The organism is Streptomyces sp. MH60, assembly GCF_002939385.1.
GTDB lineage: Bacteria > Actinomycetota > Actinomycetes > Streptomycetales > Streptomycetaceae > Streptomyces.
Window position 1 is genome coordinate 114447 of sequence record NZ_MULI01000001.1, and the last position, 54859, is coordinate 169305.

A 54859-nucleotide genomic window follows, 5' to 3' on the forward strand; every position below is an offset into this window, starting at 1 on the left:
TCTGCGCGCTGGCCGGCACCTGGGTCGTGCTCAGGGGGATGGCCTTCCTCGGTGACGCCATGTCCCACGGGCTGTTGCCCGGGGTCGCGCTGGCGGCGCTGTCCGGCGGCAACCTGCTGCTGGGAGCGGTGGCGAGCGCGGCCGTCATGGCGGCCGGTGTCACCGTGCTCGGCCGCACGCCGCGGCTCTCCCAGGACACCGGCATAGGGCTGCTCTTCGTCGGCATGCTCTCGCTCGGCGTGATCATCGTGTCGCGGTCGCAGTCCTTCGCGGTGGACCTGACCGGCTTCCTCTTCGGTGACGTCCTCGCCGTCCGCGAACAGGACCTGCTGCTGCTGGGCGCCGCACTGCTGGTGGCCCTGCTCGTCGCCGTGCTCGGTCACCGGGCCTTCCTCGTCCTCGCGTTCGACCCGCGCAAGGCCCACACCCTGGGCCTGCGTCCCCGGCTCGCCCACGCGGTGCTGCTGGTCCTGCTGGGCCTCGCGATCGTGGCCTCGTTCCACATCGTCGGCACCCTGCTCGTCCTCGGCCTGCTCATCGCACCGCCGGCCGCGGCCCTGCCCTGGGCGCGCGGCGTGCGCGGCGTCATGGTCCTCGCGGCACTCCTGGGCGTCACCGCCACGTTCGCCGGGCTGCTCCTGTCCTGGCATCTGAGCACCGCCGCCGGTGCGACCGTCTCGGCCGTGGCGGTGGCCCTGTTCTTCCTCTCCCACGCGGCGTCCGGCCTGCGGCACCTGCGTGCCCGCCCCGCCGCCCCCGTCCCGACAGTCGACTGAAGGAAATCCGAGGCGATGGACCCCACCATCCGCACAAACACCACGCGTCGGCTCCCGACCGCGCTCGTCCTCACCGCCGCGCTGCTCGCCACGGGCTGTTCGGGGCGGGCGGACGACGGACCGGAGCCGGCGGCGACCGAGTCGTCCGCCACCCCGCACGGCTACGTCGAAGGAGCGCGGGAAGCGGCCGAGGAACAGTCCCGGCTGCTCCTCGGCGACCCCGGCACCGGCGCGAGCCGAGTGCTCGACCTCGTCACCGGCAAGGTGCACGAGACCGCGCCGGTGACCGGTGCCGCCGGGTTGAGCACCGACGGCCGCTTCGGCTTCTTCCACACCGACCACGGTGTGCACGTCGTCGACGGCGGTGCCTGGATGGTGGACCACGGCGACCACGCGCACTACTACCGGGCGGCGATACGCGACGTCGGCGGCCTCCCGGCCGGCCGCGACGCCGAGATCCGCAGCGACGCCACGGTGACCGCGGCGACCGACCGGGACGGCCGGACGACGCTGTACGACCGGACGGCCCTGGAGGAGGGCGAGGCCGGGCCCGCCCGGACGCTCGCCGGGGTGCACGCCGGCGCCGTCGTCCCGTACGCTGAACACCTGGTCGCGCTCACCGGCGACGACGACTCCGCCGAGGTCACGGTGTACGACCGCGAGGGCAGCCCCGTCGCCTCGCCGGACGCGACGTGCGAGCGGCCCCGGGGCGACGCCGTCACCCGCCGCGGCGTCGTCCTGGGGTGCGCCGACGGGGCCCTGCTCGTGAGCGCCGAGGACGGGGCGTTCACGGCCGAGCGGATCCCGTACGGACAGGACGTGCCCGAGAAGGAACGGGCGACGGCCTTCCGCCACCGGGCCGGCAGCGACACCCTGACGGCGCCCGCCGGCGAGCGGGCCGTGTGGGTGCTGGACGTGACCGACCGCGCCTGGACCCGGGTGAGGACCGGGCCGGTCCTGGCGGCCAACACCGCCGGGGAGGGCTCTCCGCTCCTCGTCCTGGAGACCGACGGCGCCCTGCACGGCTACGACATCGCCACCGGCAGGCACACGGCCCGCACCGAGCCCCTCCTGACCGGAGCCGGGAAGGCGGCCACCGGCGCGGGCGCACCCGTCGTCGAGGTCGACCGCAGTCGCGCCTACGTCAACGACCGCACCGGCAGACGCGTGTACGAGATCGACTACAACGACGACCTGCGCGTCGCGCGCTCCTTCGGCCTCGACATCGCACCCGGCCTGATGGCGGAGACCGGCCGATGAGGGCGACGACGCGCGCACGGATCCGGGTCGCACGGCTGCGCCGCCTCCTGATGGGCCTGCTCGCCCTCGTCGCGGCCGCCACCGCCACGGCCTGCACCGGCACGGAGGAACAGCCCCGCGTCGTCGTGACCACCAACATCCTGGGCGACATCACCCGCCAGGTCGTCGGCGACCAGGCCGAGGTCACGGTCCTCATGAAGCCCGACGCGGACCCGCACTCCTTCGGGCTGTCGGCCGTGCAGGCCGCCCAGTTGGAGCGCGCGGACCTCGTGGTCTTCAACGGTCTCGGCCTGGAGGAGAACGTCCTGCGGCACGTGGCCGCCGCCCGCGAGGCGGGAGTGGCGACCTTCGAGGCCGGCAGGGCCGTCGACCCCCTCACCTTCCGCACCGGGGCAGACGGCGGACCCGAGGGGGAGTCGGGGCAGCCCGACCCGCACTTCTGGACCGACCCCGACCGCGTGCGCACGGCCGCCCGCCTCATCGCCGACCGCGTGAGCGAGCACGTGAAGGGCGTGGACGACGCGGCGGTCCGGGCCAACGCCGCCCGCTACGACGAGCAACTGGAGGACCTCACCGCCTTCATGGAGCAGTCCTTCGACCGGGTGCCCGAGGACCGGCGCAGCCTGGTGACCAACCACCACGTCTTCGGCTACCTCGCCGACCGCTTCGGCTTCCGCGTCATCGGCGCCGTGATCCCCAGCGGCACGACGCTGGCCTCCCCCAGCTCCTCCGACCTGCGCTCGCTGACCCGGGCCATGGAGAAGGCCGGGGTCCGGACGGTGTTCGCCGACTCCTCGCAGCCCAAGCGGCTCGCCGAGGTCCTGCGCACCGAACTCGGCGGCGGGGTGCGGGTCGTGGAGCTGTACTCCGAGTCCCTGACCGCCGAGAACGAGGGCGCCGCCACCTATCTGCGGATGATGCGCGCCAACACCACCGCCATGACCGACGGACTGGCCGTCGGCAGCCCGAAAGGAACGCACAGTTGAACACGTCCATACGCACCAGGGCCCTCACCGGGACGGCACTCGCCCTCGCGGTGTCCACGGTCCTGACCGCGTGCGGAGGAGACGACACCTCCTCGTCCGACGCCACGTCCCAGGACGCCGGGGGCGCCACGCCCACGGCCTCGGTGCGGGACCCGCTGGTCGCCACCTTCGACGGCGGCCTGTACGTCCTCGACGGCAAGACCCTCGAACTCACCAGCACCATCGACCTGCCCGGCTTCAACCGCGTCAACCCCGCGGGGGACGACGACCACGTGGTCGTCTCCACCGACAGCGGCTTCCGCCTCCTGAACGCCACCGGACAGACCCTCACGGGCGTCGAGTACAAGGGCGCGAAGCCCGGCCATGTCGTCCGCCATGCCGGGAAGACGGTGCTCTTCACCGACGGCACCGGCGAGGTCAACGTCTTCGAACCGGGCGACCTGGGCGCCGGCGGGAAGCCGGACGGACGCACCTACACGTCCGCGCGGGCCCACCACGGCGTCGCCGTCGAACTGAGCGACGGGCGACTCCTCACCACTCTCGGGGACGAGGAGAAGCGGACCGGTGCCCTGGTCCTGGACCAGGACAACAAGGAGATCGCCCGCGACGAGAACTGCCCGGGCGTGCACGGGGAGGCAGCCGCCCGGGGCGAGGCGGTCGCCCTGGGCTGCGAGGACGGCGTCCTGATCTACCAGGACGGCCGGTTCACCAAGGTCGACGCCCCCGACGACTACGGCCGGATCGGCAACCAGGCGGGCAGCGACGCGTCCCCCGTACTCCTCGGTGACTACAAGACCGACCCGGACGCCGAGCTGGAGCGGCCCACCCGCGTGTCCCTGATCGACACCGAGACGGCGAAGCTCCGCCTGGTGGAGCTGGGCACCAGCTACTCGTTCCGCTCCCTCGCCCGTGGACCGCACGGCGAGGCACTGGTCCTCGGGACCGACGGCGCCCTCCACGTCATCGACCCGGACAAGGGCACGGTGCGGAAGAGGATTCCGGCCGTGGGGGAGTGGCAGGAGCCCCTGGACTGGCAGCAGGCGCGGCCCACCCTGTTCGTCCGCGACCACACCGCGTACGTGTCCGAACCGGGGAAGAGGGCCGTGCACGCCATCGATCTCGACACCGGCGAGAAGCGCACCTCGGTCACCCTGCCGAAGGGGACCAACGAGCTGTCGGGAACGGTCGCGGGCCACTGACGGCCACGTCCCCCCGGCCCGCGGGCCGGGGGGACGTACCGGACGGGTGCCCTAGGACTGGGGCCGCCGTCCGTGGTTGGCGGGGTGGTTGCGGCGTGCCTTCTTCTTCCGGCGTCGTTTCGAGGACATGTGTGCCTCCTTCGGAAGACGTCTGCTCCGTGCGCGTCCGGGTCAGCGGGCATCCGTGAATGCCGTCCGTCCACGATTCCACGCCCGGCCCGGAGGTGCCATTCGACGCGGTGCGGCCCCCGCGGACCCCGTGGAGCCCATCGGTCGCGCCGGTGACGAGCCCGGCCACGCGACCTCGTCGATCGCGAGCCACGGTGCGCCGGCCACGGCCGTGGGGGTCAGCCCGGTGAACGCCCTGACCTCCCGGTGCAGGTGGGACTGGTCGACGTAGCCGCTCTCGAAGGCGACGGAGGCCGGGGCCAGTCCGCCCGCGAGCAGATGGGCGGCATGGTCGAACCGGACCAGCCGGGCCGCCCGCTTGGGTGTGATGCCGAGCTGGGCGTGGAACCGGGCCGACAGCCGCTTGCGGCTCCAGCCGACCTGCTCGGCCAGAGCGTCGACCCGTACGCGCCCGCGGCCCGCGAGCGTCGTCCGCCAGGTGTGGGCGACCTCAGGATCGACCGGCGCCCGGTCCGCCATGCGTCGGCGGAGGAGGTCCGCCGCGAGCGCGAACCGCTCGTCCCACGATCCGGCGGCACGCAACGCGTCCTTGACCCGCTCCGTCTCGCGGCCCCAGACGTCCTCGAACGACTCCACCCTCCCGCCGAGCGCCGCCGACGGGCCGAGCACCGCGGCCGCCACCGCAGGTTCCAGCCGGATCTGCAGGCACGCGCCCACCCGGCCCGCCACCCTGAGGTCGCCGGGCGCGAGCCCGACGACGAAGCTGCCGTGCCCGTGCCGGCCCCGGGCGCCGTACACGATGCCGTCCCCGTCGCTCAGGTCGATGAGCAGGGTGACGGACGGATGCGCGACCATGGCCATGTCCACGAAGGCGGACACGTGCTGACTGAACCCGGCCATGCCGACTCCCGCGAGCCGGGCCGGGGGACGCGGGACCGCGACGTCCACGATCGACCAGTCGGGCGGCGCCCCGGTCGATGTCTCGGTGGACAACACGCGACCAGTCTAGGTCTCGGGGCCGAGGGCCGGGAGGTCCGCGTCCCGGGCGGTGAAACCGAGCAGCAACTCGCCGGTCGGCCCGGGTGCTTCCAGGGGCGGCAGGTGTCCGACGCCCGGCAGCAGTTCGAGCCGCGCGTTCGGCACGGCTTCGTAGCGGTGCGCCGACGACGGATCCCAGCGCGGGTCGGCGGCACCGAAGAGCACCAGCACCGGGACGGTGAGGGCGGCGAGGCGCTCGGGCACGCCGCGCTCGGCGAGATAGGCGGTGTTCCCGCGCGCCACCGTTCTGAAGGAGCGGTACGAGATGTCCCGCACGTCGTCGATCATCGCCTGCGGGACGTCCACGGGACCGGCGGCCGTCGCGGCGATCGCCTTGTGGAGCATCGCGTCCGTGCGCCGCGGCCACAGCAGCGGGCCGAAGGGCGGGGCCAGCAGCAGTCGGAGGATCACCGGCTGAGGGAGGAGCGCGTCCAGACCCGGGCCCGTACTGACCAGGGCGATCGCCCCGACCAGGTCGGGGCGCCGCTCGGCCAGCGCCGTGGCGACGTAGCCGCCGCTGGAGTGGCCGGCCACCGTCACGGCCCCGAGGCCCAGGTCGTCCAGGAGCGCCGCCACCCGGCCCGCCTGCCGCGGCACGTCGTAGGCGGGGACGGGCGGGGACTTGCCGCAGCCCGGGAGGTCGACGCGCAGGACGTGACGGTGCTCGGCGAGCGCCGGGACCACCGGGTCCCATGAGGCGCCCGAGGCACCGGAACCGTGGATGAGCAGGACGGGCGGCGCCTGCGGCGGGCCGTCGTGCACCACGTGCATGCCGTGCGAGAGATCGGCGTCGTACTGACTCATGCCGCAAGGGTGCGCCCGGTGCCGGTCACGGGTCTTGTACGAATGTCGCCGGACCCGTCGCACGGGGCGCAGGCACCGGCGGTCGGGCGCACCGAGGGTCAGGCGCGTGCGGCGCCGCGCACCGGGTGCTTGCTCAGGACGGAGAGCCGGTTGAAGGCGTTGATGCTGATCGCCACCCAGATCACGGCGGAGATCTGGTCGTCCGACAGGACGCCCCGCGCCTGCGCGTACGCGGCGCTCTGCGCGCCCGCGTCGGCGGGGTGCGTGGTGGCCTCGGCGAGGGCGAGCGCGGCGCGTTCCGCGGGCGAGAACAGCTCGGTGTCGCGCCAGGCCGGCAGCACCCCGAGCCGCTGGGTCGTCTCGCCGCCCCGCAACGCGGCCCTGGTGTGCGCGTTGAGGCAGTAGGCGCAGGCGTTGAGCTGCGAGACGCGGATGTTGACCAGTTCCACGAGGGTCCGGTCCAGCCCGGCCGCGTCGGCGACCCCCCGGACCGCCTCCGCCGTGGCGCGCAGTGCGGTGTAGGCCTCGGGGCTCTGCTTGTCGATGAACACGCGCCGCTCGTCAGCGCCTTTGGGGATGTCTGCCTCGGTGCGTACAGGCGTCTGCGTCATGTCGGGGTGCCTCCGTTGCGCGCCGGCGTTTGTCACGTCCTATCATCGAACCATAGAAGTTGAAAGTGAAACTTTCAGGGCCGAGTGGGAGGATGAAGCGGTGAGCAACACGGAAGCGCATCCCGCCGAAGTCAGGTGCGGGGCGCCGGAGGACGGAGCGCCCGCCGCCGGCGTGGAGATCCTGACCGCGCGGGAGGTCCCGCTCGGCGGTCCGCGCGCCATGAAGGTGCGCCGCACCCTGCCCCAACGGGCCCGGACGCTGATCGGCGCCTGGTGCTTCGCCGACCACTACGGCCCCGACGCGGTCCCGGAGTCGGGCGGCATGAACGTCGCGCCCCACCCGCACATCGGCCTGCAGACGGTCAGCTGGCTGTTCGGCGGGGTGATCGAGCACCGGGACAGCCTGGGCAGCCACGCGTTCGTCAGGCCCGGTGAGGTGAACCTCATGACGGGCGGCCACGGCATCAGCCACTCCGAGGTGTCCACGCCGGACACCACGGTCCTGCACGGCGTCCAGCTCTGGGTGGCGCTGCCCTCGGAGCACCGCGACACCGCCCCGGACTTCCAGCACCACGTGCCCGCCCCGGTCGCCCTGGACGGCGGCGAGGCGCGCGTCTTCCTCGGCTCGCTCGCCGGGGACACCTCGCCGGTGGACACCTTCACGCCCCTGCTCGGTGCCGAGGTGACCCTGGACCCGGGCGCCACCGTGGTTCTCGACGTCGACCCCGGCTTCGAGCACGGCGTCCTCGTCGACAGCGGCGACGTACGCCTCGACGGAACGGTCGTGGGCCCCGCCGAACTGGCGTACGCCGCACCGGGACGACGGGCCCTCACCCTGACGAACGAGGCGCCCGCGGCCGCCCGGCTGCTGGTGCTGGGCGGTCCTCCCTTCCCCGAGGAGATCGTCATGTGGTGGAACTTCGTCGGACGGTCGCACGACGAGATCGTGCGGGCCCGCGCGGACTGGGAGAACGACTCCGGACGCTTCGGCCGGGTCGACGGCTACCCCGGTGACCGCCTTCCGGCGCCCGTGCTCCCCAACGCCACCCTCTCCCCGCGCAGGAACCCCCGGCCCTAGGAGCCCCGGGGAAGGGTCACTCCGGCCAGGCGGAGTTCTCGATCACCTCGACGAAGTCCGTGCGCCGGAAGCCCGGCACGAAGTGCTCCAGGACGTCCGCGTTCACCGTGCCGAAGGTGCTGTCCGGGCGGTGCCGGAACCCGTCCGTGAACGCCTGGAGGATCTGCTTCTTGAAGTCCGGGCGGGGGTGGGCGGCGGTGACCGCGTCGATCTCCGCCCGGGTGAGGCGGGCCAGGTTCAGACCGAGCACGTCGGTCTCGACCCCCGCGGTGGTCGCCGCGATCTCCGGCGCCAGCTTGTAGGGGACCTCCGGCGTGGTGTGCAGTGCGACGGCCGTCCACACGGTGCCCGCGTCGGCCTCCGCGACGCCGTGGGCAAGCAGGAACGCCCGCGCCTGGTCCGCGCCGTCCATCTCGAAGCGCTGGTCCTCGCCGCGGTAGGGCGGCACCAGACCGGTGTCGTGGAAGAGCGCGGCGACGTACAGCAGTTCCGGGTCCGGGCGCAGGCCGAGGGCGGCGGCCTGGAGACTGCCGAACAGGTAGACGCGGCGCGAGTGGTGGAAGAGCAGCGACGGTGTGGTGTCGCGGACGAGTTCGGTCGCCTCCCGCGCCAGCGAGCTGTCGGGGATGTCGATTCCGGCGATGGTCTCGGCCATGGTGGTCCTCCCGGGACGGTGCCTGTCGTGTCGGTCCCACCCTGCGCCGGACGGCCGGGCCGCGTCCGCTGCCCGATGGCCATGAACCCCTCGGAACCGGTCATGACTCCCGCGCGGTGGTGGCGAAACGCTGCTGGTAGCGGATGGGGGACAGCCCGAGGTGCCGGGAGAAGGCCCGGCGCAGACTCTCGTAGCTCGGAAAGCCCGATCGGGTGGCGGCCTCCGTGGCGTTGAGCCCGGCGTCGAGCAGGGCCTTGGCCATGTCGAAGCGGATCAGCTCCACGTACTTCATCGGCGTCGTGTCCAGCTCGGCCCGGAACATGCGCGTCAGATGCCGCGGACTGACCCGCACACGGGCGGCGAGCGCCTCCAGGCCGTGGTCCGCCGCAGGGTCGCCCTGCACCGCCTCCTGGACCAGCCGCAGCACCGGCGTGCGGGGAGCCGGGCCCTGGAGCGAGGCGGAGAACTGCGACTGGCCGCCGGCCCGCTGCATGTACACCACCAGCGAGCGGGCGACCTCACGGGCCAGGGCGGGACCGTGGTCGTCCTCCACCAGGGCGAGGGCGAGGTCGATGCCCGCGGTCACACCGGCGGACGTGTAGGTGCTGCCGTCCCGCACGAAGAGCGCGTCGGCCTCGACCCGCGTCGCCGGACAGCGGCGGGCCAGCGTCGAAGTGTGCTGCCAGTGCGTCGTCGCGCGTCTGCCCTCCAGCAGCCCGGCCGCGCCCAGGACGAAGGCGCCGGTGCACACCGAGGCGACGCGCCCCGCCCGGCCCGCCAGTGCCTTCGCGGCCGCGCGGAGAGCGGGGTCCACGGGGGCGTCGGGCAACGCGTCGCCGCCGACCACGACCAGCGTGTCGTAGGCGGCGGCCCGCGCGTCCGTGTCCGCCGTGACGCGCATGCCGATGGACGAGGACACCGGCGACCCGTCCGCGGAGACGATGCCCAGCCGGTAGTCGGCGCCGAACCGGTTGGCCTCGCCGAAGACCTCCGCCGGTCCCGACAGGTCGAGCAGCTTCATGCCGTCGAACACCAGGAAGCCCACCCCGTGCCGCCCCGCTGCCATGGCTTCCTCCGTCATCCGGTCCCTCGCGATCTGGTCAGTATGAGTGAAAAATGAGGTATGCCGGTTATCGGCGTAACGTGGCTGGCGGGGATCAGTCGTACACGTCGTACACGCGGAAGGATCAGCCATGGGCACGGTCACCACCACCGACGGCACGAACATCTTCTACAAGGACTGGGGCCCGCGCGACGGCCTGCCGGTCGTCTTCCACCACGGCTGGCCACTCAGTGCCGACGACTGGGACAACCAGATGCTGTTCTTCCTCTCCCACGGCTGTCGCGTGATCGCCCACGACCGCCGTGGCCACGGACGCTCGGACCAGCCGTCCACCGGCCACGACATGGACACCTACGCCGCGGACGTCGCGGCGCTGACCGAGGCCCTGGACCTGCGGGACGCCGTGCACATCGGGCACTCCACCGGCGGCGGCGAGGTCGCGCGCTACGTGGCGCGCGCCGAGCCGGGCCGGGTGGCCAAGGCCGTGCTCGTCAGCGCCGTCCCCCCGGTGATGGTGAAGTCCGAGGCCAACCCCGAGGGCCTGCCGATCGAGGTCTTCGACGAGTTCCGCGCGGCCCTCGCCGCCAATCGCGCGCAGTTCTACATCGACGTGGCGTCCGGTCCCTTCTACGGCTTCAACCGGGAGGGCGCGACGGTCTCCCAGGGACTGATCTATCACTGGTGGCTGCAGGGGATGATGGGCGCGGCCAACGCCCACTACGAGTGCATCGCGGCGTTCTCGGAGACCGACTTCACCGAGGACCTCAAGCGGATCGACGTCCCGGTCCTCGTCGCGCACGGAACGGACGACCAGGTGGTGCCCTACGCGGACGCGGCACCGAAGTCGGTCGAACTCCTGGCGAACGGCACCCTGAAGTCGTACGAAGGGCTTCCGCACGGCATGCTCTCGACCCATCCCGAGGTCCTCAACCCCGACCTCCTGGCCTTCGTGAAGTCGTAGCCCCGGTGCGGCGGCGCGGCGCCCTCAGGGCGCCGATGCCCGCCGGCGGTGGCCGGCCGCCTTGGCCTGGTTGCCGCAGCGGCGCATGGAGCACCACTTCCGGGGCCGTCCGGCACCGGAGTCGAGGCAGAGCATCCGGCACGCCTCGGAGGCGCAGGCGGTCAGCCGGGACCGGCGTGCGCCGTCGGTCATGAGGTCGATCAGGTCCCGCGCGACCAGCGACAGCAGGGCCTCTTTGGTCAGCGTCCGGCTTCCCTTCGGGGCCCACGCGCCGTCGGCCGTCAACTCCAGACGGGGTGCCGGGGGTTCGGTCCTGGCCAGAAGGTTGACCAGGTCGACCGACTGCTGCCGCGGCCGGTGCGCGTCGACGGCGCCGGAGGCGATGTCGTGGGCGGCCGCCCGCAGCGCGTGGAGCGAGCGCAGGACGTCCTCGGGGTCGTACCCGTCCTCCAGCGTCACCCCGACGCCCCGGCACCAGGCTTGGAGGCGTGAGGCGTCGCCCATCCGCTCGACGGGGGCCTCGGGCCTGCGGCCCACGGTGGCCACCAGGTCCAGGCACAGGGTTCCGGCGTCGAAGCGAAGTTCCCGCGCCTGCGCGGTGACTCTTCTGCGGGGCTCGTGCCGCACGGCATCCATGGTTTGATGGTAACCGTTCTAACGGTTACCAAGAGGGGGCGGAGCCATGCGTATCGCGGTGATCGGGGCGGGCGGCGTCGGAGGCTATTTCGGGGCCCGGCTGGCCGCCGCGGGGAACGAGGTCACCTTCGTGGCCCGCGGTGCGCACCTGGAGGCCGTGCGCCGGACCGGCCTGGTCGTCCACAGCCCCCTGGGCGAGTTGCGCACCTCGCCCGACTCCGTGGTGGGGAGCATCTCGGAGCTGGGCCCCACCGATCTGGTCCTCGTCGCCGTCAAACTGTGGGACACCGAGGCCGTGGCCGACCAGCTGCGGTCCTCGGCGGCGCACGGGGCTCCGGTGCTGTCACTGCAGAACGGGGTGCACAAGGACGCCGTCCTGCGCGGTCGGCTGACGGACGAGCAGGTCCTGGGCGGGGTCTGCTTCATCTCCGCCTTCATCGAGGAACCCGGGGTGGTCAGGCACAACAGCACCTTGCAGAAGGTCGTCCTCGGCCCCTACCGGTCCGGCCGGTCGGCGACCAGTCGGAGCGTGCTCGCCGCGTTCCGGGACGCCGGGATCGATGTCGAGGAGAGCGACGACATCGAGAGGGTGATCTGGGAGAAGTTCGTGTTCCTCGTGGGTCTGTCGGCGACCACGACGGCCGTCCGCCGGCCGATCGGCGTCGTCCGTGCCAACGAGCGGAGCCGACGGCTCCTGTACGACGTCATGGCCGAGACGGTGGCCGTGGCGCGGGCGTCGGGGGTGCGGTTGGACAGCGGCTTCGCCGAGGACCGGCTCGACTTCTGCGACACGCTCCCCGCGGACATGACCTCCTCCATGCACAACGACCTGGAGAAGGGCAACCGCCTCGAACTGCCCTGGCTCAGCGGGGGAGTCGTGGACCTCGCCGACCGGCTGGGCGTCCCCGTCCCGCGCAACCGGACGGTGGCCGACATCCTCGCGCCGTACGTCCCGGGCCGGCCGGCCGGATCCTGACCGCCGGGGCGCCCTACTTCCCGGCCCGGGCGAGGAAGTCCCGCAGGTGCCCGGCGATCTCCTCCAGGTGGGTCTCCAGGGCGAAGTGACCGGTGTCCAGGAGGTGGATCTCGGCGTCCGGCAGGTCGCGCCGGAACGCGTGGGCGCCCTCGGGGCCGAAGATCTCGTCGTTCGCGCCCCACACGGCCAGCAGCGGCACCCGGGTGTCGCGGAAGTACTGCTGGAGCCGGGGGTAGAGGGCGACGTTGGACGGGTAGTCGCGGAACAGCGCGAGCTGGACGGCGTCGTTGCCGGGCCGGTCGAGCAGGGCCTGGTCGAGGGTCCAGGCGTCGGGGCTGACGAGGCTCTGGTCGGGGACCCCGTTCAGGTACTGCCAGCGGATCGCCTCGGGGGACAGCGCGGCCCGGGCGGGACCCTCCATCTCGGGGGTCGGGTCGTCGGTGTAGGCGAACAGTCCGTCCCAGAACTCCTTGACGAGGCCGTCGGTGTAACCGTTGCCGTTCTGCGTGACGATCGCGGTGATGCGGTGCGGGGTCCGGAGGGCGATGCGCCATGCCACCGGTGCCCCGTAGTCCTGCACGTACACCGCGAAGCGCTCCACACCGAGCCGGTCCAGGAGGCGGACGGTCACGTCCGTGAGGGAGTCGAAGCCGTAGTCGAACGCGTCTGCCGCGGGCATGGACGAGTATCCGAAGCCGATCATGTCGGGTGCGATCACGTGGTAGGAGTCGGCGAGCTTCGGGATCAGGTCGCGGAACATGTGGCTGCTCGTCGGGAAGCCGTGCAGCAGCACGACGGTGGGCGCCTGCGGGTCACCGGCCTCCCGGTAGAAGACGTCCAGGCCGTCGACGGCAGTGGTCCTGTGGTGCACGACGACACTCATTGAAACCCCTTAAGTTGCCTTTGGTGGTTAGGTAGAGTCCAGCACTCCTGGGATAACCTGTCAAGCGGACTTAAGGGGTTAGATAAGAGTGTTGTAACCTGCCAATGTCGACGAAACGGTTAGGGGTGAAGGCGGTGGCCGACACGGCCGCGGAGGACGTCCTCCTGGAACTGCTCAACACGACCCCCGTCGTGCGGGGCGCGGTGAGTGACGCCCTGGGCACGCCCGCGGAGGGTCGCGCGTGGGCGCGCGGCCACGGCGGGAGCGGGTCGGACGAGGAGGTCGCCTTCCTGGTCGCCGCGCGGGACGTCCTCCAGGACGTCGTCCGGGGGCGGCGGGACCCCGAGTGCCTGAGCGAGTTCCTCGACGGTGTCAGCAGGGTGCCGGCCTTCGAGGGCGGCAGCCTGGAATGGACCCTCCGGGTCCCCGACGCCCACCGGCTGACCGTGGAACTGCTGCTGACCTGGGCGCACGTCGAGGCGACCCGGCCGGGACGGCTCAAGCCGTGCGGCAACCCGGACTGCCGGCGCTTCCTGCTCGACCGGAGCAAGCCCAACAGCGCCCGCTGGTGCTCCATGGCCGAGTGCGGGAACCGGATGAAGGCCCGACGGCACTACCAGCGCGTCAAGGGCGCCCAGGCGTAGCGAGTACGGCCGGGGTCAGGCCGCCGCCATCGCCTCGTGCTTCCAGAACCCCGAGAAGGTGATGCGCTCCTTCGGCAGTCCCAGGCGGTGCAGGTGCCTGCGGCCCTCGGTGGCCAGGGTCGACTCGCCGACGACGAAGGCGTATCCCGCCGCGTCGGCGCGGGTCAGCCGGTGCAGCTCGCGCAGCGCGGCGGCGCCGGGAACCGAGGTGCTGTCCCGCCGTACGACCCAGGAGACGGTCACACCGGCCGGGGCGTTCAGCTCGCGGCGGTCGGCGTCGGTGGGGATCTCCTGGATGAGGCGTCCCACGGTGCCCTGGGGGAGCGAGCGCATGATGCTCGCCGTGGCGGGCAGTCCGGTCTCGTCGGCCACCACGGTGACCTCGGAGGCGTCCCGCGGGCAGTCGAACAGGATGCCCTGGTCGAGCAGGGCGAGCGCGTCCCCGGGCCGGGCACCGCAGGCCCAGAGCGCGGCCCTGCCCTCGACCTCGCCGGTGGGGCCCCGGTGCACGACGAAGTCGATGTCCAGTTCGGCCGTCGTCCGGCGGTAGTCGGCCACGGAGTAGTTGGCGCAGTGCGGCCGCTCGTCCTCCGCGATGGCGAGGTAGGGCTGCCACCACTGCGAGCCGGTGAACTCCGGCAGGCGCAGGCCCCGTTGGTGGGGGAGCGGGAGGAACAGGCGGAACCAGTGGTCGTATTCCAACCACGGAAAGCCGCCGAGCCCCGGTCCGGTGACCGTGACGCGCTGCATGGACGGGGAGACCCGCTCGGTCCGCACCACGCGGGCGCGGAACATCTCCGGGTGCTGGGGGGTGAGCCGCCGAACCTTCGCCATGAAGGTAAGGCTATCCTAAGTTGCGTTCGATTCCGAGCCGGTGATCTCCAGGCGGGCGCCCGTCGTCCGGTCGGACGACGGGCCCGTCTCCAGCTCGACCACCCCCGGCTCCACGGCGAGCCGGAGGTCGCGCCCCACCGAGGCCAGCGTCTCCGGGCCCACCTCGAAGACCGCCTCGGCCTCGTCGCCGGGCGCGATGTCCAGGCGGACGAAGCCCCGCAGCTCGCGCACCCGCGGCCAGGACGTGCCCCCGGACAGCCGGCGCACGTACAGCTGCACCGTCTCCTCGGCCGGCCGGGCCCCGGTGTTGCGGACCGTGACCCGGCAGGTCAGACGCGGGGCGCCCGCACCGACCCGGGAGCGCGACAGTCTCGGCGCCCCGTACGCGACGCTGGTGTACGACAGGCCGTGCCCGAAGGCGTGGCGCGGGCCGGCGCTCTGGTCGACGTAACCGCGGTAGCGGTGGTCCTTGCCGTTGTAGTGGACGGGCAGTTGGGCGGCCGACCGGGGCACGGAGACCGGCAGCCGGCCGCGGGGCTCGGCGTCGCCGAACAGCACCTCGGCCACGGCACGCCCGCCCCGCGGCCCCGGGTACCAGACGCTCAGCACCGCCGCCGCGGGCGCGTCCACCTCGGGCAGGGCGTGCGGTCGGCCCTGGACCAGCACCACCACGACCGGGGTCCCGGTCGCCGACACCGCGGCCAGCAGGGCCCGTTGCGCGGGCGGCAGCGCAAGGTCCGCCAGGTCGACACCCTCGCCGCAGGTCATGCCGGACGGCGTTCCGGCGCCCGTGACGGCGGCCCCGTTCGCGTCGAAGACCGTGTCCGCGGAGCGGGCACTGGAGCCGCCCAGCACCAGCACGGCCACGTCGGAGCCGGCCGCCAGACCGACGGCCGCCGGCACGTCCGACACCTCGTCACCCACCAGGCCGCACCCCCGCCCGTGCACCACCTCGGTACCGGGCGCGACCGCCGCCCGGATGCCCTCCAGGACGGTGATCCCCGCACCGGGCCGCTGCGGCGCCGTGTAGTCGCCGATCTGCTGGGACAGCGAGTCGGCGTTCGGGCCGAGGACCGCGATCCGCCGCGCCGCACGGGACAGCGGGAGCACACCGCCCTCGTGGGCGAGCAGGGTCACCGACGCACGCGCGACGCGCTCGCCCAGCTCGGCGGGGTCCGGCAGACCCACGGCCTCGGACCGGGCCGGCGGCAGGGGCTGTTCGAACAGGCCCAGGCGGAACTTCAGCGCGAGGACCCGCGCCACCGAGGCGTCCAGCGCCGACTCGGACACCAGCCCGCGTTCCACCGCCTCGCCCAGCCGGGTGAAGGAGTCGTCCCACAGGCTCAGATCGCAGCCGGCGTTCAGGGCCAGCGCCCCCGCCGACACCGGATCGCCGGTCAGCCGCACCAGCCGGTCCACCGCGGTGCCGTCCGCCATGACCACGCCCTCGAACCCCCACTCCGTACGGAGCAGGTCGGTCAGCAGGTACCGGTTCGCGACGCAGGGCAACCCGTCGAACTCGTTGTAGGCGGCCATCACCCCGGCCGCTCCCGCCGCCACCCCGGCCCGGGCCGCCGCCAGATGCACCTCGTGCAGTTCGCGCGGTCCCAGCTCCGTCGCCGCGCTGTTGCGGCCGCCGACCGTGGCACCCTGCCCGGCGAAGTGCTTGAGGACCACGGCCACCCCCGCCCGCCGCGCGCCCTCGACGAGCGCCCCGGTCATCCGCGCGGCGAGGTACGGGTCCTCGGCGAAGCACTCCTCGCTGCGCCCCCAGCGCGGATCACGCACCAGGTCGAGTGCCGACACCAGCGCGATGTGCGCGCCCCGCGCGCGGAGTTCGGCGGCCGCACCGGCCACCGCGTCCGCGTACAGCTCCGGGTCCCAGGTGGCGCCGACCGCGAGGTTGACCGGGAGGACCGTGCCGTCCAGCGCCTGGTGGCCGTGCGGCATCTCCTCCACCAGCAGGACGGGGATGCCCAGCCGGGTGTGGTCCATGACGTACCGCTGCACCGCCGCCGCCGTGCGCGCCCCGTCCCGGGCGTCGAGGCCGTCCGCGAAGCCGACGCCGGACCAGGCGTCGGCCCGCTGGAGCCCGTACAGCGCGCCCATGCCGTCGAAGGCGGCCACCTCCGCGCGGAAGGCGTCGGTGAGGCGGTGCCCCTCCCCGGCGCGTTCGTAGGCGTCCCAGCCGTACATGCGCTGGTTGAGCTGACCCACCTTCTCCGCGAGGGTCATGCGGCCCAGCAGGTCGCGGACGCGGTCCGGCACCGGCGCGGCGGGATCACGGTAGCGGGGCGGGGTCATCGCAGCTCCAGCACCGCTACGCCGTACGCGTCGAGCGCCACGTCCTCCACCGGGGTGCCGTCGGCCAGGCCGTGCAGCGTCCCCTCGGCGGCCGGACGGACCACGAGCCGCTGCGGACTCTGGCTGACCAGCCACACGAAACGGCGGCCGTCGGCGTGGACGAGGACGTCCGCCGACACATGCGGATCGGCGACCGTGACGGGCCGCCGCACGCCCGCCACCTGTGCCAGGGCCGCGTAGAGGCGCTGCGTGACATCGGGGTTGACGCGTGCGGTGCGGGCCGCCATGTGCTCCAGCGGATACGTGGCCAGCACCGTCCGGCCCACCCCCGTCTCGTGGACGATCAGGGCCGGCCGCCCGTGGGCGTCCACCGCGACGACCCGGCCCGCACGCGGTTCGACGGGCAGATAGGCGCGGCTGTCCTCGTTCCCCGCGACCGGGAAACGCAGCACCTCGCCGGCCCGCAGGTCGCCGAAGTCCTCCGTGAACGTCATCTCCAGCACGTCGTCCTCGATCGGCTCGGCGACGCCGTACGACAGTTGCAGCTCCACGCCGAAGAGGCCGTCGAGGTCGTCGAACCAGGGGCCGCGGGTGGCCGGGTGCTCGCCGGAGCAGAAGGACAGGTACACGGTGGCGCCCTCGGCGGCCCGGCGGGCCAGCTCCCTGCGGGTGCGGGTGGTGAGCTGCCGGGTGGCGGGGAGCAGGTAGAGCGACGCCTCGCCCGGCAGTCCGTCGGCCTCGCGGGTCAGGGCCACCGGCAGGTCGGCGGCGCGCGCGGTGACGTAACCCTGGTGCAGGGACGTGAAGATGAGCGGCCGGTCGGCGGGGCGGCTGTAGGGATAGCCCCGTTCGAGGAAGGCGGGGACGACCAGGGCGGCGTCCGCGTCCGTGCGGGAGCAGCGCCGGAAGTCCACCGCCTTCAACACCTCGGCGAAGGCGGCCAGTTCCAGCAGCGGCTCCTTGGGCGCCCCGGCGGAGTCGGTGATGCCGAAGTGCATCTCGAAGGGGTGGTGGTCGTAGGGGGACCGGTCCCACAGGTCGTCGTAGTCGGTGTTGTTCCAGGCGAGCCAGCCGGTCGCCCCGCCCAGCAGCGAGTTGTGCAGGGTCTGCCGGTAGAAGATCCCCGCGTTGGCGGCCGAGACCGTGTCGGTGGACAGCCCGAACTCCTCCAGGACGACGGGCTGTCCGGTCACCGAGGCCAGCTCGCACTCGAAGGCGGCACGGTAGTGCTGCCGCGGCCGGTCGGTGTCCGAGCGGTACACGTGCGGGCCCACGAAGTCGACGTACTCGGCCGTCTCCCGCAGCGAGAAGCCGTTGTCGCGGCCGGTGACCTCGATGCCCCACGCCCCGTCGCCCAGCGACACCGGCTGCGTCGCGCCCGTCGCCCGCACCGCGTTGCACATCGCCTGCGCCCACGCGGTCACCACGTCCGAGGACGGCGGGTCGACCTGGTAGATCCGCCCGTACCCCGGCATCTCGTTGGTGATCAGCCAGCCCGTGACCGCCGGGTGGTCCTTGAAGCGGCGCGCCATGCGGGAGACGAACCACGCCTGGCGTCCGACCATCCACACGTCCTCGTACAGGTCACGGTTGCCGCGCCAGGCGGGGTCCCAGTTCTCGCCGGACATGTGGCCGACGATGAAGGTGGGTATGGTCCCCATGCCCGTTTCCGTGTGCGCGTCGAGGAAGTCCTCGAAACGCGCGCACAGTTCGTCGTCGATGCGGTCGGGCTCCGGGTGGAAGTCCGGCCAGTAGAAGAAGGACCGGGTGGTGTTGAGGCCGTGGTCGGCGAGCACCCGGAGTTCCTCGCGGACGGTCTTCGGGTCGTAGTCCCGCCACATCAGCGGGCCGCCGGTGCGGGACCAGAAGTTGGCGCCGAGCCAGGGCAGTACGTCGGTCCGGTGGGTGAGCTGGGCGCTGTGGCGTCGCATGGTCCTTCTCGGGTGGTGGGGGTGCGGAGGGAGCGTGGCCGTGGTGTGCGGAGGGCGCCGCGGCCGGGGGTGGTGGTCAGGGGAGGGCGGGGCCCGTGGACTCGCGTACGACCAGGCGGGGCCGTTCGGCGAGGGCGGTGTCCTCGACCTCCTCGCCGCACAGGGCGAGGAGCATGCGCGCGGCGGCCGCGCCCACCCGCTGCACCTGCTGGTCGACCGTGGTCAGCCGCGGGTGGAGCCAGGAGCCGAGCGGCAGGTTGTCGTAGCCGACGACGGACACGTCCCGGGGCACGACCAGCCCGGCGCGCTGCGCGGTGCCGATGCCGCAGACCGCCATCGAGTCGTTGGCGTACACGATCGCCGTGGGGCGGTCGGCGGAGTCGAGGAGCGCCTCGGTGGCACCGACGGCGCGCCGCTCGCTGAAGTCGGTGGGCAGCACCGCGAACGGGCGCAGCCCCGCCGCGCGCAGGGCCCCCTCGAAGGCCGCCCGGCGCACGCGGGTGTGCTGGAGCTCGGGCGGCCCGCTGACGTAGGCGACGCGCCGGTGACCGAGGCCCAGCAGGTGCGTGACGGCCTCGGCGATCCCCGCGCCCTGGTCGCGCAGTCCGACGCGCGGGACGACGGCCGTGTCGTCGGGCGAACCGAGCAGTACGGCGGGCAGTCCGAGGCGGGCGAGCAGCGCGGGCCGGGCGTCGTCGTCGCGGGCGTCGGTGAGTACGGCGCCGTCCACCCGGCCCTCGGCCGCGAGCCGCTCGTACAGCGCGTTCTCCTCGCGGTGGCCGCTGACCAGGTGCAGCAGCAGACCGTAACCGCGCGGCGCCAACTCGCCCTCTATGCCGGTGATCAGCTCACTGAAGTGCGGGTCGGAGCCCAGCACGTCCGTGGGGCGCCGTACCACCAGGGCCAGACTGCGGGTCCGCGCGTTGCGCAGCGCCGCGGCGGAGGCACTCGGCGACCAGCCCAGCTCCAGCGCGGTGTCGAGGATCCGGCGGCGGGTCGCCTCGGAGAGCCGGCCCTTGTGGTTGAAGGCCTGGGACACGGCGGCCGTCGACACCCCGGCCGCCGCGGCGACCGCCTTGATGGTGGGCCGGCGTCCCGACCGCTCGGTGGAGACGCTCACATCTTCACCGCCCCGCTGACCAGGGCCTGCTGCATGCGCTTCTGGAGCAGGGTGTAGACCAGCCACACCGGCACCAGGGTCAGCACCGTGCCCGCCGTCAGCACGCCGTAGTCCGTGCCGGTGATCGACTTCAGCGTGGGCAGGGCCACCTGGACCGTGCGCTGCGCCGGGTCGGGGCCGATGATGACCAGCGAGTAGAGGTACTCGTTCCAGAAGGTCAGGAAGTTCAGCAGCAGCACGGTGGCGATGCCCGGCAGGCACATCGGCGTGTACACGTGCCGCAGCACCGCGAAGGTGGACGCCCCGTCCAGCCGGGCGGCCTCCTCCATCTCCGGTGGGATGGTGCGCATGAACTGCACCAGGATCACCACCGACAGCGGCAGCGCCGTAGCCGGGAGGAACAGCACCATGAAGACGCGGGTGTGGAACAGTCCGGTGGCCGCCGCCAGGAGGAAGGTGGGGAAGAGCGCCGCGAACGTCGGGATCAGGAAGCCCAGCGAGAAGACCTTCTCGACCACGCCCGCCAGCCGTCCCGTCGAACGCGCCAGCGCGAACGAGGCCGGGATCGCCAGCAGCAGCGTGAGCGCCAGCGAGAACACCGTCACCAGCGCCGAGTTGACGACCGCCAGCCCGAGGTCGGCGCTCTCGAACGCGGTGCGGAAGTTGCCGAGCCCCAGGGAGGACGGCGGGGCGAAGGGGTGCGCGAAGATCTCGTCGTTCGACTTGAACGCCGAGGCGAGGAAGTAGTACAGCGGGACGACGAGCAGCACCGCGTACGTCCACACCAGGATGTGGGCCGGGAGCCAGCGTTTGCCGAGCTTCATCAGTGCTGCTCCGATCAGTAGTTCTGGCGGAAGACACGGCGGATCGTCAGCAGCCCGACGAGTCCGACGAGGAAGAGGAGGACGCCGACGGTCTGGCTGTAGCCGAGGTCGGCGGCGATGAACGCCTTCTGGTAGACGAGGAACGACAGCGTGGTGGACGACGTGCCCGGACCGCCCTGGGTGAGCAGCAGCACGTGCTGCGCGGAGCCGAACAGCGTCCACAGGAACTGCAGCATCGTCACCACGCCGACGTAGTCGCGGATGACGGGGAAGTGGACCGACCACATCGTCCGCCAGTGCCCCGCCCCGTCCAGCTGCGCGGCCTCCCCCAGCTCGTCCGGCACACTGCCCAGCCGCGCGGCGAACAGTACGGCGGTGAAGCCGATGCCGGCCCAGATGTCCAGGGCGATCAGACACGCCAGGGCCGTGGAAGGCGACGCCAGCCAGGCGTCGGCGAGGGAGCCGAGGCCGACGCTCTCCAGCCCGCCGTTGAGCAGGCCGTCCGGTGACAGGGCCGCGTAGAAGACCATCGCCTTCGCGGGGGTCGAGATCAGCCCCGGGATGAAGAGCAGATACCGGATGACCCGGTGACCGGGCGGCCGCTGGGCCACGTAGTACCCCAGCATGTACGCGCAGACGATCATCACCGGGACGGCGACGGCCAGTTGCACGGCGGTGTTGCGGACCGCGTCCCAGAACACCGGGTCGTCCAGCACCACCCGGGCGTTGTCGAGACCGGCGAACGAGACCGGCTGGAGCATGCCCGGCCAGCGCAGGGCCGCGATCACGAAGATGGCGAGCAGCGGCCCGACCATGAAGACCAGGTACCACACCAGCGCGGGCACCGCGAGGACGGTGCCGCCCTGCCGGGGCCGGCGCGCGGCCGGGACGGGAGAGGCGGGCGGGGCGGACCTCGGGGCCGCGCTCCCGTCCGGCGTCGTGGTGAGCGTCGTCATGCGGTGACTCCCGGAGAACGGGTGGAACGGGGGAGGGGGACGAGGGGGAACCGGACGGCGCAGCCGGGGGTGTCCGGGCCGCTCATGCGGACCGGTACGCGGACTCGAGGGCGGCGCGCACCCGGGCCGGGCTGGTGCCCCGGGTGAACGACGTGCTGGTCGCCGTGATCAGCGACTGCGCGGCGGCGGGCGGCACGTACACGTCGGGCAGCAGGACCTGGCTCACCTCGGAGCCGAGCCGCTGGGCCGCCCCGACCAGCGGGAAGCCGGTGGAGACGGCGTCCGTGCGCAGGGCCATGTCCCGGCCGCTCTCCGTCACGAACCGCGCCACGATGTCCGGGCGGTACATGAACCTCAGGAACTTCTCGACGTGCTCGATCTTGCGGACGCCGTTGGGGCTGATCCAGAAGCCGATGAGGGTGTAGGCGCGGATGACGGTGGGACCGTCGTGCGCCGCCCCGTCGGCCAGCGGCCAGCCGCCGACCTCCGTGTGCCGGGCCACCTTCTCGGGCACCTTGGCCAGGGCGGAGGACATCGCCGACTGCACGGCCGCCTCCTCGGTGTTGAACTGCGTGGTCATCGAGTCGGAGGTGAGGCCCTGGGCCTTGTCCGCGAACACACCGGCGTCCCGCAGGTGCGTGAAGTACTCGATGCCCAGGCGTGCGCCGCGCCCGCCGAAGTCACCGGTGGTGTAGACGTGCCGGGCCTCGTCCTGGGAGAGGAAGGTCTGGATGATCTGCGCCAGCAGCTTCTGGCCGGTCCAGTCGTTGCCGCCCACCGTCACCGGGGCGATGCCCTTGGCGCGCAGTTTGCGGGCAGCGGCGATCAGCTGGTCCCCGGTGATGGGGATCGCGTCGACCCCGGCCCGGTCGAGCAGGGCGCGGTTGTAGGCCACGGGCCAGTTCGTGGCGAAGTAGGGGAAGGCCCGGACCCGGCCCGCGTCGTCGGTCCAGTCGGCCAGCGCGGCGGGCAGGACGCGCCCGCGCAGCCCCCAGTCGTCGAGGTAGGCCTTGACGTCGACGGTCGCGCCGACGTCCGTCCAGGCCAGCGTCTTGTCGTAGAGGTTGACCATCACGACGTCGGCCTCCTTGCGGGCCAGCCGTGAGGTCTCGTAGACCTGGGCGAGGTCGTCGCCGTTGACGAGGTTCTTGACCTTCACCCCCGGGTTCTCCTCGCGGAAGCGGTCCACGGCCGCGAGATACGTGGGGGAGCCCGGCGCGGTGGTGCCGAGCTGGGTGTGGACGACGAGGGTGTCCGGGTCGGAGTCCGCCGACGCCAACGACGAGCAGCCGGACAGAGCGGGCAGGGCAGCGGCCGCGGCCAGACCGGAACCGGCGGCGAGCAGTTCGCGCCGCGTCAGCGATGAGCGCACAGGGGTGGTCTCCAACCAAGCGGTTAACGATTGGTTAATCGATGTACCTCGTGAGGTGCGAGGACTGTATGGAGTGCGGGGACCACGGTCAAGGGGGTGGCGCGGGGAGATTCCGCTCCCCGCTGGACCCGGGTTGCCTGGTCAGGCCGTCGCCGCGGCCTCCACGGAGACGCCGAGCCGGTCGGTCACGGTCGTCAGGGCCGGTCCCAGCGGGAGCGCGACCCGGGTGACGGCCAGCCGGTCGCCGCGGGTGACGTCGCGGTTGACGATCAGGACCGGCTTGCCCGCGTCGGCTGCCTGGCGGACGAAGCGGAGCCCGGACATCACCGTCAGCGAGGAGCCGAGGACCAGCAGCGAGGACGCCCCGCGCACCAGCTCGCGGCAGCGCTCGACGCGCTCCGGCGGCACGTTCTCGCCGAAGAACACCACGTCCGGTTTGAGGATGCCGCCGCAGACCGTGCAGGGCACCACCCGGAAGTCCCCGACCTGCTCGTCGGTGAGGTCGGCGTCGCCGTCCGGGTTGATGCCGGCGGCCACCGGCGCGAAGCCCGCGTTGGCCTCCTCCAGGCGCCGGGCGAGTTCGCGGCGCGGGCTGAGGTCGCCGCAGGTCAGGCAGACGACCCGGTCCAGGCTGCCGTGGAGCTCCACGACGCCCTCGCTGCCCGCGGCCTGGTGCAGTCCGTCGACGTTCTGGGTGATCACGCCGGTGAGCAGACCGTGCCGCCCGAACGCCGCCACCGACCGGTGTCCCGCGTTGGGGCGGGCGCGGCCGAAGGTGCGCCAGCCGAGGTGGCTGCGCGCCCAGTACCGGCGGCGGGCCTCGGGCGAGCCGGTGAAGTCCTGGTAGGTCATCGGCGTGTGCCGGCTCAGGCTCCCGCCCTCGCCCCGGTAGTCGGGGATGCCCGACTCCGTGGAGATGCCCGCCCCGCTGAGCACCAGCGCACCCCCGGCGCGCAGCGCCTCGGCGACGGGTGCCAGGTCGGTGGTGCCCGGCGGCAGGTCCGCTCCCGGGGTCCAGCTCAAAGTGGGCCGCATGCGCATGCGGCAAGGGTACGGAACCCGCCGCGCTTTCCGGCGGGGCGGGGCGAGCCCGTGGGTCGCCTGCTGCCAGGGGGCGCGCTGCCCGGCGGGGCGTCCCCGTGGCCTCCCGCATGACCTTTTCCGTCCCGGGTGACAGACTTGCACTGTCCAGGGGGCCGAGAGGCTCCTTCCGGGGGGCGGCCTGGCGGGGAGTGGTCGATGTTCCGCAAGCATCCCGCACCTGACGGTGAAGAGCTGCTCGCCCGGCTGGCCTCGCTGACCACCCAGGCGAAGGAGCTGGCCGAGCTGCGGCGGTCGCAGGTGGAGCTGGCGATCGCCCTGCAGCGCGACATGCTCCCCGCGGACCTGCCCGTCGTACCCGGCATCCACCTGGCCGCGTGCTACTCACCCGCGTACGCCGGACTCAACGTGGGCGGCGACTGGTACGACGCCTTCACCCTCCCCGACGGCCGTATCGGCCTCTCCGTCGGAGACGTCCAGGGGCACGCCATCGACGCGGCGGCCTTCATGGGCCAGGTCCGGGTCGGCCTGCGGGCGCTCGCCTCGGTGACCAGCGAACCCGGTGACCTCCTCGCCTGCACGAACGAACTGGTCCTCTCCCTCAACAAGGACCTGTTCGCCACCTGCACCTTCATGCGCTACGACCCGGCGACCGGCCTGCTGGAGAGCGCCCGGGCCGGCCACGTCCCCTGCGTCCGGGCCACGGCGGACGGCAGGGCGGAGGTCTGCCGGGACGAGGGCGGACCTCCGCTGGGCGTCCTGGAGGGCACCGACTACCCGGTGACCCGGTACCGGCTCGGCACCGGTGGGGTGTTCGTCCTGGTCACGGACGGTGTGGTGGAGGGACCGTCGCTGAACGTGGACGAGGGTCTGGAACGGGTGGTGCGGCTGGCGAGCCTCGCCGCCGCCGTCGGCATGGAGGCGCACGCGCTGGCGGCCGCCGTGCTCAAGAACGCCGAGCTGATCGGACACGAGGACGACGCGGCCGTGCTCGTCGTCGGCCATGACGGGCGGGGCGTTACGCCGGAGGGCGGGACGGTGCGCCTCTCACCTCGCTGACCCGGCCGCACCGGTGTCTGATGGCTGCTGTGGTGGGTATCCGTGCATGGCCGCGACCGGTCGTCCTCGCCTGCGGGACGCTGCTGCTCGCCGGCTGCTACTACGCGGCGGGGCGGCTCGGGCTGTCGCAGCAGCTGACCGCCGACGGGGCGGTCGTGACGCCCATCTGGCCGCCCACCGGCCTCGCGGTGGCCTGTCTCCTCCTGTTCGGGCCGTGGTGCGTGCCCGGCATCGCGCTGGGCGCGCTGCTGGTCATGCTCTCCCTGGGAACCCTCGGGGCCGAGGGCGTCGGCATCATGGCCGGCAACACCGTCGCCCCCGTCTGCGCCTGGCTGATGCTGCGCGCGGTGGGGTTCCGGGTGAGCCTGAGCCGCCTGCGCGACGGACTGGCCCTCGTCTTCCTGGGGGCGCTGACCGCGATGCTGATCAGCTCGGGAACGGGCGTCGGCATGCTCGTGCTGTCGGACAAGCTCCCCACCGACCATCTCGGGATCGTCTGGCTGGCCTGGTGGGTCGGCGACGCCATGGGCGTCGTCCTCGTCACCCCGCTGCTGCTCCTGCTGTACCGCACTCGCCTGCCGCCCCCCTCCGTGCGCTGGACCGAGGCGGTCGGGCTCACCGTCGTCGTGTGCGCCCTGGTGCCGTTGATCATGTACAGCTCGGTCAGCCTGCTGTTCCTGGGCTTTCCGATCCTGATCTGGTCGGCGCTGCGCTTCCAGCTGGCGGGCGGCATCCCCTGCGCCCTGTTCATGTCGGTGACGGCCACCGTCGTGGCCCGGCAGGAGGCCGGCTCCTTCGGCAGGCTGACCGAGATCGAGACGATGATGAGACTCCAGGCTTTCAACGGAAGCCTGGGGCTGACCGCTCTCCTGCTCTCCGCCGTGATCAGCGAACAGCTCAACACCAGACGGTCGGTGGAGCGCGCCTGCCACGAACTGGTCGAGGCGCTGCAGCACCTGAACGCGGGCGGCTCAGGCAACCCGGGGCCGTGAGGGCGGCCGTCAGACGTCGTAGTCGTCGATGTCCCCCCGGGGGCGCTCAGACCGATGCCCCCGTGCCCGCCCCCGCCGCTCGGCCGAGTGTGCGGTCGAAGAGCGTGAGCAGCAGGTAGAGCACGCCGGCGCCGAGCATCACCCAGGCCAGCCGGTGCAGGCCGCCGGTGTCCGCGTGCTGTCCGAAGGAGGCGGCGGTCGCGGAGGAAGCCACCATCGAGCCGATGTAGGCGAAGGTGCGCAGCAGCCCGGCCGAGGAGGCGGTGCGCTCCGGATCGGCCTGGAAGTAGACGGAGTTCTGCAGGGCCAGGTTGTTGAGCCCCTGCGGGACGCCGAAGATCAGCGCGACCAGCAGCAGCATCCACAGCGGGCTGTCCCCGCCCAGCGTGAGGATCACCAGACACGCGGAGATCTGGCCGACCGCGCCGAGCAGCAGTTTCCCCCGGACGCTCGTGCTGCGCCCCGACACGATCGAGACCCCTATCGCCAGCAGGAACATGGGTATCTGGGCCAGGCCGGCGTGGAAGGGAGACAGTCCGAAGCCCTCCTCGGTCCACTGGGTGAAGCCGTAGAGGAAGGAGTACGCGACGACGTAGGCCACGAGGGCCCGCCCGTAGGTGGCCAGCAGGGGAGTGTTGCCGCCGAGCACCCGCAGGTCGATGAAGGGGGTGGCGGTCCGCAGTTCCCGCACCGCGAACGCGGCCCCCGCGGCGGCCGAGAGCGCGAGCAGGTACCAGTCGCGCAGGTGCAGGTTCATCAGGAAGAGCAGCAGTGAGACGAGCATCGCCGCGAACAGTGCCATGCCGGGCAGGTCGAGGCGGGCGGCCAGGCTCCCGCGCCGCGCGGGCCCGTTCGCGGGCCCCGCTGTGGGTTCCTCCGTGGGCTGCGCGGTGGGTTCCTCCGTGGGCTCCGCCTTGGGCTCCGCCTTGGGCAGCCGCAGCAGCCCCAGCAGCACGGCCGCGACGGCCAGGGGCACGTTCAGCGCGAAGGTGGCGCGCCAGCCCCCCACCGCGATCAGCAGGCCGCCCAGGAGCGGGCCGACGACGGCGATGGTCTGGTTGGCCACCGCCAGCGCGGTGAGCACCCCGCCGGGGCTGTCCCGTCCGGTGCGCTCGGCCTCGCTGCGCACCAGGGCCATCGCCGCGGGATAGCCCGCGCAGGTGCCGAACCCGAGCAGGACCCGCGCGCCGATCAGGACCCCCAGGCCGGGCGCGAGGGCACCCACGACGCCGGCGACGCCGACCAGGCCGGTGCTGAGGAGGAAGAGCCGACGCGGCCCGAAGACGTCGATGAGCCGGCCGACGACCGGCTGCCCGAGCGACGTGGCCAGGTAGAGGGCGGAGACGAGCCAGGCGGTCTGCGAGGCCGGTGCGCCCAGGGCCCTGCCGATCGGGACGAGGGCGACCGCGATGATCGTCGAGTTGATCGGGTTGAGCACCGAACCCAGCAGCATCGGCGGCAGCAGTCCGCGGTCGAATCCGGGCTTCTCGGTGCCGACCTGCGGGCCCGCCTGAGCGTCAGTCACTGCCCTGCCTCCGCGTCAGTCACGGTGCAGCCGCTCCAGCACGGCCATGGCCGCGATCACGGTCCTGCGCTCCTCCTCGGTGCACCGGTCCTGCAACCGCCCGGCGAGCCATTCGGTGCGGGCCTGCCGCCTCTCCTCCACGCGACGGACGCCCTCCGCGGTCAGCGTGATGAGCAGCCGCCGTCCGTCGTGCGGGTCGGGGTGCCGCTCCACCAGCCCCATGGAGGCGAGCGCGGTGACCGTCGCCGTCATCGACTGGTGCCTGACCCCTTCGGTCGCGGCGAGTTCGCTGGCCGTGACGCCCCCGTGGTCGGACAGCCGGGCCAGCACCGAGGCCTGGCCCAGGGTGAGGTCCTCGACCTCGGAGGCCTTGAGGATGCGCCGGCGCAGCCGGCTGATGACCGCCCGGACCTCCCGCGAGGCCCGGACTGCCGAGGGGGAGAGGCTCTCGTTCTCGCTCATGCCCCCAGACTAAGCTTCACAGGATGAGCTGTACAGGTTGAACTGTACAGCTGACTCTGTGTCGCCCCGAGATCCGGGCGTCAGTCCGACGTCGGCAGGTGCGCCCTTGCCCAGGTCCTGAAGGGGGTGAGGGGAATGCCCAGGTCATGGGCGAACCGCGGGAGGGCGGGCTGGGGGAACTCGTTGAGGGACGCCTGTCCGAACCCCATGTCCGGCATCCCGGCGGCGACCGCCTCGTCCTCGGTCATGTCGGGCGGGGTCAGGGTCGTGCGCAGGTGCGCCGAGAGGATCTCGGCGATCTCCCTCATCGTCAGCAGGTCGCTCGCCAGCTCCAGTTCGACCCGGTCGAACCGCTCCGGTTCCGCCACGGCGGCCGCGGCGGTCGCACCGATGTCGTCGACCGCGACCAGGGACAGCCGGGTCGAGGGCTTCAGAAGGCTCACCAGGCCGCCTTGTACTCCCCGGGGGAAGACGATGGCCTCCGAGGGGAGCAGGTTCTCCATGAAGTAGCTCGGCTTGACGATCGTCCAGTGCGTGAACCCCGCCTCGCGCACCCGGTCCTGGATCCCGGCCTTCGCCGCATAGTAGGGCTCCATCCATCCCCAGCGGTCCTTCACCCAGCTCGTGTGCTGTCCGGCGCCCGAGACGGAGGTGTGCACGAACTGGGACACCCCGGCCTCCCGCGCGCCCTCGATCAGGTGGACGGCCTGGGCGACCTCCCCCTCGAAGCCGCGGCGGTCGAAGTCGGGTATCTGGACCGAGAAGACGGCGCGGGCCCCTTCGGCGGCCCGGACCACCGAGTCGCGGTCGTCCAGGTCCCCGACGACCAGGTCGGCGCCGAGTGCCGCGATCGCCGCGGCCCGCTCGGCCGAGGGGTCGCGGACCAGGGCCCGGACCGGAACGCCGGACTTCAGCAGGGCGCGGGCGGTCGCGCCGCCCTGTTTGCCGGTCGCGCCGGTGACGAGGACGGGTGCGGAGGAGTCGGGCATGGGTGAGCCTCCCGGATGAGGGGTGGAATAAGTGGCGGGGTCCGCCACTTAGCTGCCGGGTACGATACGGAGGGCCCCGCCGTTTAGCAATGCCGAGAGGACGCCATGCCCCACCACCAGCGCGCGGACGCACGGCGCAACTACGCCCGGATCCTGGCCGTCGCCGAGGATGAGGTCGCCGCGCACGGCGCCGAGGCCTCCCTGGAGCGGATCGCCCGCGTCGCGGGTGTCGGCTCGGCGACGGTGCGCAGGCACTTCCCCGGGCGAAGCGCCTTGCTGGAAGCGGTGTTCCGCGAGCGGATCGAGGCGCTGTGCGCCCGTGCGGCCGCGTCGGCGGACACGGTGGACGCCCGCGCCGCCCTCCTGGACTGGCTGGAGGCCTTCACCGAGTACGCCGCGTCCGCACGGGGCATGGCCGAGGCGCTGGCCCAGGACCGGCTGGTCGAACCGGAGCGGGTGAGTGCCTGCTCGGTCAAGCTCGAAGGGGCTGTCGAGCCGCTGCTGCGGCGCGCGGTCGAGAGCGGGGTGGTGGCGCCGGACGTCACCGCCGCCGACCTTCTCGCGCTGGTCACGGGCATCGCTCTGGCCACGGAGCGCCATGCCGACCCCGCCGCCGAGGGGCGACGCCTGCTGGCGCTGACCGTCCGGGGCATCAGCCCGCCGAGGTGAGCGCGGCGGGCGGGTCCTTCGCCCAGACTGCAATGACTTGCCCACGTCAAGTCCGGCGATTCATCATGTGACGACCAGTGCGGACAACTCCTTCCTCCCGCAGGCGTGTTCGTCCCGCACGCCCGGTCGGCCACGCCTTCGGTGCCCGCGAGGCCGCCGACCGCCGGCCGTCCCCGGCCGCCCCTTCCCCACCCGGGGCACGGACGTGAGCGCCCGTCAGCGGCCGACGACCGACTCCGCACGGGTGGCGACTCCGCCCGGACCGGCGTCCCACCGCGTGGCCTGCCAGGTCCACGGCGGCCTCGTCGAGTACGACGGCTACAGCAACGACGCCTGGGCGTACCTGCCCGACCACGGTGGTTACGTCTCCAACATGTTCGTCGACGTCGACGACGCCTGGCTCTCAGGAGTGCCCACATGCTGACCCCCACCCTCCGGCACAGCGGCTGTGCCCCGCGCCGCAGACCCCGCACCACCCGCGTCCTGAGCGGCACGGTGTGCCTGCTCGCCCTCGCCGGTACGACCCTCGCCGCCACGCCCGCCCCCGCCGCCGACGCCGCGAGCCCGCCCGCCGAGGTGTCCTGGCGTGCCGACCTGACGTCGACCGGCGCCGACGACGTCAACGTCCGCTACGACGCGGGCGCCCTGCGGGTACGGGACGGCTCCGTCAGCCTCGCCTCCCTCGGCCGGGACCGCGGCTACGCCTCCGCCGTACTGGAGCCGCACCACGTGGACCGGCCCGTCGACCGGATCGCCGTGCACCTCGACGCGACGGTGCCCGACACGGCGAGCGTCGAGGTCGACGTGCGCGGACGCGCGGCCGACGGAACCTGGACCGAGTGGCGACGGGCCACGGCCGACGCCCCGGCCGAACTGCCCCGTGACGTCGTCGACGTCCAGGCCCGGCTCACCCTGTGGAACGCCAAGGGCGAACCCACCGCGGCCGTACGGGCGGTGACCCTGACGGCGGACGACGCGGGCGGTGCCCGCGCCGAGCCCGCTCCGGCGACCAGGGCGGCCGCCTTCTCCGCCCGCGTCCACGCCACCCGCGAGGGCCTCGTCGGGCACACCACCGCCAACGGGCACGTCATCCAGACCAACGACCACTTCGTGGCGCTCCCCTCCCGCCGCGCCCTGTCGCCGAACGGCAGCGGCCAGTACTCGGTGCAGGTGTGCGGGCCCGCCCGCTGCGAGACGGCGCCGGTGTGGGACGTCGGCCCGTGGAACACGCACGACGACCACTGGAACCCCTCGTCGGTGCGCGAGCAGTGGAAGGACCTTCCGCAAGGTCTTCCCGAGGCGCAGGCCGCCTACGAGGACGGGTACAACGGCGGACGCGACGAGTTCGGCCGGCAGGTCGCCAACCCGGCGGGCATCGACCTCGCCGACGGCACCTTCTACAACGTGGGTCTCGACGACAACGGCTGGGTGACCGTCACCTACCTGTGGACCGAGGGCGGTGGTGACACCACGGCGTTCCCGACCTGGGGAACGGACGTGAGCGTCCGGCAGCAGGCGACGACCACCTCCACCAGCGTGGCGACCCTGCCCGGGCCCACGACCGTACGGGTACGGTGCCAGGTCCACGGCGGGCTCGTGACCTACGACGGCTACAGCAACGACGCCTGGTCCTACCTGCCCGACTACGGCGGTTACGTCTCCAACATCTTCATCGACGTGGCCGACGCCTGGCTCTCGGACGTCCCCACCTGCTGACCCTCCAGCAGCTCGGCACCCGGGTCGCCTGCCGTGGAGGACCGGCGGCGGAACCGACCGCACAATGGACGCATGACCTCCTCCTCCACCCGGGGCGCCGTACGGGACGATCCGACGCCCGCGCCGACGGGCACGCGCACGCGCCTGGGGGCCGCGGTGGCCGCAGCGGTGATCGTCGGCGCCGGACTCGCGCTCAGGGCCGTGGCGGCGGGCGAGGTGGCCAAGTACGGCGGAGACGCGCTGTACACCCTGCTGCTGTTCGCCCTCGTCCTCGTGGTGGCGCCGAGGACGGCACCGGTGAAGGCCGCCGCGGTGGCCCTGGCGGTGAGTTGGGGCGTGGAGTTCCTCCAGCTCACCGACGTGCCCGCGCACCTCGCCCGGCAGAGCACGGCGGCCCGCCTGGTCCTGGGCTCCACCTTCAACGCACCGGACCTGTTCTGGTACGCGGTCGGCGCGGCGACCGGCCCACTGGCCGTCAGGCGAGCGTGAAGCGCAGCGGGGTTCCGGCCGCGGCCTGGGCCGCCGCGGCCAGCGCGGGCTCCGGGACGACCGCGACGACCGGGTAGCCGCCCGTCGTCGGGTGGTCGTGCAGGAAGAGCACCGGCCGGCCGTCCGGCGGGACCTGCACCGCCCCCAGGACCATGCCCTCGCTGGGCAGTTCGCCCGCCGACGCGCGTTCCAGCGGCGGTCCCTCGGTGCGCAGGCCGATGCGGTTGCTGTGCGGGGAGACACGGTAGGTGGCCGAGGTGAACGTGCGCAGCGCGGCCGGCGTGAACCAGTCGGCGCGGGGGCCCGGGCGTACCGGCAGGACCAGTTCGGCGGGCGGTCCGGGCCAGGGAGCGGCGACCGGCGGCGGCACCGGCCGCGCCGGGATGCCCACCGCGACGACCTCCCCGTCCCGCAGGGGCTCCGGGCCCAGGCCCGACAGCAGGTCCGTCGAGCGGCTGCCGAGGACGGGTTCGGCGGCGATGCCGCCCGCGACGGCCACGTACGAGCGGACGCCCGCGGTCGCCGCCCCCACGTCCAGGACCGAGCCCGCGGGCACCCGCACCGGGGCGCCCCAGGCGGCCGGTCTGCCGTCGACCGTCACCGGGCAGGGCGCACCGCCGACCACGGCGGTGACGTCCTGGTCGGGCCGCAGGGCGCAGCCGGTCAGGGTCGTCTCCAGCACGGCGGCGCCAGGTGCGTTGCCGAGGAGGCGGTTGGCCAGCCGCATCGCGGGCGCGTCCAGCGCACCGGAGCGGGGTACGCCCAGGTGGGCGTGGCCGGGCCGGCCCGCGTCCTGCACCGTGGTGAGCGCCCCGGAGCGCACGGTCGTGAGCTTGGTCGTCATGCCCCGGCCTCCGGCCCCGTCCCGACCGTCGCGGTGCTGCCGGTCGCCGTGCCCCTCGCGGTGCCCGCCGCCGTCGCGCCGCCCGCCGTGACAAACCGCACACGCGTCCCCGGCGCGAGGAGCGCCGCACGCTCCCGCGCCGGGTCCCACAGGGGCCGTGGGTCGGGCATGGTGCCGATCAGCTGCCAGCCGCCCGGGGTGGCGCGGGGGTAGACCGCGCTGTACGGACCGGCGAGGGCCACCGCCCCGGCCGGGACCCGGGTCCTGGGCGTGGACCGGCGGGGGACGTGCAGGCGAGGGGGCAGTCCGGTGAGGTAGCCGAACCCGGGCGCGAAGCCGCAGAACGCGACCCGGTAGGTGTGCGAGCCGTGCAGGGCGCCGACCTCGTCGGGCCCGACCCCCCACAGGGTCGCCACGTCGGCCAGGTCCGGCCCGTCGTAGCGCACGGGGATCTCCACCACGTCACCCGTGTCGTCCGCGACCGGCGGCACCTCCCAGTCGGTGACCCGGCGGGCCAGCGCCTCCGGGTCCGGCACCCCGTCCAGCAGCACGGTCCGCGCCCCCGGCACGATCTCCTCGACCGGCGGCAGCGTCCCGGCCGCGCGCCGGCGCAGCACCTCGGCGTGGAAGGCGGCGGTGCGCTCGGCGTCGGGCAGCTCGACGAGCAGGGCGTGGCGACCGGCGGGACGCGCCGTGAGTGCCCCGGCGTGCGCCGTGCGGCCGTCGTCCGTCATGCGAACGCCCCGATCCCGACCCCGGACGTCTCCAGCGCCTCGCGCACCCGGGCCGCGATCCGGGCGGCGTTCGGGGTGTCGCCGTGCACGCACAGGGAGCGGGCGGCCACCGCGACCGTCGTACCGTCCACGGCCTCGACGGAGCCCGCCACGGCGAACGCCACGGCACGGCGTACCACCGCGTCCTCGTCCGTCACCACCGAGCCGGCCTCACGGCGGGGGACCAGGGTGCCCCGCGCGGTGTACGCGCGGTCCGCGAAGGCCTCCGGGACGCCGGTGAGGCCCGCTTCCGCGGCGGCCGTGAGCAGCCGCGAGCCGGGGAGCCCGAGCACGGGCAGCGCGCCGCCCGCCAGGCTCACCCCGGCCACGACGGCACGGGCCTGCTCGTCGTCGTGGACGGTGCGGTTGTAGAGCGCGCCGTGCGGCTTCACGTAGGCGACCGTGGCCCCGGCGGCCTCGGCGAAGACCCGGAGGGCGCCGATCTGGTACGCCACCTCGGCGGCCAGCTCGTCGGCGGGCACGTCCATGGCACGCCGTCCGAAGCCCGCCAGGTCGCGGTAGGACACCTGCGCTCCGATCCGCACCCCGCGCTCGGCGGCGAGGTCGCAGACGCGGCGCATCACCGAGGGGTCGCCCGCGTGGAATCCGCAGGCGACGTTGGCGCTGGTGACGACGGAGAGCAGGGCGTCGTCGTCGGTGAGGGTCCAGCGGCCGAAGCCTTCACCGAGATCTGCGTTGAGGTCGATCACACCTTGAAAGTAGACGATCGTTGAACGATCCGACAAGAGACTGCCTCGCGTGACCGCTTCCGGGGGCGAGAGAATTCGCCTCTTGTTAGATCGTTCAACGATCGCTAGTGTCCGTGCATCTGCCACACATCTGGAGCTATGGTCCCCGGGACCGATGAGTCACGTTCCGAAGCTCCGGATCCGTGCCCTGCCCCCTCATGCCTGAAGAAGGCCACCGAATGATCGTTCTCCTCGGTGTGGTCGTGGTGATCCTCGGATTCGTCACGCGCCGCAACCCCGTCCTCGTGGTGGGCGTCGCCGGTATCGTCACCGGACTGCTCGGCAAGATGAACCCGCTGGAGGTCCTCGCGGCCTTCGGCCGGTCGTTCGCCGACAGCCGCTCGGTCACCGTCTACGCCATCGTGCTCCCGGTGATCGGGCTGCTCGAGCGCTACGGCCTGCGCGAGCAGGCCCGCAATCTCATCGGCCGGCTGGGCAAGCTCAGCGCCGGCCGGTTCCTCACCGTCTACCTGCTGGTCCGGCAGGTCACCGCGGCCTTCGGCCTGAACAGCATCGGCGGCCCGGCACAGACCGTGCGGCCCCTGGTGGCACCGATGGCCGAGGCCGCCGCCGAACGCTCCACCGGGGCCAAGCTGCCCGACAGGCTGCGCGAGAAGGTGCGCTCCTACTCGGCCTCGGCCGACACCGTGGGCGTCTTCTTCGGCGAGGACTGCTTCATCGCGATCGGCTCCATCCTGCTGATCACCGGCTTCGTGAACTCCACGTACCACCAGGACATCGAGCCGACCCAGCTCGCCCTGTGGGCGATCCCGCTGGCCGTCTGCGCCTTCGTCATCCACGGCGCCCGGCTGCTGCTCATGGACAGGCAGCTCGAGCGCGAGATGGCCCAGGCCGCCGCCGAGCACGACCTGCCGCTTCCCGAGGGGGCCGACAAGTGATCAAGGTCGAATGGCTGTACTGGCTGATAGGCCTCGTCTTCGTGGTCATGGCCGTGCAGATGGCCGCGGACCGCAGCAACCCCAAGCGGTGGACGTCCGCCGCGTTCTGGGGCCTGCTCGGGCTCACCTTCCCCTACGGCACGGGAGTCGCCAACGCCACCGCGGACAACGGCGGCTGGACCCTGCCCGCCGAACCGCTCGGCGTCGCCGTCCTCGCCCTGATCGTGCTGGCCGGCTTCAACTTCCTCGGCAAGGGCGTCCCGGTCACCACCACCGGCGAGCAGCGCGAGGCCGCCGCCGCCCGGCTCGGCAACAAGATCTTCATCCCGGCGCTGACCATCCCGCTCGTCGCCATCGTCTGCGCCTCCGTCCTCGACGAGTCCGGGCTGTTCGAGACGGGCAAGGCCACCCTCCTAGGGCTCGGCCTCGGCTGCGTCGCCGCGCTCGTCGTCGGCATGCTCGTCACCGGCGAGAAGAAGGTCTCCGTCCCGATCCACTCCGGCCGTTCCATGCTGGAGGCGATGGGCTCCGCCCTGCTGCTGCCCCAGCTGCTGGCCGTGCTCGGCTCGATCTTCGCCGCCGCCGGGGTCGGCGACCAGGTCGGCGACATCATGAACAAGGTCCTCCCCGACGACTCGAAGTACCTCGCCGTACTCGCCTACTGCGTCGGCATGTTCCTGTTCACCGTCATCATGGGCAACGCCTTCGCCGCCTTCCCGGTGATGACGGCGGCGATCGGCTGGCCCGTCCTCATCCAGCAGATGCACGGCAACGAGCCCGCCGTCCTCGCGATCGGCATGCTGGCCGGCTTCGCCGGCACCCTGTGCACGCCGATGGCCGCCAACTTCAACATCGTCCCGGCCACCCTGCTCGAACTGAAGGACCAGTACGGGCCGATCAAGGCACAGCTGCCGACGGGCGTCGCCCTGCTCGGCTGCTGCACCGTGATCATGGCGCTCTTCGCCTTCTGATCCCGCCTCCGATCGCCGCCATCCGACCCGCACGGCAAGGAACGCCCATGACCCGTGTCCTCATCACCGGCTTCGCCCCCTTCGGCGGGGAGCGCGTGAACCCCTCCTGGCAGGCGGCCTCCCTGGTGGCCGCCGAACCGCCCGCCGGGCTCACGGTCACCGCGGCCGAACTGCCCTGCGTCTTCGGCACGGCACTCGACGCCCTGCGCGACGCCGTCCGGGCGGTCCACCCCGACCTGGTGCTCTGCCTGGGCCAGGCGGGCGGACGCCCCGGCGTCACCGTTGAGCGGGTCGGCATCAACGTCGACGACGCACGCATCCCCGACAACGCCGGCGCCCAGCCCATCGACGAACCGGTGGTCCCGGACGGCCCCGCCGCCTACTTCTCCACCCTCCCCGTCAAGGCATGCGTCGCCGCGATGCGCGAGGCCGGGGTCCCGGCCGCCGTCTCCAACACGGCCGGCACCTTCGTCTGCAACCACGTGGCCTACGGCCTCGGCCACCTCATCGCCACCGAGTTCCCGCAGATACGCGGCGGGTTCGCGCACGTGCCCTGGGCGCCGGAACAGGTGCCCGACGGCACCGCGCCCGCCCTCCCGCCCGCCACCGTCGCCCACGGCCTGCGCGCCCTGCTGGCCACCGCCGCCCGCACCCCCGCCGAGCAGGACCTCAAGGTCACCGAAGGAGCCACCCACTGATGCCGCTCAGCGCCCACGCGGCCCCCTTCGCCCAGCTCGCCCTGGCGAACATCACCCGCGAGTACCCCAACTTCCCCGCTCACCTGATCACTTCCGCCGACGAGCACCTCGCACCCCGCTCCCTGCACCCCGCCTTCTACGGCGCCTACGACTGGCACTCCTCGGTGCACATGCACTGGCTGCTCGTCCGCCTGCTCCGCCGCCACGGCGGCACCCCCGCACTGCCGGACACCGCGGCGGCCGTCGCCGCGCTCGACCGGCACCTCACCCCCGACAACCTCGCCACCGAGGCCGCCTACCTGCGCGACCGGCCCTCCTTCGAGCGCCCCTACGGCTGGGCGTGGCTGCTCGCGCTCGCCGCCGAGTGCCGGGCGCACGGGGGTGCGGAGGGCGAGCGCTGGGCCGGGGCGCTGCAGCCGGCCGTGGACGTCGTCGACCGGCTGCTGGCCGACTGGCTGCCGAAGGCCACCTATCCCGTGCGCCACGGAAACCACCCCAACAGTGCCTTCGCGCTGGGCCTCGCGCTCGACTCGGGGGCGCTGTCGGCCGGCACCGACCGGGCCGTACGGGAACGGCTGCTCAGCTGGTTCGCCGACGACCACGACGCGCCCGCCCACTGGGAACCGTCGGGGCAGGACTTCCTGTCCCCGGCGCTCACCGAGGCCGACGCGATGCGCAGGGTCCTCACGCCGGAACGGCTCGCGCGGTGGCTCGACCGCTTCCTGCCCTCACTCGGGGCCGGTGCGCCCTGCGCCCTGCTGGAGGTGCCGGTCGTCTCCGACCACGCCGACCCGCAGATCGGCCATCTGCTCGGCCTGGCGCTCAGCAGGGCCGCCGCGCTGCGCTCCCTCGCCGACGCCCTGCCCGACGGTCCGGTCCGCGCCCGCCTGGACGAGGCGGCCGGGGCCCATCTCACGGCGGGCCTGCCGGCGGTGGAGCGCGGTGACTTCACCACCGACCACTGGCTGGCGACCTTCGCCGCCCTGGCGCTCGACCCGGTGGCCCCGGTGGCCGCACGTCCCTGACGCCGAGTCACCCGCGCGCGTGCGCCCGCCTGACCGGCAGCATCGTCTCGACCTCGCCCTGCGTGAGGTGGTCCCGGATCAGCCCGTTGACCAGGGCCGCCTTCTCCAGCGGCACCAGGTGGGAGGCACCGGGCACGACGGCGAGCTGGGCACCGGGAACGGCGCGGTACAGGGCGGTGGTGTGCTCCAGCGTCATCAGGTCGTCGTCACCGGACATCACGAGGGTCGGTGCCTGGATGCGGGCGAGATCGTCCGTGGTGAGCGTCGGCTGGGTGCGCCACATGTCGAGCACCTTGGCCGCCACCACCGGCCAGTGGTCCGCGCCGTCCGGCGAGACGGCCTCGTACAGCTCGCGGAAGAACGCCAGGTCCGGCCCCTCGGGCGTCATCGCGTCGAGCATGCCCGGCTCGGCGAAGCACTCGGTCCCGGGACGGAAGTTGGCTCCGATCACCACGGCCTTGCGCACCAGGTCGGGCCGGGCGACGGCGACGAGCAGGGCGACGACCCCTCCGTCGCTCCAGCCGACCAGGTGTGCGGGCCCGCCCACGACGGTCTCGACGAACGCCACGGTGTCCTCGGCCATGTCCCGGTAGGTGAGCGGGCCCGGCACGTCCGGGGTGTGGCCGTGCGCGCGCCGCTCGGGCAGGAAGAGCCGGTACGCGGCGGCGAGATCGGGGCGCTGCGCTCCCCACGTGTCGTTGGTGCACAGACCGCCGTGGAGGAGGACCAGCGGCTCGCCGGTCCCCTCGGTCTCGTACCAGGTCCTGACCCCAGGAAGGTCCGCGTACTCGCCCATCGCCCAGGCCCTCTCGGCCGCCGTCGCTCACGGCCAGTCTCCGCCGGGACCCGCACGCCCGCAACGCGGGGGAGGAGGGTCGGCCCTCCGGGCGCATCGGGCCGCGCCGGTACGCGGGCACCAGGTGCCGCGGGACCCGCAGGGTCACCCCGTCCACCGTCACGGGCACCAGGTCCGGCACACCCGCCTTCTACCGGGCCCGGCGGTGGCGACTACGACGTTGCTCCGCTCCGAACGGTGCCGCTCATGACCGCTCCTCGGCACCGAGCCGTCGCAGCGCCCGCACCAGCGCCCCGACGCCCGCCTCCGCCTTCGACCGCGGACAGCCGACGTTGAGCCGCACCCGTCCCGGAGAGCCGTAGGCGGACCCCGGCATGACCGCCACCTTCTCCACCTCCACCAACTCCCGTTGCAGCTCCTCGTCGTCGACGCCCAGCGGGCGCAGGTCGATCCAGGCCAGGTAACCCGCCTGCGGAGGCTGCCAGTCGAGGAGCGGGAACGCCTCGCGGAGACGATCGGTGACCAGCGCGAGGTTGCCCGCGAGATACGTGCGCAGCGCGTCCAGCCAGGGCGCCCCCTCGCGGTACGCCGCGATGTGACCGACCAGCGACAGCACCGCGGGGGAGGAGAGCCCGTCCGCGTCCTTGAGCTGCCGCAGGTAGGCGTCGCGCGAGACCGGGTCGCCGATGATGCCGTAACTCCCGGTCAGCGCGGGGATGTTGAAGGACTTGGACGCCGAGGTGACCACGGCCCAGCGGCCGTCGCCGCCGTGCCGCACCCAGGGGCGGTGGACGTGCGGGGCGTGCACCAGGTCGGAGTGGATCTCGTCGCTGACGACCGCGACGCCGTGCCGTGCGCACAGCCGGGCCATCCGGTCCAGTTCACCGGCCGACCACACCCTGCCCGTCGGGTTGTGCGGCGAACACAGCAGCAGCACGGCCGTGTCGGGCAGCGCAAGCAGCCGCTCCAGCTCCGCCCAGTCGTCCAGGGGGCACGCCAGGAGCCGCCGGCCGCTCGCCGACACGGTCTTGGGGAACGCGTCGTACATCGGGGTGTGGGTGACCACTCCGTCGCCGGGCCGCGACCACAGCCGCAGCAGCCGCGAGACCTGGTAGACGACGGAGGGGGCGTAGACGACCGACCCGGGGTCCACGTCCGTGCCGTGCCGCGACGCGTACCAGTGGACGATCGCGGACAGGAAGTCGTCCTGGCGCCAGCGGGAGTAGCCGAGCACTCCGTGGTCCAGACGGGCGCGCAGCGCCGCCAGCACCCCGGGGGCGGTCTCGAAGTCCATGTCGGAGATCGTGAACGGCAGCAGGTCCGGCACGCCGAAACGGTCCTGGACGTAGTCCCACTGCGTGCACCAGGTGCCGCGCCGGTCCACCGGCGTGTCGAAGTCGTACGGCGAGGGCGAGGGTGAGGACGGGGACGGGGGTGTGGGCGTCGGAGCGGCCGGGGACGAGTGCGCGGTCACGGTCAGCCCACCGGGATCATCGTCGCGATGGCGTCCTTCACGGACTGGACCTGCGGGCCGATGACGACCTGTACGTTGTGCCCGTCGAGCTTGATGACACCCACGGCCCCCAGCTTCTTCAGCCGTGCCTCGTCGACCTGTCCGGCGTCCGCCACCGTCATGCGCAGGCGGGTGATGCAGTTGTCCAGGGACCGGATGTTGCCGGCGCCGCCGATCGCGTCGAGCATGGCGACGGCGTCGTACTTCCCCGCGACCAGCTCGCGCGGCCGCACCGGAGCCTCGCCCTGGTCCTCGTCGTGCCCCTCGTCCTGCTCCTCGTCATGTGCCTCGCCGTGCGCCTCTTCGTGCGCGTCGTCCGTCGGCGGGTCCTCCCGGCCGGGTGTCTTGAGGTCGAAGCGGGTGATGGCCCAGCGGAACAGGAAGTAGTACGCGGCGAACCACACCGCCGCGATCACCGGCACCAGGTACCACTTGGTCGTCGAGCCCTGGAGCACACCGAAGACGAGCCAGTCGATGACGTTGCCGTCGGTGTTGCCGATGAACACGCCGAGCACGGCCGCCGTGAGGAAGCCCAGCCCCACGAGGACCGCGTGGATGACGTACAGCCACGGGGCGACGAAGAGGAACAGGAACTCCAGCGGCTCCGTGATGCCGCCGACCACGCAGGCCACCACGCCGGACACCAGCAGGGCCTTGATCTCCGGACGCATCCGGCGCCTCGCGCAGTGGTACATCGCGAGCGCGGCGCCGGGCAGGCCGCCCAGGTAGGCCGCCATCTTTCCCTGGGAGAGGAAGTGCGTGGCGTCGGTGACGGCCGAGTTGGGCGCCGCCGAGCAGTCCAGCTGGGCGTAGAACAGGTTCAGGGCGCCGGAGACGTGGTCGCCGCACACGGTTCCCGAACCGCCGACGTCCGTGAAGCGGAACATGGCGACGAGGATGTGGTGCAGGCCGATCGGGCGCAGCAGCACCTCGCCCATGCCGAAGAAGAACGGTCCGAAGACCCCCGTGTGCCCGATGCCCCGGCCGACGGCGTTGATCCAGCCGTTGAAGGTCGGCCACACCAGCGGGATGAGCAGGCCGAGCACGCTCAGGACCAGGGCCGAGACGATCGGTACGAAGCGCAGCCCGCCGAAGAAGGCCAGCGCGTCGGGCATCCGCTGGGTGCGGAAGCGCTGGTGGAGCAGGCTGACAACGATGCCAACGACCACGGCGCCGAGCAGTCCCGTGTCGATGGACTGCACGCCCAGCACGTCGGCGATGCCGTAGTGCTCGATCGCCTTCTCGTCCTCGAAGTCGACGTCCTTGGCGGTGAGATAGAAGTTCACCGCGAGGTTCATGGCGACGAAACCGACGAAGCCGGAGAACGCGGCCACGCCCTTGTCCTCCCGGGCGAGGCCGAGGGGAATGGCCATCGCGAAGAGGACCGGCAGGAAGGTGAAGGCGACCAGACCGGTGTTGGCCATCCAGGTGAAGACGAGGTGGAAGCCCTCGCCCTTCAGGAAGGCAACGTTGTCAGTGACCGCGTCGCTGGACAGCGAGGAGCCGATGCCCAGCATGATGCCGCAGAACGCGAGCAGGGCCACCGGGAGCATGAACGTCTTGCCGAGCCCTTGGAGGAATTCCCAGAGGGCGGCCTTGGTCTTCTGCATGTGTACGGAACTTTCGAGCCTGGGGGAGGGGCCCGTCCGCCGGTCGTGACGACATGGGGGGCGGGCCGGCGGGCGGTACGAGCGGCTGAGGACATGCCGCCGCAGGGATCACATCACAGCGGGTCGGTGACTGTCCACGGTGTCCCGCCCGCCGGTCACAGCCGTCCTCGCGCGTCAACCGCGTGGTTCCGAAGGGACGGTGATCGTGCCTACGATGCGGGGCACCGGAGCGGCGGAGGGCGAGGGCGCAAGGCCGGCGCCCCACATGCGTACCGAAGCGGCCGCCACCGAGCACAGGACACCGCCTCCCCGCCGCGACCGACGTCCCGTCCAGACATGTCGGAAGGCAGGCACGTATGCGCGGTCCCCTTGCCCGAGTCGCCCGAGTACTCGACCCCGCACAGGTCCCACGGGCCAGAGGTGCAGCGGCCGCGCTGGCCCTCGCCCTGGCATCGACGGTCCTCGCCGCCTCGGCCGCGTCCGCCCCCGCCGATGCCGCGTCGGGACGGCCCGCGAAGTCCGGCGCCTGGTTCACCTCCTGGGCCGCTTCCCAGCAGAACCTCGCCCCCACCCCGCTGCGCGACCGGTCGGTGCGCATGATCACCCACCTGAGCCAGGGAGGCGACGCCCTGCGCATCCGCGTCCAGAACACCTTCGGCCGGACTCCGCTCACGGTGGACGCCGCGACGGTGGCCCACAGCAGCGGAGAGGACGCCGCGACCACCGGCCGGCCGCGCCCCGTCACGTTCGACGGCCGGCGCGAGGTCGTCGTCCCGCCGGGCGGCGAGGTGTGGAGCGACCCCGCGGGACTCAGGACCGCCGCCCAGGACGACGTGGCGGTGTCGCTCTCGGTCACCGGTACGGTGCTGCCCGGCCGGCACGAGAGCGCCTTCCGCACCAACTACCTGACCCCGTCCGGCGCCGGTGACCACACCGCCGACCCGGCGGGGACCGCGTTCACCGAGACCACCGGCTCCACCTACCTGGTCAGCGCCGTCGACGTGCGCAACCCGCGACTGCGGGGCAGCCTCGTCGCCTACGGCAGTTCGGTCGTCGACGGCACCGGGTCGACGAACTGCGGACCGGACTGCGACCGCCCGGGCGCCAATCTGAGGTGGACCGACGACCTCGCGCGGCGGATCACCTCGGAGCTGCCCGCCACCCGGCAGTTCGCCCTCGCCAACGCCGGTATCGGCGGCACCACGAGCGCCGCGACCTGCCCGGGCATCGGTGAGTCCGTGCGCGGCCTGGACGCCGCCGCCCGGCTGGAGCGCGACGTGCTGGCCCTGCACGGGGTCACGGGAGTCCTCTACTACTACGGGACCAACGACCTCCCGGCCGGCTGCGACGCCGCGCGGATCCAGGCGAGTTACCGCGAGGTGTTCCAGCGACTGCGGGCCGCGGGCATCAAGGTGTACGTCACGCCCATCACCCCACGCCCCGGCTACACCGACGAGCACAACCGCGACCGGCACGCCGTCGGCACGTTCGTCTCGAAGTGGAACAGTTGCGGCGGCACCTGCGACGGGATCCTCCCCTTCGACCAGGTACTCGAGGACCCCGTGCGGCCGAACAGCATCTACCCGCCGTACGACACCGGTGACGGGGTCCACGCGAACATCGCGGGCCAGCAGGCCCTCGCCGACATCGTCTCGCTCCCGATGCTGGCGGCGTCGGCCCGCCGGTGACCCGTTGATCCACCGGCCCGGCTCATGAACTCCCCGGCGGCCGGAGCGCGTCGACGACGAGATCGAGCAGGCGGCCCGTCCGCTCCGGCTCGTCGTCGGCCGCCGTCGAGAGGAACACCCCGAGGAGTATCGCGGTGACGTCGTCGGGTTCGACGTCCGCGCGCAGCGAGCCCGTCCGCGCTCCTTCCGCGAGCAGGGCGCCGATCGCGGCCGTGATGCGTTCCCGGGTGGCGGGTGTCGCGAGGCGTCCGGAGGCCCAGCCGGTGTGGAGGGTGTTGAGCATGGCGCGTTTCGTCGCGACGAACTCGGCGTAGCGCGCCATCCAGGCGCGCAGGGCCCGCTCGGGCGGCAGTTCGTTCAGCAGGGCCGGGGCACTGTCGGTGACGGCGTCCAGTTCGGCGGCGTAGACGGCCTCGACCAGCGCCTCTCGGGTGGGGAAGTGGCGGTAGAGCGTGCCGATGCCGACCCCCGCGTCACGGGCGATGCCTTCGAGCGGAACGGTGTCGTCCGCGGCGGTGAAGGCGGCGCGCGCGGCGGCGACGAGGTTCTCGCGGTTCCGCCGCGCGTGGGCGCGCAGCGGGCGGCCGCCCGCGCTCGTCGGCTGCTGGGGCCGGTCGGCGGCGGGGGGCATCGGTTCCTGGTCCGGACTCAAAGCGGAGGGTCCTCCGGTAGTGCTACAGTCGGCTTCACGGAGGCTCCTCCGTTTTTGCCATCTTCTCATGAGGGCGGACTTCCCATGACGTCAAACGGCACCTCTGTCCCGGTCACGGCCGAGGGCACCCCCCGCCCCGGTGGCGCGAGGGCGCTCGCGGGCCGCACCGTCTCCCGGATCGGGTACGGCGCGATGCAGCTGGAGCGTCTGCGCGCGGACCGCGGCGCCGCCGTCGCACTCGTGCGCCGCGCGGTGGAACTCGGCGTCGACCACTTCGACACCGCCCAGTTCTACGGCGACGGCTTCGTCAACGAGGTCCTCCGCGAGGCACTGGGCGCCACGGACGACGCCGTGGTCGTGACCAAGGTCGGCGCCACCCCGGACTCCGGCGGTCCCCTTCCCCTGCGTCTCGCGCAACGGCCGGAGGAGCTGCGGGCCGACGTCGAGGCCAATCTCCGGAGCCTGGGCACCGACCGCCTCGCCGTCGTCAACCTGCGCCGCGCCGACACCGGGCCCGGGCTGCGTGCCGAGGGAGATCAGCTGGTCGACATCGACGACCAGCTCGCCGTGCTGACGGAGCTGCGGGACGAGGGCAAGATCGGCGCCGTCGGGCTCAGCGCCGTCACCCTGGACGGACTGCGCCGCGCGCTGCCGATGGGCGTCGCCTGCGTACAGAACTCCTACAGCCTGGTGAGCCGTGCGGACGAGGACATGCTCCGGCTGTGTGCCGCCGAAGACATCGCCTGGGTGCCCTACTTCCCGCTCGGCGGCGCCTTCCCGGGCATGCCCAAGGTCGCCGACGAGCCCGCCGTCCACACCACCGCACGGGCGCTCGGTGCCACGCCGGCCCAGGTGGGGCTCGCCTGGCTGCTCCACCACGCCGCGAACGTCCTGCTCATCCCCGGTACGGCTGACCCCGGCCACCTGGAGGCGAACATCGCCGTCGGAGGGCTCGCCCTGGACGGAGCGGACCTCGCCGCGCTCGACGCCGTGCCCAGCCGCTCCGCGGACCATGTGCGGCTCGGCTGAGACTGGGACGCGTCTCTCGGGGCGGACGCGAGTGTGACCTCCGGGGGGCGGGACGGCACGGTCTCCGGTACCGGCCTCACAGGGCGCGCAGGCCCCGGTCGGCGAAGGCGACGAGCCAGTCGAAGCTCTCGTCGATGTCCGTGCTCCACTGGAAGCCGTGTGCCGCCTCCAAGGTGGCGAAGCCGTGGCAGAGGCTGCGCAGCAGGCGCAGGGCGTGGTTCACGTCGGAGTCCTCGATCTCGTAGCCGCGCAGGACGGCGGTGAACGCGACGAGCAGCCGCTCTCCCGCCGCGGCCAGGGGATCGTCCGGGCCGGACGGCTCCTGCCCGATCGTCGCGGCGTACCGGCCGGGGTGCTCCACGACGAAGGCGCGGAAGGCGCGCGCCGCGGCCCCCAGCGCGTCACTGCCCGCCCGGCCCTGTACGGCGCTGCCGACGGCGCCGGCGGTCTCGTCGAGGGCCAGCGCAGCGATCCGCCGGATCAGGTCGTCCTGACCCGCCACGTGCTTGTACAGGGACGGGGTGCGCACGCCGAGCCGGTCGGCCAGCAGGCCCATCGTCAGTTTCGTGAGGCCCACTTCGTCGGCGAGGGCCGCCCCCGCGCCGACCACGGCCGCCCGGTCCAGGCCCGCCCTAGGCACGGGCGGAGTCCGAGCGCAGGAAGGCGAGCAGGAGCGTCACCACCCGGTCGGGGAACTGGTGGTGCGGGTAGTGGCCGGCGCCCTCGATCATCTCCAGGCGGCCGAGGCCGGACGGCAGCGCGTCGACGACGGCCGAGCCCTCGGCGTGCGGGTCGGCCCAGTCGGGGTCGAGCGTGCCCATCACCACCAGGACCGGGCAGCGCACGTCGCCGAGCCGGGCGCCGGCGTCGGTCGGAGCGCTGCGGCCCATGGCCTGCATGGCCTTCATCCGGCCCGGCTCGCGCAGCCGGGTCTCGATGAGGCCCAGCCGCTCGGTCCAGTCGGCCGGTTTCACCCCGGGGTAGGCGACGTCGAGGTACGAGCGCCAGAGCGGCAGACTGCCGAAGAGCCCGGCGCCGAGCAGTCGCACCATGCCGCGCCGGAACCGCCGCACCCGCAGGTCGCCGAGCCGGATCGACTGCTTGCGGGTGAACGGCGCCAGTTCGACCACGGAGGTGACGAGCGAGGGCTCCCGCGCCGCCGCGATGGTGGCGGCGCCGCCGGAGACCGAGTGGCCGACGAGCACGGCCGGGCCGCCGAGGTGGCGGATCAGGGCGAGCAGGTCGCCGGCGATGTCGCTGCGGCTCCAGGCCGGCCAGTCGACGCTGGACTCGCCGCAGCCGCGCAGGTCGACCGCGGCCACCCGGTAGCCGGCCGTCACCAGCTCGGGGATCACGGCGCGATAGGCCTCGCGGCTGTCGCCCACGCCGTGCGCGAGCACGATCAGCGGGCCGGACCCCGCTACCTCGTAGGCGATCGTTCCGCCGTCGACGGCAAGGTACTCGGTCATGGCAACCCCCAGATGCGGCTAATGAAGTTAGCTAAAAGCTATTCTCATTAGCCAAACCTGTCAAGAGCGGTCGGCTGCCTCCCGCGGGCACGACTCGGATTCGAGACGTACGAAGGGGATCGCGCGCCCGGCCCGGCGCAACGCCGTCACGCTGCCGTCGGAGGGCAGACGCATGAAGGCGCACAGCCGGCGTGCGGTGCGGGGGTGGCGCGCGCCGTACTTCTCCATGATCGCGGCACCGTCCTCGGGGGCGAGGAAGCGGGCGGTGACCGCGTGGTGCCGGTTTCCGAACTGCAGGACCGTCTTCGGCTGTCCGCGCAGGTTGCGGTACCAGTCGGCCCGCGGGCCGAAGCCGGACGCGACCGTCCAGGCGCGGGAATCCCGCTCGTAGGCCACCACCTCCAGGACGACACGGCGGTCCAGTCCCGAGACCCGTCCCGTGTGGTGCAGCAGCAGGAAGCGCCGGCCGAGGAGCGGGCCGAGGCCGACGCGGAACAGGAGGACGGGCGCCCGGGCGAGCTTGCGTCGCCAGCCCTCGGGCAGGGGCGGCCGGCCGGCTTCCGTGTCCTCGTTCCGCATGTTCACCTCTCGGTCGTGGAACGACGTCGGCAACGTCTGAACCTTTGCACAGACCAAGGACCGGCCGAAGGGCCGAGGAGGGCGGGTGGCCGTTCAGTCCAGGGGGAGCGGTGGCCGCATCGCTTGCTCCAGGGCCCGTTCCACCTCGCGGCGCGGCACGCCCTGTTCCTCCGCGCAGTCGGTGATGCCCTGGACCAGGGCGGCGGTGGCGTCCGACCAGACCGCCAGGGCGACCGTGGCGTTCTCGCCGGCGTTGCTGCGGTAGCGGTTGTCAGCCGCTTCGACGGCTCGCTGGAGTTCGATGAGGCGTCTCGGGATGTCCATGGTGACGAGCCTAGGAGCGATGATCATGGATTTCAGTGGCCGGTCGAACGCGGTTCGCTCCCAGCGGGGGCAGTCGTCTTTGCCCTCGCCGCTGCCCGTCGTACCTCAGGCGTCCACCGCGCGTCGCCCGCCCGTCGTGGACTCCCGCTCCTCCAGCCAGTGCGGCGCCACGTGCACCTCGAACGGCAGGGGCGCCCGGGACCGTATCCGGGCCGCCAGGCACTTGACGGCGAGTGAGGCGATGGCGGCCTTGTCGGGGACCACGGTCGTCAGGGACGGCGTGCTGTAGAGGCCCTCCTCGGAACCGTCGATGCCGGCGACGGCGACATCGTCGGGAACGGCCAGCCCCGCCTCGTGCAGGGCGCGTTGTGCGCCCACGGCCAGCAGGTCGCTGAAGCAGAAGACCGCATCGGGCCGTTCGTCGGCGGGCAGCGCGGCGAGGCGGCGCATCGCCAGCAGTCCGTTGCGGCGGTCGAACTCCTCGATCCGCGGCGCGAGCCGGGGATCGAAGGGCAACCCGGCCTCGTGCAGGGCCCGCTGGTATCCCTCCAGGCGCTGACGGCTGGTCGCGGACCCCTGGCGGTCCACGCCGATCGCGGCGATCCGGGTGCGCCCCAGGCCGATGAGGTGGGCGGTGAGGTCACGGGCCGCCGCCACGTTGTCGATCAGCACGTGGTCGGCGACGACACCGTTGCGCCCGTAGGTGCGCTCGCCGAGCAGCACCAGCGGGAACTCGTCGGTGACGGAGGCGAGGTCGTCGGGCGTGACGCGCAGCGGGGAGAGGATCACACCGTCGAGCAGCGAGGCGCCGACCCCGCCCGCCAGCCGCAGTTCCTCGGCGGCGTCGCCCAGTGACTCCTCGATGAGGACGGTCAGGCCCAGCAGCGTGGCCTCGCCGCGCACATGGTGGGCGAGTTCGGCGAAGTAGGGCGTGGCCAGGTCCGGGACGACGAGAGCGATGAGACCACTGCGCCCCGTACGGAGCCTGCGCGCCGAGGGGTTCGGCCGGTAGCCCAGCTCGTCCACCGCCCGCAGCACCCGTGCGCGCGTGGCCTCGGACACCCGCGGAGCGCCGCGTACAACGTTGGACACCGTTTTGATCGACACCCCCGCGTGTTCCGCCACGTCCTTCAGTCTCACCGCGGCCACAGCCCGCCCCCTTGCCGAAGTTTCCGCAGATTATGCCCCTGTGCGCCGCCCCTGTCAGTACGTGAACCGGGCACCGACTCTTTTGCGGACAGAGGGTTGACCTTGCGGACGCACGCCGGTTACAACGTTGGAACACCACGATAGCAAGCGGTTGCTGCGAGGTGGCGCCGCCATCCCCCGGCCGCCCGCGCATCCCACCACCGCCTCCAGCGCGGCGCCCAGCCCCCGTCCGGCTCACGAGAGGGTCCGCATGTCTTCGCACGTACCGAACACGCCGCTGCGCACAGCAGTGGTCGGCACGGGGTCCATCGCCCGGTCCAGTCACCTGCCCGCCCTGACGAAACTGGCCGCCGAGGGCGAGGTGGAGGTCGTCGCCGCGGTCGACGTGGACGGCACGGCGGTGCGGACGTTCGCCGACGAGTTCGGGATCCCGCAGGCGTCCACCGACCTCCACACGATGCTGACCGAGACGCGCCCGGACCTCGTCGTGCTGTGCACACCGCCCGCCGTGCACCGCGAGCAGGCCGTGGCCGCGCTCGCCGCCGGGGCCTGGGTGTGGTGCGAGAAGCCGCCCTGCCCCTCACTGGCCGACTACGACGCCGTCGAGGCGGCCGAACAGGGCGACGGCACGGGGCCGTACGCCTCCGTCGTCTTCCAGCACCGCTTCGGCTCCGGCGCCCGCCACGTCCGCGCGCTGCTGCGCGGCGGGGCGCTGGGCCGGCCGCTGGTGGCCCACTGCCAGACCACGTGGTACCGGAACCAGGCGTATTACGCGGTGCCCTGGCGCGGGCGCTGGGCCACCGAGGGCGGCGGACCGGCCATGGGACACGGCATCCACCAGACGGACCTGCTGCTGGACCTGATGGGCCCGTGGACCGAGGTGCGCGGCATGGCCGCCCGGCTGGTGCACGACGTGGAGACCGAGGACGTCTCCACGGCACTGGTCCGCTTCGCCGACGGAGGCGTCGCCACCCTCGTCAACAGCGTGCTGAGCCCGCACGAGGTGAGCCGGATCCGTATCGACTGCGAACTGGCCACGGTCGAACTGACCCACCTGTACGGCTACCGCAACGCGGACTGGCGCATCATCCCGGCGCCCGGCGTCCCCGAGGAGACCGTCGCGGCCTGGCGCGACTTCGGCGCCGACGAACCCAGCTCGCACCAGGCCCAACTGCGCGTCCTGGTCGACGACATCAGGAACGGCCGCCGCCACTCGACCAGCGGTGCGGGTGGCCGGCGGACCCTGGAGCTGATCACCGCCCTGTACAAGTCCGCGTTCACCGGCACGCCCGTGCACGCGGGAGACATCGGCCCCGGCGACCCGTACTACACCGAACTGCACGGCGGCGCCCCGGGCTGGGCGCCGGCCGGCACCCGCGAGGAAGAGGACCACGCATGACGCTCTCACTGACCCACGTCCACGGAGACCGCGTCACCGTGGCCCACGGGGCGGCCGGAACCGAGCTGTTCTCCTACGTGTACCGCCCCGAGGCCGACTGGGAGGCGCCCAAGCCGTACCTCCACCCGGTCAGGACCCTGTCCGGCGGACTCGTCACGGACTACCGGCCCAACGACCACCGCTGGCACAAGGGGCTCCAGCTGACCGCCTCCCACCTGTCCGGACAGAACCTGTGGGGCGGCAACACCTATGTGCACGGCGAGGGTTACCTCGCGCTGCCGGAGAGGGTCGGCTCGATGGCCCACGTGGCCTTCGAGGAGGTCGGCGCGGAGGGGGACCGCGCCGTCATCGCCGAGCGGCTGACCTGGCATCCGCACGGCGGCGAGCTGTGGGCCGAGGAGGAGCGGCGCATCGAGGTCCGCGACGTCGACCCCGGCACGGGCAGTTGGACCCTCACCTGGACCTCGGCGGTGACCAACCGGCGTGACGAACCACTGCGGTTCGGCAGCCCCACCACCCATGGACGCCCCGCCGCCGGATACACCGGACTGTTCTGGCGCGGGCCCCGCGCCTTCCGCGGCGGCCGGGTCTTCACCGCCGAATCCGCCGAGTCCGCCGACTCCGGCGAGTCCTCCGAAGCCGACCCGATGGGCTCCCAGGCCCCCTGGCTGGCCTACGTCGGCGAGCACGACGGACGGGACGGCCACGCCACGCTCGTCTTCGAACACGCCCCCTCCAACGACCACCTGGGCGAGAAGGGCACCCACCCGGCGCACTGGTTCGTGCGCAGCGACCCCTTCGCCGCGGTCGCGCCGTCCTGGGCCTTCCACGAGGAACTGGTCCTGCCGCCCGGCGAGACCCTCGCCCGGACCTACCGCGTGGTCGTCGCCGACGGCGCCTGGGACCGCGCGCGGGTCGCCGCACACCTGGCGGGACTCGCGTGGTGAGCCGGACCTACGACGGCTTCCCGGCGGCGGTCGGCGTGTCCCGCCTGACGGTGTACGACTGGCCGACCGTGGAGGGGCTGCCCGGCGGCGGCACCCCGCACCTGCACCTGACGTGCAGCGAGGGCTACGTCGTCACCGCGGGCCGGGGCGCGGTGCAGACCCTGACCACCTCCGGTTTCGAGCAGACACCCCTGGAGCCGGGCACGGTGGCCTGGTTCACGCCCGGCACGATCCACCGCCTCGTCAACGACGGCGGCCTGGAGATCACCGTCGTGATGCAGAACAGCGGCCTGCCCGAGGCGGGCGACGCCGTCCTCACCCTGCCCCAGGACCGCCTCACCGACCCCGACACGTACGCCGACGCGGTCCACGTCCCCGCCGACCTGCCCGAGGCCGAACAGGCGAGGATCGCGCGCGCCCGCCGCGACGTGGCGACCCGGCGCTTCCTCGAACTCCGCGAGGCCACCGAGAACGGCGACCCGGAACCGCTGGCCGCGTTCCAGCGGGCCGCCGCCGAACTGGTGCGGCCCCGGCTGGACGCGTGGGAACGGCGCTGGCGCGAGGGCGCGCACGCGGCCGCGCAGGCGACCCGGGCCCAACTCGACGCCCTGCGCGGCGAGGACGCGGGGCACCTGACCGCGGCCCGGGTGTCCGCGACGGGGCCCGCGGCCCGCGGACGCTTCGGAATGTGCGGCAGGCTGGCCGTCTACCCGGGCATCTGAGCCCGAGCCACGTACCTCCTCCGGCGACGTGTCGTCCGAAGGCGTCACCCTCACCTTCTCCTGGTGGGGCAACGACGACCGCGCCGAACGCACCGAGAAGGCCGTGCGACTCTTCGAGCAGGAACACCCCGGCGTCACCGTCCGCACCTCGAACGCCGACTTCGGCTCCTACATGCAGAAGCTGGCCACCCAGGCCGCCGGCGGCGGCATCCCGGACGTGGCACAGCTCGACTACCGCCAGATCTCCCAGTACTCGGGCGGCGGCGCGCTCCTGCCGCTCGACGACGCCGTCGGGGACGGCACGGTCCGCACCTCCGAGATGGACGAGGAGTTCCTGCGCACGGGCACCTACGAAGGCCGGCAGTACGCCGTGCCGATGGGCCGCGGCATCACCGGCTACGCCTACGACTCCGAGATCTACGCACAGGCCGGCATCCCCGCCCCCGAGCCCGGCTGGACCTGGGAGGAATGGGCCGACGCCAACCGGAAGATCACCGCCCTCGGGCTGAAGGCCCCGGACGGACGCGCCGTGGTGGGCGCCAACGACAACGGTGTCAACGAGGACATCTTCGAGGACTGGCTGCGCGGCCGCGGCGGGAGACTCTACGCGAGCCAGACGAAGCTCGGCTTCACCGAGGACGACCTCACCGAGTTCTGGACCTTCTGCGACAGGCTGCGTGAGGAAGGCGCGGTCGCCGAGGCCCCGGACACCGCACAGGCCAACACCACCGAGATGTCACCCATGGGCCGCGGCCTCGCCGCCGCCGACTTCACCTGGGACGCGCCGTTCCCCGGGTACCCCGCGCTGCTCGGCGACCAGGTCCACTTCGCCCCGGTCCCCACCACCGACGGGCGCCAGGGTGCGTACTTCAAGCCTTCCATGCTCCTCGGCGTCGGCGCGCACACCGACCACCCCGAGGAGGCGACCGCGCTCGTCGACTTCCTCCTCAACGACGAGCGGGCCGGCGACATCCTCGGCTTCACCCGCTCCACACCTCCCAACCGGAAGATCGCCGCCCGCGTCGCCAAGACCCTGGAGGGGGCCGAGCGGGAGATCTACCGGTACGCCCAGAAGATGGAGGAGTACGGCCTGGACGCCCCGCCCGCCGCGCCACCGCGGGGCGACGTCGCCCTCCAGACCGCCTTCAAACGCGCCTACCACCGCGTGATGTACGACCTGACCTCCCCGCGCGAGGCGGCACGGGAATTCATCGACGAGGCCAACCGGGAGCTGCGGTCATGAGCACGGTGTCGACCAGGGCGCCCGCGCGCGCCGACCGCACTGCGCCACCACGGCCACCGGCCGGGCGCCGGCGCCGCCGCGAACAGCAGTGGCCCGCCTACGTGTTCCTCACCCCGTGGATGATCGGCGCGGCCGTGCTCACGCTGGTGCCCATGGCCGTGTCGCTGTACCTGTCCTTCACGGACTACAACCTCTTCGACCCGCCGCACTGGGTGGGCCTGCGCAACTACACCGAGATGCTCACCGAGGACCCCCGCTTCTGGCGGTCGGTCGGCACCACGCTGCTGTACGTCGTCGTCGCCGTACCGCTCAAACTGGCCCTCGCGCTCGGGGCGGCCCTGCTCCTGAAGAACCTCGGCCGCGGCCGCGCCTTCTACCGCTCGGCCTTCTACGCGCCCTCGCTGCTCGGGGCGAGCATGTCGATCGCGCTGGTGTGGCGGGCGCTGTTCAACGACGGCGGCACGGTCTCCGAGGTCCTCGGCTCCCTCGGCATCGACACCGGTAGTTGGGTCGGTGACCCGGACCTCGCCGTCTACGTCGTCGTCCTGCTGACGGTGTGGCAGTTCGGCGCACCCATGGTCATCTTCCTCGCCGGGCTCCAGCAGATCTCGCCCGAACTGTACGAGGCGGCGGCACTGGACGGCGCGGGCCGATGGCGGCAGTTCGTGTCCGTCACCGTGCCGATGCTGTCCCCGGTCGTCTTCTTCAACCTGGTCCTGGAGATGATCCAGTCCTTCCAGGTGTTCACCCCGGCCTTCGCGGTCAGCGGCGGCGAGGGCGGCCCCGCCGACTCCACCCTGTTCTACACGCTCTACCTCTACGAACGCGGCTTCACCGCCTCCCACATGGGCTACGCGGCGGCCATGGCCTGGCTGCTGCTGATCGCCATCGGCGTCATCACCCTGATCCTGTTCAGGACCTCCAGGTCCTGGGTCTTCTACGCGGACGAGGAGGGACGATGAACCCCACCACCCGGCGATGGCTGCCGCACACGATCGCCCTGGCGGGACTGCTCGTCCTGCTGTACCCCCTGGCCTGGCTGCTCGCCACCACCCTGAAACCGGCCGACGAGGTGGTGACCAGCCTGGACCTGTGGCCCAGCCACCTGGAGTGGTCGAACTACACGACCGCCCTGGACGGAGTCTCCGGGGTCCCGGTGAGCCGGCTGCTGTGGAACTCCCTGCTGATCGCGGGCGGCGCCGTCGTCGGCAACGTGCTGTCCTGCTCCCTGGCCGCGTACGCCTTCGCCCGGCTGCGCTTCCGGATGCGCAAGCCGATGTTCGCCTTCATGGTCGCCACCCTGATGCTGCCGCACCACGTCGTGCTGATCCCGCAGTACATCATCTTCAACCGGCTCGGCATGGTGGACACCTACTGGCCGCTGATCCTGCCGAAGTTCCTGGCCACCGAGGCGTTCTTCGTCTTCCTCATCGTCCAGTTCATGCGCGGACTGCCCCGCGAACTGGAGGAGTCGGCCCGCATCGACGGCTGCGGCGCCTTCCGCACGTACTGGTCACTCACCCTGCCGCTGAGCCGGCCGTCGCTGATCACCACGGCGATCTTCACGTTCATCTGGACCTGGAACGACTTCTTCACGCAGATGATCTACCTGTTCGCCCCGGAGAAGTTCACCATCACCCTGGCCCTGCGCAGCTTCGTCGACCAGTCCAGCACCTCCGCCTACGGCCCCATGTTCGCCATGTCGGTGCTCTCCGTACTGCCGATCGTGCTGTTCTTCTTCGTGTTCCAGCGCTACCTGGTGCAGGGCATGGCCACCTCCGGACTGAAGGGCTGACCC

At 72.8% G+C, this 54859-nt stretch carries 56 protein-coding genes and 1 pseudogene (1 of these 57 running past the window's edge); 26 read left to right on the forward strand and 31 right to left on the reverse strand.

Translation table 11 applies throughout. The features are described from left to right. The 4 genes in view from aztB to aztD are tightly spaced (at most 15 nt apart) and all read left to right on the forward strand, a layout consistent with a single transcriptional unit that may run on beyond the window. On the forward strand, positions 1-776 hold the 3' portion of the coding sequence (gene aztB / locus BZZ08_RS00490; RefSeq protein WP_104630098.1) for a zinc ABC transporter permease AztB. 76 nt of this gene lie to the left of the window's left edge; only the last 776 of its 852 coding nucleotides appear in the window; its start codon lies off the left edge, out of view; the stop codon is at positions 774-776. Between the two features lie 15 nt (positions 777-791). Continuing rightward, a complete protein-coding gene (locus BZZ08_RS00495; RefSeq protein WP_104630099.1) occupies positions 792-2036 on the forward strand; it encodes a hypothetical protein in 1245 nt (414 codons plus the stop codon). Continuing rightward, a complete protein-coding gene (gene aztC / locus BZZ08_RS00500) occupies positions 2033-3022 on the forward strand; it encodes a zinc ABC transporter substrate-binding protein AztC (protein ID WP_104630100.1) in 990 nt (329 codons plus the stop codon). The genes BZZ08_RS00495 and aztC overlap by 4 nt, the downstream gene beginning before the upstream one ends. Further along, positions 3019-4221 carry a zinc metallochaperone AztD gene (aztD, locus tag BZZ08_RS00505; RefSeq protein ID WP_104630101.1) on the forward strand — a complete coding sequence of 401 codons (1203 nt, stop codon included), beginning with the start codon at positions 3019-3021 and terminating at the stop codon, positions 4219-4221. Before aztC ends, aztD begins: the two co-directional genes overlap by 4 nt. 171 nt (positions 4222-4392) lie before the next feature. Here the strand turns inward: aztD and BZZ08_RS00510 are convergent, their stop codons facing one another. The 3 genes from BZZ08_RS00510 to BZZ08_RS00520 all read right to left on the reverse strand — a co-directional run bounded on the left by BZZ08_RS00510 (position 4393) and on the right by BZZ08_RS00520 (position 6803). Next, positions 4393-5250: a helix-turn-helix domain-containing protein gene (locus BZZ08_RS00510; RefSeq protein WP_241965329.1), complete on the reverse strand. Its 858-nt coding sequence runs from the start codon at positions 5248-5250 to the stop codon at positions 4393-4395. 105 nt (positions 5251-5355) lie between these two features. After that, a complete protein-coding gene (locus BZZ08_RS00515) occupies positions 5356-6192 on the reverse strand; it encodes an alpha/beta fold hydrolase (RefSeq protein WP_198601196.1) in 837 nt (278 codons plus the stop codon). Positions 6193-6290: 98 nt separating this feature from the next. Continuing rightward, positions 6291-6803: a carboxymuconolactone decarboxylase family protein gene (locus BZZ08_RS00520; protein WP_104630104.1), complete on the reverse strand. Its 513-nt coding sequence runs from the start codon at positions 6801-6803 to the stop codon at positions 6291-6293. Positions 6804-6903: 100 nt separating this feature from the next. On the opposite strand from BZZ08_RS00520, the gene BZZ08_RS00525 reads away from it, so the two are divergent. Beyond that, positions 6904-7881: a pirin family protein gene (locus BZZ08_RS00525; protein ID WP_104630105.1), complete on the forward strand. Its 978-nt coding sequence runs from the start codon at positions 6904-6906 to the stop codon at positions 7879-7881. A 16-nt stretch (positions 7882-7897) separates the two neighbouring features. Here the strand turns inward: BZZ08_RS00525 and BZZ08_RS00530 are convergent, their stop codons facing one another. Beyond that, a complete protein-coding gene (locus BZZ08_RS00530) occupies positions 7898-8536 on the reverse strand; it encodes an HD domain-containing protein (protein ID WP_104630106.1) in 639 nt (212 codons plus the stop codon). Positions 8537-8636: 100 nt separating this feature from the next. Next, on the reverse strand, positions 8637-9602 hold the full coding sequence (locus BZZ08_RS00535) for a GlxA family transcriptional regulator (RefSeq protein WP_241965299.1): 966 nt from the start codon (positions 9600-9602) through the stop codon (positions 8637-8639). Between the two features lie 127 nt (positions 9603-9729). Between BZZ08_RS00535 and BZZ08_RS00540 the strand changes: the two genes are divergently transcribed. Further along, complete coding sequence (locus tag BZZ08_RS00540) at positions 9730-10560, forward strand: alpha/beta fold hydrolase (RefSeq protein ID WP_104630108.1); 831 nt, start codon at positions 9730-9732, stop codon at positions 10558-10560. Between the two features lie 24 nt (positions 10561-10584). Here BZZ08_RS00540 and BZZ08_RS00545 read toward each other — a convergent pair whose 3' ends face one another. Further along, positions 10585-11196, reverse strand: a complete 612-nt coding sequence (locus BZZ08_RS00545) for a CGNR zinc finger domain-containing protein (protein WP_104630109.1) — start codon at positions 11194-11196, stop codon at positions 10585-10587. A gap of 46 nt (positions 11197-11242) precedes the next feature. On the opposite strand from BZZ08_RS00545, the gene BZZ08_RS00550 reads away from it, so the two are divergent. Further along, the gene (locus tag BZZ08_RS00550; RefSeq protein ID WP_104630110.1) at positions 11243-12172 is read left to right on the forward strand and encodes a ketopantoate reductase family protein; all 930 of its coding nucleotides are present in this window, start codon (positions 11243-11245) and stop codon (positions 12170-12172) included. A 13-nt stretch (positions 12173-12185) separates the two neighbouring features. Here the strand turns inward: BZZ08_RS00550 and BZZ08_RS00555 are convergent, their stop codons facing one another. Then, positions 12186-13055: an alpha/beta fold hydrolase gene (locus BZZ08_RS00555; protein ID WP_104630111.1), complete on the reverse strand. Its 870-nt coding sequence runs from the start codon at positions 13053-13055 to the stop codon at positions 12186-12188. A 134-nt stretch (positions 13056-13189) separates the two neighbouring features. Here BZZ08_RS00555 and BZZ08_RS00560 point away from each other — a divergent pair, with 134 nt between their 5' ends. Continuing rightward, a complete protein-coding gene (locus tag BZZ08_RS00560; RefSeq protein ID WP_104630343.1) occupies positions 13190-13699 on the forward strand; it encodes a CGNR zinc finger domain-containing protein in 510 nt (169 codons plus the stop codon). Positions 13700-13714: 15 nt separating this feature from the next. Here the strand turns inward: BZZ08_RS00560 and BZZ08_RS00565 are convergent, their stop codons facing one another. From BZZ08_RS00565 to BZZ08_RS00600, 8 genes are all read right to left on the reverse strand, one after another. Further along, positions 13715-14533 carry a siderophore-interacting protein gene (locus BZZ08_RS00565; protein ID WP_198601198.1) on the reverse strand — a complete coding sequence of 273 codons (819 nt, stop codon included), beginning with the start codon at positions 14531-14533 and terminating at the stop codon, positions 13715-13717. 15 nt (positions 14534-14548) lie between these two features. After that, positions 14549-16837 (reverse strand): glycoside hydrolase family 3 N-terminal domain-containing protein, encoded by a 2289-nt coding sequence (locus BZZ08_RS00570; RefSeq protein ID WP_104630112.1) that lies wholly within the window; start codon positions 16835-16837, stop codon positions 14549-14551. Then, positions 16834-18768 carry a glycoside hydrolase 5 family protein gene (locus BZZ08_RS00575; RefSeq protein ID WP_104630113.1) on the reverse strand — a complete coding sequence of 645 codons (1935 nt, stop codon included), beginning with the start codon at positions 18766-18768 and terminating at the stop codon, positions 16834-16836. Before BZZ08_RS00575 ends, BZZ08_RS00570 begins: the two co-directional genes overlap by 4 nt. Before the next feature lie 76 nt (positions 18769-18844). Next, the gene (locus tag BZZ08_RS00580) at positions 18845-19888 is read right to left on the reverse strand and encodes a LacI family DNA-binding transcriptional regulator (protein WP_104630114.1); all 1044 of its coding nucleotides are present in this window, start codon (positions 19886-19888) and stop codon (positions 18845-18847) included. Continuing rightward, a complete protein-coding gene (locus BZZ08_RS00585) occupies positions 19885-20712 on the reverse strand; it encodes a carbohydrate ABC transporter permease (protein WP_059296537.1) in 828 nt (275 codons plus the stop codon). The genes BZZ08_RS00580 and BZZ08_RS00585 overlap by 4 nt, the downstream gene beginning before the upstream one ends. 14 nt (positions 20713-20726) lie before the next feature. Continuing rightward, the gene (locus BZZ08_RS00590) at positions 20727-21668 is read right to left on the reverse strand and encodes a carbohydrate ABC transporter permease (RefSeq protein ID WP_104630115.1); all 942 of its coding nucleotides are present in this window, start codon (positions 21666-21668) and stop codon (positions 20727-20729) included. Between the two features lie 82 nt (positions 21669-21750). After that, positions 21751-23040 (reverse strand): ABC transporter substrate-binding protein, encoded by a 1290-nt coding sequence (locus BZZ08_RS00595; protein ID WP_104630116.1) that lies wholly within the window; start codon positions 23038-23040, stop codon positions 21751-21753. 141 nt (positions 23041-23181) lie between these two features. Continuing rightward, on the reverse strand, positions 23182-24081 hold the full coding sequence (locus tag BZZ08_RS00600) for an NAD-dependent protein deacetylase (protein ID WP_104630117.1): 900 nt from the start codon (positions 24079-24081) through the stop codon (positions 23182-23184). A 198-nt stretch (positions 24082-24279) separates the two neighbouring features. On the opposite strand from BZZ08_RS00600, the gene BZZ08_RS00605 reads away from it, so the two are divergent. Together BZZ08_RS00605 and BZZ08_RS00610 are read left to right on the forward strand one after the other, a co-directional pair. Beyond that, positions 24280-25140, forward strand: coding sequence for a PP2C family protein-serine/threonine phosphatase (locus BZZ08_RS00605; protein ID WP_104630118.1), 861 nt, complete (start codon positions 24280-24282; stop codon positions 25138-25140). Positions 25141-25160: 20 nt separating this feature from the next. Continuing rightward, positions 25161-26132, forward strand: coding sequence for an MASE1 domain-containing protein (locus tag BZZ08_RS00610; protein ID WP_104630119.1), 972 nt, complete (start codon positions 25161-25163; stop codon positions 26130-26132). A 46-nt stretch (positions 26133-26178) separates the two neighbouring features. Here the strand turns inward: BZZ08_RS00610 and BZZ08_RS00615 are convergent, their stop codons facing one another. The 3 genes from BZZ08_RS00615 to BZZ08_RS00625 all read right to left on the reverse strand — a co-directional run bounded on the left by BZZ08_RS00615 (position 26179) and on the right by BZZ08_RS00625 (position 29108). After that, positions 26179-27585: an MFS transporter gene (locus tag BZZ08_RS00615; RefSeq protein WP_446750222.1), complete on the reverse strand. Its 1407-nt coding sequence runs from the start codon at positions 27583-27585 to the stop codon at positions 26179-26181. An 87-nt stretch (positions 27586-27672) separates the two neighbouring features. After that, the gene (locus BZZ08_RS00620) at positions 27673-28119 is read right to left on the reverse strand and encodes a MarR family winged helix-turn-helix transcriptional regulator (RefSeq protein ID WP_104630121.1); all 447 of its coding nucleotides are present in this window, start codon (positions 28117-28119) and stop codon (positions 27673-27675) included. A gap of 80 nt (positions 28120-28199) precedes the next feature. Next, positions 28200-29108 (reverse strand): NmrA family NAD(P)-binding protein, encoded by a 909-nt coding sequence (locus tag BZZ08_RS00625; RefSeq protein ID WP_104630122.1) that lies wholly within the window; start codon positions 29106-29108, stop codon positions 28200-28202. A 105-nt stretch (positions 29109-29213) separates the two neighbouring features. Between BZZ08_RS00625 and BZZ08_RS00630 the strand changes: the two genes are divergently transcribed. The 4 genes from BZZ08_RS00630 to BZZ08_RS00645 all read left to right on the forward strand — a co-directional run bounded on the left by BZZ08_RS00630 (position 29214) and on the right by BZZ08_RS00645 (position 31982). Continuing rightward, positions 29214-29777 carry a TetR/AcrR family transcriptional regulator gene (locus BZZ08_RS00630; RefSeq protein ID WP_104630123.1) on the forward strand — a complete coding sequence of 188 codons (564 nt, stop codon included), beginning with the start codon at positions 29214-29216 and terminating at the stop codon, positions 29775-29777. 205 nt (positions 29778-29982) lie between these two features. Further along, the gene (locus BZZ08_RS39210) at positions 29983-30201 is read left to right on the forward strand and encodes a hypothetical protein (RefSeq protein WP_241965300.1); all 219 of its coding nucleotides are present in this window, start codon (positions 29983-29985) and stop codon (positions 30199-30201) included. Further along, complete coding sequence (locus BZZ08_RS00640) at positions 30195-31493, forward strand: hypothetical protein (protein ID WP_104630124.1); 1299 nt, start codon at positions 30195-30197, stop codon at positions 31491-31493. Before BZZ08_RS39210 ends, BZZ08_RS00640 begins: the two co-directional genes overlap by 7 nt. A 72-nt stretch (positions 31494-31565) precedes the next feature. Next, positions 31566-31982, forward strand: coding sequence for a ribosomal maturation YjgA family protein (locus BZZ08_RS00645; protein WP_104630125.1), 417 nt, complete (start codon positions 31566-31568; stop codon positions 31980-31982). Here BZZ08_RS00645 and BZZ08_RS00650 read toward each other — a convergent pair. Genes BZZ08_RS00650 through BZZ08_RS00660 form a run of 3 tightly spaced genes read right to left on the reverse strand, consistent with a single transcriptional unit; the run spans position 31969 to position 34309 of the window. After that, on the reverse strand, positions 31969-32826 hold the full coding sequence (locus BZZ08_RS00650; RefSeq protein WP_104630126.1) for a 5-oxoprolinase subunit C family protein: 858 nt from the start codon (positions 32824-32826) through the stop codon (positions 31969-31971). The two genes, BZZ08_RS00645 and BZZ08_RS00650, sit on opposite strands and share 14 nt — an antisense overlap. Then, a complete protein-coding gene (locus tag BZZ08_RS00655; RefSeq protein WP_104630127.1) occupies positions 32823-33560 on the reverse strand; it encodes a 5-oxoprolinase subunit B family protein in 738 nt (245 codons plus the stop codon). The genes BZZ08_RS00650 and BZZ08_RS00655 overlap by 4 nt, the downstream gene beginning before the upstream one ends. Continuing rightward, positions 33557-34309: a LamB/YcsF family protein gene (locus BZZ08_RS00660; protein WP_104630128.1), complete on the reverse strand. Its 753-nt coding sequence runs from the start codon at positions 34307-34309 to the stop codon at positions 33557-33559. The genes BZZ08_RS00655 and BZZ08_RS00660 overlap by 4 nt, the downstream gene beginning before the upstream one ends. A 218-nt stretch (positions 34310-34527) precedes the next feature. Between BZZ08_RS00660 and BZZ08_RS00665 the strand changes: the two genes are divergently transcribed. The 4 genes from BZZ08_RS00665 to BZZ08_RS00680 are packed head-to-tail and all read left to right on the forward strand — an operon-like array spanning position 34528 to position 37941. Then, entirely contained in the window at positions 34528-35247 is a 720-nt protein-coding gene (locus BZZ08_RS00665) for a DUF969 domain-containing protein (protein ID WP_104630129.1), read from the forward strand. Beyond that, positions 35244-36218 (forward strand): DUF979 domain-containing protein, encoded by a 975-nt coding sequence (locus tag BZZ08_RS00670; protein WP_104630130.1) that lies wholly within the window; start codon positions 35244-35246, stop codon positions 36216-36218. The genes BZZ08_RS00665 and BZZ08_RS00670 overlap by 4 nt, the downstream gene beginning before the upstream one ends. A gap of 47 nt (positions 36219-36265) precedes the next feature. Beyond that, the gene (gene pcp / locus BZZ08_RS00675; RefSeq protein ID WP_104630131.1) at positions 36266-36916 is read left to right on the forward strand and encodes a pyroglutamyl-peptidase I; all 651 of its coding nucleotides are present in this window, start codon (positions 36266-36268) and stop codon (positions 36914-36916) included. Beyond that, on the forward strand, positions 36916-37941 hold the full coding sequence (locus tag BZZ08_RS00680; RefSeq protein ID WP_104630132.1) for a DUF2891 domain-containing protein: 1026 nt from the start codon (positions 36916-36918) through the stop codon (positions 37939-37941). The genes pcp and BZZ08_RS00680 overlap by 1 nt, the downstream gene beginning before the upstream one ends. A gap of 7 nt (positions 37942-37948) precedes the next feature. On the opposite strand, the gene BZZ08_RS00685 is transcribed toward BZZ08_RS00680, so the two are convergent. The 4 genes and pseudogenes from BZZ08_RS00685 to malX form a co-directional block, all read right to left on the reverse strand. Further along, on the reverse strand, positions 37949-38737 hold the full coding sequence (locus BZZ08_RS00685; protein ID WP_104630133.1) for an alpha/beta fold hydrolase: 789 nt from the start codon (positions 38735-38737) through the stop codon (positions 37949-37951). Positions 38738-38822: 85 nt separating this feature from the next. Beyond that, positions 38823-38951: pseudogene (locus BZZ08_RS00690) on the reverse strand (50S ribosomal protein L32); the annotation flags it as partial. A gap of 30 nt (positions 38952-38981) precedes the next feature. Then, a complete protein-coding gene (locus tag BZZ08_RS00695) occupies positions 38982-40211 on the reverse strand; it encodes a MalY/PatB family protein (protein WP_104630134.1) in 1230 nt (409 codons plus the stop codon). A gap of 2 nt (positions 40212-40213) precedes the next feature. Continuing rightward, positions 40214-41860, reverse strand: a complete 1647-nt coding sequence (malX, locus tag BZZ08_RS00700; protein WP_104630135.1) for a maltose/glucose-specific PTS transporter subunit IIBC — start codon at positions 41858-41860, stop codon at positions 40214-40216. Between the two features lie 356 nt (positions 41861-42216). On the opposite strand from malX, the gene BZZ08_RS00705 reads away from it, so the two are divergent. Next, positions 42217-43548, forward strand: a complete 1332-nt coding sequence (locus BZZ08_RS00705) for an SGNH/GDSL hydrolase family protein (protein ID WP_104630136.1) — start codon at positions 42217-42219, stop codon at positions 43546-43548. A gap of 22 nt (positions 43549-43570) precedes the next feature. Here the strand turns inward: BZZ08_RS00705 and BZZ08_RS00710 are convergent, their stop codons facing one another. Further along, complete coding sequence (locus BZZ08_RS00710; protein ID WP_198601199.1) at positions 43571-44179, reverse strand: TetR/AcrR family transcriptional regulator; 609 nt, start codon at positions 44177-44179, stop codon at positions 43571-43573. Positions 44180-44284: 105 nt separating this feature from the next. Between BZZ08_RS00710 and BZZ08_RS00715 the strand changes: the two genes are divergently transcribed. Beyond that, a complete protein-coding gene (locus BZZ08_RS00715; RefSeq protein WP_104630138.1) occupies positions 44285-45229 on the forward strand; it encodes an aldo/keto reductase in 945 nt (314 codons plus the stop codon). A gap of 76 nt (positions 45230-45305) precedes the next feature. Here BZZ08_RS00715 and BZZ08_RS00720 read toward each other — a convergent pair whose 3' ends face one another. The 5 genes from BZZ08_RS00720 to BZZ08_RS00740 all read right to left on the reverse strand — a co-directional run bounded on the left by BZZ08_RS00720 (position 45306) and on the right by BZZ08_RS00740 (position 48750). Further along, positions 45306-45839 carry a TetR/AcrR family transcriptional regulator gene (locus tag BZZ08_RS00720; RefSeq protein WP_104630139.1) on the reverse strand — a complete coding sequence of 178 codons (534 nt, stop codon included), beginning with the start codon at positions 45837-45839 and terminating at the stop codon, positions 45306-45308. A 22-nt stretch (positions 45840-45861) separates the two neighbouring features. Further along, positions 45862-46698, reverse strand: a complete 837-nt coding sequence (locus BZZ08_RS00725) for an alpha/beta fold hydrolase (RefSeq protein ID WP_104630140.1) — start codon at positions 46696-46698, stop codon at positions 45862-45864. Positions 46699-46758: 60 nt separating this feature from the next. Further along, positions 46759-47277: a nitroreductase family deazaflavin-dependent oxidoreductase gene (locus tag BZZ08_RS00730; protein ID WP_104630345.1), complete on the reverse strand. Its 519-nt coding sequence runs from the start codon at positions 47275-47277 to the stop codon at positions 46759-46761. Between the two features lie 93 nt (positions 47278-47370). After that, complete coding sequence (locus BZZ08_RS00735) at positions 47371-47601, reverse strand: hypothetical protein (RefSeq protein WP_104630141.1); 231 nt, start codon at positions 47599-47601, stop codon at positions 47371-47373. Positions 47602-47706: 105 nt separating this feature from the next. Beyond that, complete coding sequence (locus BZZ08_RS00740) at positions 47707-48750, reverse strand: LacI family DNA-binding transcriptional regulator (protein WP_104630142.1); 1044 nt, start codon at positions 48748-48750, stop codon at positions 47707-47709. 250 nt (positions 48751-49000) lie between these two features. Here BZZ08_RS00740 and BZZ08_RS00745 point away from each other — a divergent pair, with 250 nt between their 5' ends. The 6 genes from BZZ08_RS00745 to BZZ08_RS00770 are packed head-to-tail and all read left to right on the forward strand — an operon-like array spanning position 49001 to position 54856. Further along, complete coding sequence (locus tag BZZ08_RS00745) at positions 49001-50149, forward strand: Gfo/Idh/MocA family protein (RefSeq protein ID WP_104630143.1); 1149 nt, start codon at positions 49001-49003, stop codon at positions 50147-50149. Further along, complete coding sequence (locus BZZ08_RS00750; RefSeq protein WP_104630144.1) at positions 50146-51096, forward strand: DUF6807 domain-containing protein; 951 nt, start codon at positions 50146-50148, stop codon at positions 51094-51096. The genes BZZ08_RS00745 and BZZ08_RS00750 overlap by 4 nt, the downstream gene beginning before the upstream one ends. Continuing rightward, positions 51090-51818 (forward strand): cupin domain-containing protein, encoded by a 729-nt coding sequence (locus BZZ08_RS00755; protein ID WP_104630145.1) that lies wholly within the window; start codon positions 51090-51092, stop codon positions 51816-51818. The genes BZZ08_RS00750 and BZZ08_RS00755 overlap by 7 nt, the downstream gene beginning before the upstream one ends. Positions 51819-51846: 28 nt before the next feature. Further along, on the forward strand, positions 51847-53061 hold the full coding sequence (locus tag BZZ08_RS00760) for an ABC transporter substrate-binding protein (protein WP_104630146.1): 1215 nt from the start codon (positions 51847-51849) through the stop codon (positions 53059-53061). Then, entirely contained in the window at positions 53058-54023 is a 966-nt protein-coding gene (locus tag BZZ08_RS00765; RefSeq protein ID WP_104630147.1) for a carbohydrate ABC transporter permease, read from the forward strand. Before BZZ08_RS00760 ends, BZZ08_RS00765 begins: the two co-directional genes overlap by 4 nt. Further along, complete coding sequence (locus BZZ08_RS00770; protein WP_104630148.1) at positions 54020-54856, forward strand: carbohydrate ABC transporter permease; 837 nt, start codon at positions 54020-54022, stop codon at positions 54854-54856. Before BZZ08_RS00765 ends, BZZ08_RS00770 begins: the two co-directional genes overlap by 4 nt. Positions 54857-54859 lie beyond the last annotated feature (3 nt).

Bases quoted from the DNA above. Each gene is read 5' to 3' on its own strand.
- BZZ08_RS00550 (WP_104630110.1), top strand. From the start codon at position 11,243: ATGCGTATCGCGGTGATCGGGGCGGGCGGCGTCGGAGGCTATTTCGGG.
- BZZ08_RS00745 (WP_104630143.1), top strand. From the start codon at position 49,001: ATGTCTTCGCACGTACCGAACACGCCGCTGCGCACAGCAGTGGTCGGC.
- BZZ08_RS00530 (WP_104630106.1), bottom strand. From the start codon at position 8,536: ATGGCCGAGACCATCGCCGGAATCGACATCCCCGACAGCTCGCTGGCG.
- BZZ08_RS00680 (WP_104630132.1), top strand. From the start codon at position 36,916: ATGCCGCTCAGCGCCCACGCGGCCCCCTTCGCCCAGCTCGCCCTGGCG.
- BZZ08_RS00640 (WP_104630124.1), top strand. From the start codon at position 30,195: ATGCTGACCCCCACCCTCCGGCACAGCGGCTGTGCCCCGCGCCGCAGA.
- BZZ08_RS00725 (WP_104630140.1), bottom strand. From the start codon at position 46,698: ATGACCGAGTACCTTGCCGTCGACGGCGGAACGATCGCCTACGAGGTA.
- BZZ08_RS00495 (WP_104630099.1), top strand. From the start codon at position 792: ATGGACCCCACCATCCGCACAAACACCACGCGTCGGCTCCCGACCGCG.
- BZZ08_RS00570 (WP_104630112.1), bottom strand. From the start codon at position 16,837: ATGACCCCGCCCCGCTACCGTGATCCCGCCGCGCCGGTGCCGGACCGC.
- BZZ08_RS00585 (WP_059296537.1), bottom strand. From the start codon at position 20,712: ATGAAGCTCGGCAAACGCTGGCTCCCGGCCCACATCCTGGTGTGGACG.
- BZZ08_RS00650 (WP_104630126.1), bottom strand. From the start codon at position 32,826: ATGACGACCAAGCTCACGACCGTGCGCTCCGGGGCGCTCACCACGGTG.
- BZZ08_RS00750 (WP_104630144.1), top strand. From the start codon at position 50,146: ATGACGCTCTCACTGACCCACGTCCACGGAGACCGCGTCACCGTGGCC.
- aztC (WP_104630100.1), top strand. From the start codon at position 2,033: ATGAGGGCGACGACGCGCGCACGGATCCGGGTCGCACGGCTGCGCCGC.
- BZZ08_RS00655 (WP_104630127.1), bottom strand. From the start codon at position 33,560: ATGACGGACGACGGCCGCACGGCGCACGCCGGGGCACTCACGGCGCGT.
- BZZ08_RS00510 (WP_241965329.1), bottom strand. From the start codon at position 5,250: ATGGCCGGGTTCAGTCAGCACGTGTCCGCCTTCGTGGACATGGCCATG.
- BZZ08_RS00515 (WP_198601196.1), bottom strand. From the start codon at position 6,192: ATGAGTCAGTACGACGCCGATCTCTCGCACGGCATGCACGTGGTGCAC.
- BZZ08_RS00765 (WP_104630147.1), top strand. From the start codon at position 53,058: ATGAGCACGGTGTCGACCAGGGCGCCCGCGCGCGCCGACCGCACTGCG.
- BZZ08_RS00630 (WP_104630123.1), top strand. From the start codon at position 29,214: ATGCCCCACCACCAGCGCGCGGACGCACGGCGCAACTACGCCCGGATC.
- BZZ08_RS00645 (WP_104630125.1), top strand. From the start codon at position 31,566: ATGACCTCCTCCTCCACCCGGGGCGCCGTACGGGACGATCCGACGCCC.
- BZZ08_RS00685 (WP_104630133.1), bottom strand. From the start codon at position 38,737: ATGGGCGAGTACGCGGACCTTCCTGGGGTCAGGACCTGGTACGAGACC.
- BZZ08_RS00625 (WP_104630122.1), bottom strand. From the start codon at position 29,108: ATGCCCGACTCCTCCGCACCCGTCCTCGTCACCGGCGCGACCGGCAAA.
- BZZ08_RS00615 (WP_446750222.1), bottom strand. From the start codon at position 27,585: ATGCTGCTGGGTTCGGTGCTCAACCCGATCAACTCGACGATCATCGCG.
- BZZ08_RS00730 (WP_104630345.1), bottom strand. From the start codon at position 47,277: ATGCGGAACGAGGACACGGAAGCCGGCCGGCCGCCCCTGCCCGAGGGC.
- BZZ08_RS00520 (WP_104630104.1), bottom strand. From the start codon at position 6,803: ATGACGCAGACGCCTGTACGCACCGAGGCAGACATCCCCAAAGGCGCT.
- BZZ08_RS00735 (WP_104630141.1), bottom strand. From the start codon at position 47,601: ATGGACATCCCGAGACGCCTCATCGAACTCCAGCGAGCCGTCGAAGCG.
- BZZ08_RS00575 (WP_104630113.1), bottom strand. From the start codon at position 18,768: ATGCGACGCCACAGCGCCCAGCTCACCCACCGGACCGACGTACTGCCC.
- BZZ08_RS00770 (WP_104630148.1), top strand. From the start codon at position 54,020: ATGAACCCCACCACCCGGCGATGGCTGCCGCACACGATCGCCCTGGCG.
- malX (WP_104630135.1), bottom strand. From the start codon at position 41,860: ATGCAGAAGACCAAGGCCGCCCTCTGGGAATTCCTCCAAGGGCTCGGC.
- BZZ08_RS00710 (WP_198601199.1), bottom strand. From the start codon at position 44,179: ATGCCCCCCGCCGCCGACCGGCCCCAGCAGCCGACGAGCGCGGGCGGC.
- BZZ08_RS00600 (WP_104630117.1), bottom strand. From the start codon at position 24,081: ATGCGCATGCGGCCCACTTTGAGCTGGACCCCGGGAGCGGACCTGCCG.
- BZZ08_RS00540 (WP_104630108.1), top strand. From the start codon at position 9,730: ATGGGCACGGTCACCACCACCGACGGCACGAACATCTTCTACAAGGAC.
- BZZ08_RS00705 (WP_104630136.1), top strand. From the start codon at position 42,217: ATGCGCGGTCCCCTTGCCCGAGTCGCCCGAGTACTCGACCCCGCACAG.
- BZZ08_RS00590 (WP_104630115.1), bottom strand. From the start codon at position 21,668: ATGACGACGCTCACCACGACGCCGGACGGGAGCGCGGCCCCGAGGTCC.
- BZZ08_RS00665 (WP_104630129.1), top strand. From the start codon at position 34,528: ATGATCGTTCTCCTCGGTGTGGTCGTGGTGATCCTCGGATTCGTCACG.
- BZZ08_RS00535 (WP_241965299.1), bottom strand. From the start codon at position 9,602: ATGGCAGCGGGGCGGCACGGGGTGGGCTTCCTGGTGTTCGACGGCATG.
- BZZ08_RS00610 (WP_104630119.1), top strand. From the start codon at position 25,161: ATGGCTGCTGTGGTGGGTATCCGTGCATGGCCGCGACCGGTCGTCCTC.
- BZZ08_RS00620 (WP_104630121.1), bottom strand. From the start codon at position 28,119: ATGAGCGAGAACGAGAGCCTCTCCCCCTCGGCAGTCCGGGCCTCGCGG.
- pcp (WP_104630131.1), top strand. From the start codon at position 36,266: ATGACCCGTGTCCTCATCACCGGCTTCGCCCCCTTCGGCGGGGAGCGC.
- BZZ08_RS00605 (WP_104630118.1), top strand. From the start codon at position 24,280: ATGTTCCGCAAGCATCCCGCACCTGACGGTGAAGAGCTGCTCGCCCGG.
- BZZ08_RS00715 (WP_104630138.1), top strand. From the start codon at position 44,285: ATGACGTCAAACGGCACCTCTGTCCCGGTCACGGCCGAGGGCACCCCC.
- BZZ08_RS00565 (WP_198601198.1), bottom strand. From the start codon at position 14,533: ATGGCGAAGGTTCGGCGGCTCACCCCCCAGCACCCGGAGATGTTCCGC.
- BZZ08_RS00545 (WP_104630109.1), bottom strand. From the start codon at position 11,196: ATGGATGCCGTGCGGCACGAGCCCCGCAGAAGAGTCACCGCGCAGGCG.
- BZZ08_RS00555 (WP_104630111.1), bottom strand. From the start codon at position 13,055: ATGAGTGTCGTCGTGCACCACAGGACCACTGCCGTCGACGGCCTGGAC.